The sequence below is a fragment of the Marinobacter goseongensis genome, assembly GCF_023156235.1.
Classification (GTDB): Bacteria; Pseudomonadota; Gammaproteobacteria; order Pseudomonadales; family Oleiphilaceae; genus Marinobacter; species Marinobacter goseongensis.
Window position 1 is genome coordinate 1 of the sequence record NZ_JAKZAI010000020.1, and the last position, 42526, is coordinate 42526.

Sequence of the window (42526 nt, forward strand, 5' to 3'; positions counted from 1 at the left end):
CAGAAAGTCTTCCACGTTTGCAGGCACGGCAATGTGGTCATCTGTTGCGGTTAGCGACAGAACGGGGGCTTTTATATCCGCATAGTGATGCTGCCTTATTTCCTCTCCAAAACTGTTCTCTACGTACCCTGGCGAACGGCACCACTGTCGCCATTGCCTCGCGACACCGGCGGGAAGATTCTCACCGAAACCGATGATTTTGGTCTGCCAGTATCCTTTGACTGCAACGGAGAGCGGTTGCCAACCGTGGAACAGTAGTTTGGCGGCCAGCTTTGTTTTGAGTTTCAGGTTATCGAAATGGCCTGACGATGCTGCAATCAGAACGTAGCTGTCTATTTGAGCGAAGTTGGGCATTAAACCGATCAACTGCGCACCGGCGCTATGGCCAACAAGGCTTACCGGCAGGCCTGGTGCAAGAGCGACGAGTTTTTCTAGCGCTGCCGGCAGGTCCAGCGTACCCCAGTCGACCAGGTCGCTAGAGATCTCTGCTAGAGGAATACCGTTGCGAGAATCCCCAATGCCTCTATTGGAAAACGTCAGCACGGCGAAGCCTTGCTCGCTCAGCCAGGTAGCAAAACTGAAATAGACCTGATGTCGAAACCCGGTGGCAGGGGCGATGAGAACGGCACCGCGAGGAACGTCTGTTGCTGGTCTGAAAAAATGTCCGGTGAGCCGATAGCCGTCGTCACAGGTTATTATGGTTTTTTCCATCATTTACCCAATTAGTAAGCCGCTGTTGCCAAAACAATTCGGCAGTTGTGAAATAAAAGAACAATATTCTGTAAAAGAAGATTATTCTGTTTTTGCCGAAGCTGTCAAACGGTAGAATGAAGGTCACGGCTAGTTCAAACAGGCTAATATCGATTTGATGAACCAATTCCATATTTTAGAAAAACGGTTTCCGGGCCGCAGGGCTGCGCTGAAAAGGGACATCCTGGAACAGGCGCTCTATTGTTTTATTGAGCTTGGGGTGGAGGCCACCACGATCGAAGCTATCAAAGCCCGCTGCGAAACGAGTGTAGGGGCGATCTATCACCACTTTGGCAACAAGGAGGGTATTTTAAGCGCACTCTTTTTTGCAGCTCAGGATGATCAGCGACAACATCTGGACCGGGAGTTAGCCAACACCAAAAGCCTTCACGAGGCTGTGTATTCAGTTATCGGTAGTTATCTCGACTGGGTTGTCGCCAATCCCGAATGGGCAAGGTTCCTGTATCAGGCGCGATCAGCAGTCGCCAAAGGGCCGTTTCAGGAGGAGCTGAAAGATCGGAATGCGAAAGGCTTTCGGGAACTCAAAGCAAAGTTGCTTGGCTTCGGTAACGAAAGTAACAGCATTGTTCAGCCGTTCGAGATCGTAATCTCTCTGATCGTCGGCCCGTCGGAAAATTACTGCAAAGCCTGGCTGGCTGGCCGAGTACAGACTTCGCCTCGGGATTATCGGGAAGAATTCGCGGAATCCGCATGGCGATCGCTTCAGAGGTGATCCAGCTGAAAATATTTGCCTCGCGTTGTTCCTGGATCATATTCCGCCACAATGGGTGATCACGCATAGCCATAACGAATTGTTTTTCTGGATACGTACAATTTGGAAGCCTGCGCTAAACTTTCGCAGACATCCATGTGTTGGCCACTGCGTGATTCCGATGTTTGACTGGCATCTCGCATTCTTTGGTGACCACCACGCCCGCGGCTAGCGTTCAAACAGCAGGTCGGTACGGATGATGTATTTAGTGCCCGAAGTGATCTCCGTTGAACTGTGCAAGCAGTGCAGGGGGTGATGGCCGTGGGGAAAGCACAGAACGCCGCCCGCCGGCGTTCGTACATCGATATCGTGTACGTTGTCGCTTCGCCTTGCCGGTTTGGTAGGGTCGTCTGCATCGACGAGAAAGCGGGTTTCACCACCCTCGAAGTCGTCGCTGAGCAAAATCAGGAACGTCATCTGGCTGAACCGGTCCGGGAAGGCATCCGCAATCAGTCGGTCGTCAGCAACTCTGGAGCCGGGCCAGGCACCGTCGATGTGAAACTTGAAGAAATCTCCTTCACGGTAACGATAAAAACGGAAGCGCCGATTGATGCCCAGAGGCTGCTTGTTGCCGAAGAGGTCCAGGTTGTCGGCCACGGCATCGCGCACCCGCTGCCAGATCAGGCGATCGGTCACTTCATCCACAACCCAGGTCACGTTGTCGTTGTGGCGAACTTCACGAGGTAGTGAGACCGCCGCGTCTTTCAGGTAACCCAGGTTTTCGGTCAGTTCGATGAGGCGGTCACACTCCTCGCGACTAAAGACATTGAGCAGCTGATAGGCACCGGGCACTTCCGGAATTTCCCGCCGTGACACCGCCGAGGCCTCACGGCTCTCGTCCAGTTCCGCTGGATTCGGCACGCTATTTGCCCAAGTCGGTAGCGACGGGTTTTCTGCGCCCGGCTCACGGGCAACGACAAAAAACGAATCCTGATGCTGTTTCATAGTCACCTCTTAAAAGTTCATGACCCGTACTTGAGCGAATTGGCGATGGCCTGCGGCCGAGCCATGAAAGCCAAAGCCACTCTGTTTGGCGCCAACCCAGGGGCTGCCGCCGGCCCCGCCATTGACTGACACCATGCCGGCCTCCAGCTGGTCAGCTACGGCTGCGGCGCCCCGGCCGCCAAAGACCACCGCTCCCAGGCCGTAGATGGAGTCGTTGGCACGGGCGATGGCGTCTTCGATGGCATCAAATTCAGCCATGGCAACGACCGGTCCAAAGGTCTCTTCGCGCTCAAGGAGCATGTCGGGGGTCATGCCATCGACAACCGTGGGTTGAATAAATGGCGCTGGGTAGTCGGCCTTGCCGAGCAGAAAGCGTGCGCCTTTTGTCTCCGCATCCTTGAGATGTCCCAGCACAAGCTGATGCTGGGTAGTGTTGGCGATCGGGCCTATGTTGACGCCCTGTTGATCCCATGGGCCGACCTGGTAAGCCGATGCAGCCGCTACCACCTGGCGTTTGAATTCCTCGGCAACGGTACGGTCGACATACACTCGCTCGGTTGACGTGCACATTTGCCCGGCATTCTCGAACGAGCTGGCAACGGCAAATCGCGCAGCAGCCGACAGATTGGCGTCTTTCATGACAATCAGGGGATCATTACCACCGAGTTCCATGACCAGGCGTTTAACGCCTTCGGCAGCGTCCGCCATGATGCTGCGACCGGTGGCCATCGACCCGGTAAAGGCGATCATATTGATGTCAGATTTCACCAGCGCCTGACCGACGTCTCCGTGGCCGTGGGCAATTTGAATCAGATGCTCGGGCAGATGGTGCTGTAGTGCGCGAACGAACAGATCTGCAACCAGCGGCGTGTGTTCTGAGGGTTTCAGAATGACGCTGTTGCCCGCCATCAGGGCAGGGAGCAGCAAGTTGTTGGCCATGGCCAGTGGATAGTTCCAGGGTGAAATGACGGCAACAACCCCAAGCGGCCGATACTGGATACGGCTGCGGCCTTCGCCTTGTTCGGTTTGCAGGGCAGCGGCGGCCTCCTCAATGAAATAGGGGGCATTCGTTACAGTACCGGCGACTTCATAGGTTGCGCGTCGTGCATCCTTTCCCATTTCCAGGCTGATCAGTCGGGCGAGTTGATTCTGGGCAGACGCCAGCGCATGGTAAGCATCCCTCAGGCGGGTTGCACGCTCTTCTAGCGATAACCGGCCCCAGTTCGCCTGCGCGATCCGACTCCGGCCCACAATGTCTGCCAGCTCGGACCGGGAGGTGATTGGCACCTGTCCGACCGGCTCCTGATTCAACGGATTCAATGACACAAGAAATTCGCTCATGGCTTCCTCAACTAAAGGCGATGACTCGCACTTCCAGGCTGTTTCTGTTGCGGGCGTTGTCCGGTGTGTTCACGGGGTCGGCCGCGGTATGTGGGGTGCCAAATATGCCCTCGGGGTAACGTGAATCGAAGACTTTCAGCAGCAGGGCCTCGCCGGGTTCCATGTCTGACAGGTAGTACCAGCGATGATCCGGGTTGTAGGAGATCCCGGCTATCTCACCGATGCGATCGGGGTACACCAGTTTGATGCGATGAAAGTCATCCGCAGCCACGGTGTTGATGTCCAGAACAGCCAATGGGGATTCCTCGACTCGGTGGCCAACAGGCATCCACAGGTTCACCAACCGGTAAGGGCGGTCGCGAAGCTCTGGTCGTTGCTCGGTCTCTTCCAACATGCGGTGGAGCGCAGACTTCTCGGTGTAGTCGTTGTGAACAGTCTTCACTGGCGCCCGGTTATGGATGGTTTGGTCCTGACGACTGGTTGACCGATAAGTGTGATCAAAGATCAGCACTTCGCTGGCCTTGAGTCGGTCACGGAGGTACTCGATAACCTGCGGATACAAATGTTCGCGAATGGCGTCGTCATTCTGGTAGTCGTCAAAATCAAAGGCGACCCGGACCGCCTCGAAGCCCTGGTCGTCCAGGTTGAAGTCGTTGGCCTGGTTGCGAATGTCTGTGACGTCAATGTGTCGGGTGTCGACGGATTGAGTGAGCTCGGAGGCACCTGGACCCTTGTATCGCTGGTCGTACTCCAGGTCGCCAACGGGCTGGACGTAGTTGATGCTGAACATGGCTCCTCCTCGCGGGTAGGGTTGCTGGATTCTTGGTTTGCCAGCTTAGGGAGTAGCCGATAGGATTTGAAACAAGGATTTGATGTAAGAGGTACAAGTGAACGCTTTAAACCGGGTAGACCTTAAACAGTTACGAACGCTTCAGTACCTACTTCGCGAAGGCAACCTGTCCCGTGTGGCGGATCAACTCGGGGTGACCCAGCAGGCGGTCAGTGACCAGCTGAAAAAGCTCCGCGCCACCTTCAATGATCGCCTGTTTATCCGCAGCGGCAATGGCGTTACTCCGACGGCGTATGCCCGAACGTTGGGGCCGAAGCTGGATCTCATCCTGAATGCCGTTGGCGAGTTGCTGGAGCAGGATGAGTTCAATCCCGCAACAACGACGCGGACCATTACCATCAGCTCCACCGATCTGGAGCAGAAAACCATCCTGCCTTTTCTGATGCAGCGCCTGAGAAGGGAAGCGCCGGGTCTGAGGCTGGCGGTGAAAAAACTTGAGCTGGATGAGATGGCAAATGACCTGCTTGATGGCACCGTGGATCTGGTGTTGACCAATCCGAAGTTTGCGCCACCGAGTTATCCGTCGTTAACCCTGTATTCGGAGCGCTATGTCTGTGTGGCAGGGAAGGCCAATGAGGCAGTTCGCAGCACTATGTCGGTTGCCGAGATCGCTGACATGCCCCAGGTAGTGGTGTCGCCTTCGCGGGGAGACTTTACCGGTGCCGTCCATCGCTGGTTTGAAGACCAGGGGCACCCACGGCAAGCCATGCTCTCGGTACCAACTTTCACAGCGGCCAAAGCAACGATTTCTGAGACTGACCTTGTCGGCTTCATCCCGTCGCGATTGCTGCCCGACGACTCGTTGCGGCCGATTGAGCTGAATGCCGAGATCCCCGGATTCGACGTGATCGCCGTGTGGCACCAGCGCTCATCGCAGGACCCTCTGAATATTTGGATTAGGGCTTTACTGGTTCAGGTTTCACGCTGATCTGGAGTAGCGCGATCTCCTGAACTCGAAGTCCGAGCTTGAAGCTGATCTAAATCAGCGCCGTATTCTTTTCCGGGTAACGATACTCTTTAGTCTCACCCAAGAGGTGGGCGAACTGTTCGGGCGTGAGCACGCGCGCCTGGGCGGTCTTGCTCATCGGGAAAGCTCCTACTAAGCCACTCGGATGCGAGGAGAGTAAAGGTAAAATCCGTAATAATATTATTTAAACTGATATTAAACTGCGCATAATGTATATTCAGAGGTCTGTTTTTAAAGGGGTTTTCGGGTCACACCCTGTGCGAAATATCGATCCCAAAAGTCGACAGTAGCTCTCGTTTATGGCGGTAGTAGGTTTCGCGGGACATGAGGTGTAAATTTATCAGCCGATTAGATACTTCGCATGGAAGCGAAGATGCTCCTCAATAAAACTGGCGATGAAGTAGTAGCTGTGGTCGTACCCTTCATGCCGGTTCAGTTCCAGCGGATAGCCACTTTGTTTGGCAGCGGCTTCCAGCATTTCCGGCTTCAACTGCTCGGTCAGGAAGTTGTCCGCTTCGCCTTGGTCCACCAACGCCGGCACAAACTTGCTCGCCTTTTGCATCAGCAAGCTGGCGTCGTACTCGGCCCAGCTGGCGGTGTCTTTACCGAGGTAAGCGCCAAAGGCCTTCTTACCCCACGGGCAATTGACCGGGTTACTGATCGGGCTGAACGCCGAGACGGACTGGAAACGCTCCGGGTTGCGCAGTGCCAGCACCAACGCACCATGCCCGCCCATCGAGTGGCCAGAGATGGAACGCTGATCGCTCACCGGGAACATATCTTCAATCAGTGCCGGTAATTCGTTGAGCACGTAATCGTACATCCGGTAATGCTTGCTCCAGGGTTCCTGAGTCGCATTTACATAGAACCCGGCGCCCTTACCCAAGTCGTAGCCTTCATCATCGGCGACATCGTCCCCGCGGGGGCTGGTGTCCGGGGCAATAATGGCGACGCCCAGTTCGGCAGCCATGCGATGGGCACCGGCTTTTTGCATGAAGTTTTCATCGGTGCAGGTCAACCCGGACAACCAATACAGCGCTGGCACCTTTTTGCCATTGGAGGCCTGCGGCGGCAGGTAGATAGCAAACCGCATCGAACAGTTCAGCGTCTCGGAGTGATGACTGTACTGCTTGTGCCAACCACCAAAACTTTTATTACTGCTCAGATTTTCAATAGTCATTGCAACCTCTCAACAAAACGGTCGCCCGCCTGACTGGCGGGCGACCAGATTTCATTACTTGTCGTAGTGAATAACGGTACGGATGCTCTTGCCTTCGTGCATCAGATCAAACGCCTTGTTGATATCTTCCAGCCCCATGGTGTGGGTGATGAAATCGTTCAACTTGAATTCACCTTGCATGTACCGCTCAACGATGCCCGGCAGCTCGGAACGGCCCTTCACGCCACCAAAGGCAGAGCCTTTCCAGACCCGACCGGTCACCAGCTGGAACGGACGCGTGGAAATTTCCTGGCCGGCGCCCGCAACACCGATAACCACCGACTCACCCCAGCCTTTGTGGCAGCATTCCAGTGCTGAACGCATTACATCTACGTTGCCGATGCACTCGAAGGAATAATCCACACCGCCGTCGGTCAGTTCTACGATCACTTCCTGAATCGGCTTGTCGTAATCTTTCGGGTTGATGCAGTCGGTCGCGCCCAACTGGCGGGCCAGCTCAAATTTGCTCTCGTTGATGTCGATAGCAATGATGCGGCTGGCTTTAGCCATGGTGGCACCAATCACCGCCGACAGGCCGATGCCGCCCATACCGAAGATGGCCACGGTAGCGCCCTCTTCTACTTTGGCGGTGTTCATCACCGCACCCATGCCGGTGGTTACGCCACAACCGAGCAAGCACACTTCTTCCAATGGCGCTTCTTTGTTCACTTTTGCCAGAGAAATCTCGGGCAGTACGGTGTACTCGGAGAAGGTTGAGCAACCCATGTAGTGATAGATCGGCTCGCCGTTTAACGAGAAACGAGTGGTGCCGTCTGGCATCAGGCCCTTGCCCTGGGTTTCACGAATCTTCCCGCACAGGTTGGTTTTACCAGAGGTGCAGAATTTACATTCGCCGCACTCAGGGGTGTACAGCGGAATAACGTGGTCACCCACTTTCAGGCTTGTAACGCCTTCGCCTACCGACTCAACAATACCGCCGCCTTCGTGGCCGAGAATGGTCGGGAAAATGCCTTCGGGATCTTCGCCAGACAAGGTAAACGCATCGGTATGACACACACCGCTAGCGATCACCCGGATACGTACTTCGCCAGCTTGAGGCGGCATCACATCCACTTCTTCAATGGACAGAGGTTGTTTCGGGCCCCAGGCGATAGCGGCTTTAGATTTGATGGTCTGAGTCATGTTGTGTGCTCCAGATTTTGTCGGGCTTCGGCAGGTTCTTCTGCCATGTTGATGGGATCATTGTATTATTGTTCTTAAGATAGATAATCGGCCAGTTAAGCAAATCACCTTTACTGTATAGTAACAATGAATCGTATTTTGTTTGCTGGCGGCATTTTGTATCTAAGCTCACCCAAGTCGTAACGCAAGGAACTGAACATGTTTATTTGGGAAGGGGTCAGTGAGTTTGTGGCGGTCGCGGAAGCCGAAAGTTTTACCGCTGCGGCGAAACGATTGGGCATTTCCACAGCTCAGGTGAGCCGGCAGGTCAGCGCACTGGAATCCCGGCTTTCGACCAAACTGCTGTATCGCACCACCCGCAAGGTTTCGGTGACGGAAGCCGGCCAAACCTACTACCAGTATTGCCGCCAGGTACTCGATGGTCTGGAAGAGGCCGAGCGGGCCATGACCAACCTGCAACTTATCCCCAAGGGAAAATTACGGCTGACCGCACCGGTGACCTATGGCGAGAAGGTGATCGCCCCCTTGGTGAACGATTTCATCCTGCGCTACCCGGAGTTGGAGGTGCAGCTGAATCTGACCAACCAGAAGCTGGATCTGGTCGGTGGCGGTTACGATTTGGCGATTCGGCTGGGAAAACTGGAAGATTCATCCATGATGGCCAAGCGGTTGTCGTCACGAACCTTATACGTGTGCGCCTCGCCGGAATACTTATCCACCTATGGTGTGCCGCATTCGCTTTCGGAACTGGACCGGCACAATTGTTTGCAAGGCAATCTGGATTACTGGCGCTTTCAGGACCGAGGTAAGCCCTACAACGTTCGCGTTAAAGGCAACATGAAGTGCGACAGCGGTTGGGCGTTGCTGGACGCGGCCCTGAAAGGCATCGGGATCGTGCAACTTCCCGATTATTACGTTCAGCCGTCATTGGCCTGTGGAAAACTTATGAACTTGCTGGAACATTATCAAGAAGCCGACGATGGAATCTGGGCGATTTATCCACATAACCGGCATTTATCCCCAAAAGTGCGGATGCTGCTGGATTTCCTGGACGAATCGTTAAGTTAAATTCTGTGGGGCAGTAGTTTTGTCAGTTTGTCCAAATGCGCCGTTTGGCCTGCGTCAGTTTCGCGGCGGTCTCCAGCCGTACATATACCAAACGCCTCTGGTCATCCGCCGCGTCGCAACTCCCTGACACCCCGACCCAGCTTGCGGCGCAACAGGGCCCGCAGGGTCACCCCATCCGAGTACCCGACCTGTGCGGCGACTTGGTCGACGCTCGCGTTTCCGGTGCGCAAGAGATGGACGGCATGCTCCACGCGCAGGTCCTGGAAATACGACAACGGTGTCTTGCCCAAAACGCTTTGCAGCCGCCGCGCCAAGGTGCGCTCGCTTGTGCCCGCGGCGCTGGCCGCCTCGGCCAGCGAGAACCCCTTCGCGAGCTGACTTCTGGCCCAGCACTCGAAGCGCTCCACCATCGGGTCGGCATGCGCAAGGTGGTCGGGAATCACGAACTCGGCTTGCGAACTGCGTGTCTCGACCAGCAGATAGCGTGCCACCAGGACAGCCAGCGCCGGACTGCGCTCCCGGATGATGCGCAAGGCCAGGTCGACGTGGGCCAAAGCGGCACCCGCGGTGGTGAAGCGTGTCGAGTTCACGATCATGCGTGACTCGTCCAGCGTGACGTTCGGATAGCGCTGCCGAAACATCGGCCCCAGCCACCATGACGTCGTCGCACGATGCCCATCAAGCAGGCCGCTCTCTGCAAGCAAGAAGCTACCGGAGCAGGCGGCACCAAGGTGCGCGCCAGCGGTGGACCACTGCTGTAGCGCGGCGACCGCATCGGGCACGTCGGGGCGTGTGAGCCGAGCCGAGAGCGTGTCAGGCATCTTGTCACCAAACGCGGGCACGAGCACGACGTCTGGTTCCGGCACACCACGCGCAGGGACCACGGGGACCGTCAAGCCTTGCGCAGTTCGGATGCGACGCCGCACGCCCACCAGCGTGAGCTCTATGTGCGCGGGAGCTTGTGGCAGCGAGCCTGCCATCGCATTGGCCAAGCCCACTGTGTCAGTGAGCGCCGCAAGCCCCAGATCAAACACGCCATTACAAACAAGGATGTGGAGTTTCATGGCAAGAATGATATCAAAGTTGTCATTATTGTCTATAGAGATGGCTGTCATGACGACTTAGACTTCAGGCTCGTTGATCCATTCACCTAACCCATTTACCCAAAGGATTACAGTATGACCAAGCTCGCCCTGTTTGTTCGCCTCGAAGCCAAACCCGGCCAGGAGGCTGCGCTTGCCGACTTCCTGGCCAGCGCACTGCCGCTCGCCAACGCCGAGTCCGGCACCACTGCCTGGTTCGCATTGAAGTTTGGCCCTTCGACGTTCGGTGTGTTCGATGCCTTTGCCGATGAGGCAGGTCGCCAAGCACATCTGAACGGCCAGATCGCCGAGGCCTTGATGGCCAACGCCGAGACCTTGCTCAGTTCTCCGCCCAATATCGAGAAGGTCGAACTGCTTGCAGCTAAACTGCCTGCATGACAACCCGGCCTTGACTCAATCAGGTCACGCTGCGTAGGGCCACACGGCCCTACGCAGCCCCCCTCGATTGCCGGGGGGATGTTCGGCGACAATTAGGATGACCAGTTGGCGACAATTCTCTTGGCAGCCAGCCTTCTGATTTTAACAAGGTCGATAATACTGATGCCTGTAGTTGCCCCAACTAAACTGAGCACCATCTTGCCAGTTCAGCCCGGTATTCCCCGGTGGCATTTCAGACTCTTGTGCGGGTGGCTGCGATTATAGTCTCAGATCCATTTCGGCAATCTGGCCATCACAGTGGCTGGATCAGGAAGGTCGTACAGGTATACATCGCCCCGCTTAAACGTCTTCACAAAAGCCTCCGCCATGCCGTTACTATGAGGGCTTCGCGCGGGTGTGATATACACCACAAAACCCAGAGCGGATGCGAAGACTCGCGTTTCTTTGGCAATGTAGCAGTTGCCATTATCCGTCAGCCATTCCAGAGATTGTGGCACCCACTTCGACTAGCCGAACCGGTATTTCGGGCTTTCCCGCATTACTCCTGTTACCTGCCCGCTGAACTGGTGGCTGGATTATCAGGCCACATCTCCAAAGGTCCTGCGCCAGTCACGAGGGCTTACGTGGTGACGTTGCTTGAAATGCTGCCGGAATGACGTTGCTGTGTGGAAGCCGATTCTTTCCGAGATGGCTTCCACAGACAGCGATGTGGTCTCCAGCAGTTCCCGTCCTCGCCGAAGTCGTTCACTCACCAACCACTCCACTACCGTCATGCCGGTGGCTCTCTGGAAATGGCGGGTGAAGGTGCGCCGGCTCATGGCGGTGCGGGCGGCCAGTTCATCGATTGTGTGTGTTTCGGCCAGATGTTCCCGCAGATAGTCAAGTAGTCGGTTGATATGCGCATCCTGAGTGGAAATCGCGACCGGCTGCTCAATGAACTGAGCCTGGCCACCTTCCCGGTGCGGCGGAACAACCATCAGGCGGGCAAGGGTATTGGCGGTCCTGGCACCGTAATACTCCCGCACCAGAAACAGGCAGCAATCCAGCCCCGCCGCTGTGCCAGCGGACGTGACCAGCCGGTCATCCTTCACATAGAGGGCGTTGGTATCCAGATTCACCTGTGGAAACCTATTGAGGAAGTCCTGTTCTGCCAGCCAGTGGGTCGAGGCTCTCTTGTTATCCAGCAAACCCGCATAGGCCAGCGCATAGGTGCCGTAGCAAAGGCCTACCACATGTGCGCCCCGTTCATGGCAGCGGGTGAGAGCCTCCGCCAATTGCGGCGGTGGGGCTTCGCTCAGATCGTGCCAGCCGGGTACTACCGCAATATCAACCGCATCCAATAATTCCAGCCCGCCATCTGGCTGAACGGTCATGGCCCGTTCGGATGTGAGGGGCTTGCCGTCTGGGGTGATAATCAGCAACTCGAACAAGGGGCCGTCGGGCAAGGCAATACTGAATACCATGTAAGGAACAGAGAAATGGAAGGGGCTGAATTGTGGGTGAAGGATAAGCCCGACTTTCGGTAGCGCCACGGTGTCACTCCTGTGGTTCATTTAACCCGATGATAACTGCTTGGCCCGATTCTTTCGATCATTGTCTTTCAGGTCAATATTGGTGGTGATCACATCTCCGTAGACTTACTCCATCAACGAACACCCTGTTGGAGGATAAATACCATGTTGATCAAAACTTTCGCTGGCGCCCTGATGCTTGCTTCGACTGTTTTTACTGGCGCTGCTTTCGCCGAATCGTATACCCGGGAGCCCAGCCACCAGATACAGCAAATCCGCAATGCCACCATCAAGGTTACATACGGAGAGACCACCTTTCTGATTGATCCTATGCTGGCCGAACAAGGAGCTTACCCGGGCTTTCCGGACACTTACCGCAGTGAGCTGCGTAATCCTTTGGTGGGCTTGCCCATGGCCGCTGAGGATGTGATTGAGGGTACCGATGCGGTGATCGTTACCCATACCCACCTGGACCACTGGGACGATGCCGCCCAGAAGCTGTTGCCGAAGAACATTCCCCTGTTTGTGCAGAACGGGGCGGATGCCGAGCTGATCCGCTCACAAGGCTTCAAGGATGTGCGTATTCTGGATGGCGAGGCTGAATTCGGCGGCGTGATACTCCATAAAACCGGCGGCCAACACGGCTCCAATACCCTTTATGCCATTCCCGAGCTGGCCAAGGCGCTCGGTGAAATCATGGGTGTGGTTTTTGAAGCCGAGGGGCAGGAAACCACTTACGTGGTAGGCGATACCGTGTGGCGTGATGAAGTGGTTCAGTCATTGGAGCGCTTTCAGCCGGACGTTGTTGTGTTGAATGCCGGGGCGGCGGAACTGACAGGCTTTGAGGGCGACTCGATCATCATGGGCAAAGAAGATACCCTGCGAGTGCACCGAGCTTTACCAGATGCGGACATTGTCGCCGTGCACATGGATGCGGTGAACCATATGACCCTGAGCCGTGAAGAGCTGGCAGAGTTCGTGGAGAACGAGGGGATTGATGAGCGGGTATTGATCCCGGCGGATGGTGAGATTCTTTCTTTCTGACCAGAACACCCCTGAAACAAATGATCCAATGAGGAACAGTCAAATGAGCAAGCGAGCCGTTATTCTTGTCGATATCCAGAATGAGTACTTTGCCTCCGGCAAACTGCCTCTGGTGAACATTGAACAGGCAGCCGCCAAGGCTGCCCAGGTGATAGATACAGCGCGTCAGAACAAAGACCTGCTGGTGCATGTTCACCATGAGTTTCCGGACCCGGATGCGTCTGTATTCACCCCGGGTACAAACGGCATCAACATCCACGAATCCGTGGCACCAAAAGGTGATGAGCCGGTGATTCTGAAGAATTATCCCAACTCATTCCTGAAAACCAACCTGAAAGAGCTGCTGGATGCCAGCGACATTGAGGAAGTGGTTGTGATCGGTGCCATGAGTCACATGTGCATCGAAGCCACCAGCCGAGCCGCTTCAGATTTTGGCTACAAGGTCACTGTGCTGGAAGATGCTTGCGCCACGATGGACCTGGAGTTCAACGGCGTGAAGGTGCCGGCGGCACAGGTTCATGCCACGGCTATGGCGGCTCTTGGGTTTGCCTATGCGAGTGTCCAGTCCACCCGGGATTACCTGTGAGGATCTTGCTCTTCGTATCTGTCGGGTGGTTGCTCCCGTAAACTGAAGCCGACCGGCCAGAAACATTTCAGCCGGTCGTTTCAGTGGTATCGTTCGGCCCGGATCTATTGCTGGACGGCCTCATATGTTGCGTGCAGATTCCAAAAATCTGAACGTTCGCTTTGCGACCATACCGTGTACCAAAAGCTTGTTCCTTGAGGGCACAAAACATGTTGTGCCGCTGGCCTGGGTTTGGGATCGCGGAGCCAGAGAATGGCTTGGCCAGAAGCGCCGGTCCATAGCCAATGATCCGGTTAATCTTTTGCCGGTCAAGGCGAGCCTGAGCAAGGGAGCCAAAGGCCCCGACGAATGGCTGCCCCCACTGGGCGAGTGCGGCTATGTAGCTCGCTTCGTTCGGGTGGTAAAGTCATACTATCTGCAGCCCACTGCCCCGGAGTTGGCCTGCTTGTGATTGCGGAGAGTGTGCCATGAAGACCAAACGCCCAACCGAAAAAGAACTCCTGGACGGCCTAGATGCCCACACCGCCCATGCTGACGAGCTGGCCGAGCCGCTCCCTCAGGAGCTTACACCTCTGGAACGCCTAAAGGGGACAGTCAAAGGCTACGAGCGACCAACCGATCCGGTTTGGGACGAGTGGTTCGACTCTGAAGGCGTCAGTGACGACTTTGTGGAAGATCGAGAGCAGCCCAAGGATGGACGAACATAATGGCCCTCGATGACGAAAAAACTAGAGGGCATGTGGCTCTCAAAGGCTTTTTTGGTATCTGTCGCGAATGGGACTGCACCCAGATAGAGATGATGCAGTTGCTCGGCGGTGTGTCCCGGAGCACGCTGGCCAAGTATGAGACGTTGCCACACGTAACGCTCTCGCAGGATACCCTGGAGCGCATCAGCTACATCCTGGGCATCTACGAATCCCTGAGGATCATGTATCCAACGGCCGAACGCGCCAATCGTCGGGTTCGACTGGAAACCAGTGAGCCTCCCTTCCTTGGAGCGTCAGCCCTAGACTTTATGGCGCAAGGCTCCATGAAGCACCTCATGGAAACTCGACGCTACTTTGATGCAAAGCGGGCGGGGTAACCAGCCCCCGTCGACCAAGATTTTGGGCGGTCAGTTTGGTCACTTTTTTGTTTGAGTGGTAGGAAATACGGAGCCAGTTCGAGAGGCTTTCCATGCTAAGGATCACCCGGATCGACCTGAACCCCTTTTTCACCTTGCCGCACCGCACCAGCGGCTCTGCCGGTGTGCCTCTGCATAATCGCCTGCCGTTTTATCGAGCCTATGCCACCGGCCTTCCGAGTCATGTGAAGAGTCTTGTGCTGACCTCTGATCTCCAGGGGCGAGAAGCCGGCAGTCAGAATCGGCTGCTCGGCGTACCTGTGGCTGAGGCACTTTCGGCATTGTCTCGGGAAGGTGTCATTCCGGCTCCCGACGCGGTGTTTCTTTGCGGCGACCTGTACGACTATCCCGACTGCCACAAAAGGGGCGGTACTGGAACGGTAGATGAGGTGTTCCAGGCGTTTTCTGAGGTCACGCCCGAAGTTGTCGGCGTCCTGGGGAACCACGACCAGATGGATCATCCCGAAGCGCTTCCAGATAACACCACCCTTCTGGATGGCGGGGTGGTTAGGGTTTTGGGCAACCTGAACGTCGGTGGCGTCAGCGGTATCGTGGGCAATCCGAATCGCAATCAACGGCGAACCGAGGACGATTTTCTGGCCGCACTGGAGTCGGTGACCGATCAAGCCCCGGATATCCTGCTACTCCATCAAGGCCCAACCGACCCGGAACGGGCGGATCGTCGGGGTGATCCCGGTGTCGCATTGTCACTTGAAACCGGCTTTCAAGGGCTCACCGTGTTCGGCCATACTCGGTGGGGCTGGCCCTGGCTTATTTCACTCGGTGAGGGTCAGGCTTTGAATGTCGATGGGCGGGTCGTGGTGGTTCTGCCGGAGGTAGACGGTGAGTGAACGACTAGGCGCGGGAGTGACGATTCGATGAGCATCCGACTGACTCCACACCGCTTTTTTGCGGCCAATCCAGTCGGGGTGGATTGGGTTTGTGGTGACCTGCACGGGCAGTTCGACGCTCTGCAAGCCGCGTTATTGGATGCTGGCTTCAACAAAGCGGCTGATCGTCTGTTTCTACTGGGAGACACCATTGATCGTGGCCCAGAATCCCGGGCTCTCCTGGAGTGGGTTCTGGACACCGACTGGGTATACAGCGTGATAGGTAACCATGAGCTGATGTTTATCGCCGGCGCTGAGGATAACCGCAACCGATACAAGCACCGGGGGATGGGCGGTGGCTGGGCTGCGACTCTGGATGAAACCTCTTACAAAAATTTGGCAACCCAGTGTCGCTACCAGTTGCCGCTCACCATGACGCTGGAGTGCGAGAGCGGACAGCTCGGGCTGGTACATGCTCAAAGCCCCTTCGATGATTGGCGAACCGTTCAGGACACACCCTTCTCCGAGCGTTTTGCCATTGAATGCACCTGGCCCTGGAACCGGGCCCAAGGAAAAAATCAAACCATTTCGGGTATCACGGCCGTGGTGTCAGGCCACATCGGGACTGCTGAGATCATTCAGCGCGGGAACCAGATCTGGATTGATGTTCTGGCGAGAACCGGTCAGGTGCCGTTGATGCCGGCTCATCGTGTGCTGGAAAGAGTGGCGCAAGTACAGCGAGGTGGTTAATTTTTACGACAGTATCAGTATGCGAGGTTTGCGGCGCAGTTATCCGGCACGCCAAAGCACAATGCCGTCCCTGACAATGTTTTCGAGTAGTTCTGGGTTGGAGTAGCCCTGCGGGTTGGCCCATTCACGCTCCCAGACCGGCAAGGCCTGAATCAACACGCCGGTATCCAAAAGCACTTCAAACGCCAGGCCCGCCATCTCCAGCTTGGTGTCCACAAAATCCCCAGGCTGTCCGGCCAAAACAACGGCTACATCGGCATCGCTTTCGTCGTGATAATCACCACGGGCCCGGCTACCAAACAGGATCAGCTGAACTGCATCGAACCGGCCAGCCAGTTTTTCGCCAAAAACCAGCACCGCCTCCCGAATATCCACTTGGTCACCCATAACGACCTGTTCCAAGCCAACCGGCGCAGCCTGATCCCACTCTCGGAGCGTCTCTGGCATGGGCGCGTCTGGGTCACACTGTGCCACCAGGTCACTCAAGCTGTACGATTTCTTATCCTTCATGGCCTTACCTTCGATGGCCTCTACGTCCCCGGATCACCGCGGCTTGCAGCACTCCGGATTCTGGATTGGAGAATCTGTCTAGCGCCTGGTATTCGCCATCCCACTCCTGAGCATGCCGGTAGCGAACAACTTCTTCGGGGGTGAGCTCGACAATTTCATCAAATCCGGTTTCGTAGCCCTCGACCAGCACTGGCGTCTCCGGCGGGGACTTTTGTAGTTGCGTTATCAGCTCTTCTGCGGTCATTTCGACTCCCCGGTCAAATTTGACCGCTTCAAACTTCTATCACAATCGGCGCGTTCCGTGGCTCATACCGAGCGGTGCAGGTGCTGGCATTGATCAACGTCGTTTGCCCCTTCTGGTACTCCCCATAGCCTTCGTGGATATGGCCAAAAATGTGCGCTTTGAGTGAGAGTTGCTGGATTCGGTCAAGCAAGTCAATGCAGCCAACATTCTGGCATTTGAATCCGAGGTTTGCCTCATCACCAATGCCTTTCGGTGGTCCGTGGGTGATCAGCACATCGGTATTGTCCGGAATGAGCTGCCATTTCTGGTGTAGCGGCTCACCGCGCTCCAGCATAAACGCCCAATCCATAAAGGTGGGCGTCCAGGGTGAACCCCAAAACCGAACGCCCTCGATCTCGACACCACTGTCTTCCAGGTAAATGGCATTCGTCAGTGCCTGCCGTGCCAATTCTGGGCTTTCCTGGAATGCCCAGTCGTGGTTGCCGGCAATCACAATCTTATGCCGGTGCGGCAGCGTTCCGAGCCACTCGTTGAGGTCTTCAATATTTTCCAGCGTGCCCTGGCCCAGACTGTCACCGGCATGGATCAGCACGTCGCCATCGGGAATATCCGGAATTCGACGGTGTAGGCTATGGGTATCTGAAATACAGATTAATTTCATACCGTCCTCTCCGGTGATGTCAGTAACTCGGACTCTAATGACCATTTCATAAACGGCAGCAACCGGACAATGTTCCGAGCATCATCCACGCCCCGATGGTGGCTGCCCTCAAAGGCGAGATTATGAAAAGCCAAAGCGCTGGCCAGACCGTTCTTTCTCTTCTGGCCGGTAGTGCGTCGCCAAATTCGTTTCAGGTTCAGGTGAGGGCGAGCCAGAATAGCTGGCTGCGCCCCGTCCAGCAGGCAGATGCAAGCGATCATAGTTACCCCAACTGCACCAGATGAAATCGTCCGGCAGATCACCCAGCCAGTCATCCATCGCCGCAATCGCCTCGGGGAAAGTGGGTGCGGCATCTACCATTGATTGAGTGATTCCGGTTAGCTCGGAGCAGAAGCTGCTCAGCTCAGGATTCCGGATTGGCCTGACCAAAAACGAGCGGGCATCCAGCAGGCTTCCTTTCCGAGTGGCGAGGGCACACCCGACTTCAATGATCTCCATGTTGTTGACACTCTGAGCATCACCTGCGGGTGTAGTCTGGTCTTCCCAACAGGTCGCCTCAAGGTCCACAACAAGGATCGTTTCGTCACGCATTTTTCTCGCCCGGGTACTCGGCTTGGTATCTTAAAAGCGGATATTCCGCTCACCTATAGACTCACTTTTCTTGATTCGTAGGTCTAGTTTACCGGAGTTAATAGCGCCTGAGGGCGACACCTCACAAACGATGATTTCTTGGTTTCCTCGTTAAATTTGCCGCACGGGAGAGCTCGCCTTGCGGTCAATTCTCCTGTGATTTTCGATAGTCGAGCCGGAAAACACACATTCTTGTACGTATTTACCGAAACGGCCTCAGCTCATACTCGTGTTCGTATCAGCGTAACGGTGAAATTTACGCTCCAAGCAAAAAATCTTATAAATTAGCAGGTTGTACAAAAAACAACCCCACAAAAAATGGTCGCGCTATGATCAATGGTAGGCTTAACGCCTCCTAACTTTATGAAAAGGCTCGTTTTTTTGACAGGCTGCGTGCTTGCGCACTTTCTGAGGCAGTGATACTCCTAAAAAACGAATGATCGAGGGGCAACGGTCGGGAATGCCCCTGATGTCGATTGCATTCACTTAGGAGCAGAACGTGACCGGAACCAAGCGAACCCTAAAATTTTTACGCGTTGCGCAACTCAAAATTGAAAGGCTAGATACTGAGGTTGAGGATGTGATCCTAGGCTCCTATTCGGGGCTACGGAGGCCCGAACTCCTCACTGAGGACGCCCTTCTAGCGGTCGCGAATCACTATCCCGTTTCGGTTTGCAAGACCAGGAATGGCGATTACCGTGTCGTCGGAAACGCGCACGTAGCTGTGCTCCTGAAAGAATTCGCTCCAGATAAGAAGGTTCAGGTTCTCGTATGGAAGCACCGAGAAGCTGAAAACCAGCAGGTTTCGCGGTTACTGGCAGCGTTGCTTTTCGGGTTGGGCTCGCAAAATGCTTTTCTTCGACTCTGGGCCAATCTTTCCGATGAAGAGCGCCGTTGGATCTCGCCTGCTCTCAACACTCGAGTTGGGCTGGAAGAGTTCGCCGGCATCAGCCGCAAGATGAAAATCCAGGCTGAGGAACCGGTTCTCGTTCCCGGACTTGCACGGCATTTACTTCCGCCGGATGAAGGTGATAAGTCTGAAATTGATCATGATGAAACACTGAGCGAAGCAATTCACACTGATCTGGTGGGAAAAACTTCTGACAGTGTGGCTAGAACGTCAGGGACTGATATCAAACTCGTCATTCTGGACCCCCGCACCCGCTCAATTTTTGAATACCTACTAGCCTCTGGCTCTGAACAGCCAGGCCTCCATAGCTCGTCGTCATCAGTCCCTGATTACCTGAGCGATGCCCTACGCCAGGTAGAACTGTTGGGACAGGATAACGATGGCACTGTGCAACCCGATGATGTAGCTGGGGATGCCCCGGCATCAAAAGTCCTCGATGCGGTCACACCCCATTTCACGAATCTGTGGCAACAGGCGGCAGAAGAAAGCGCGTCGGGGTTACGTATGCAGCTCTGCGCGATGCTCACTGCCTCTTGTATCGAGTGGCTGAACGAGCTCCATAGCGACAGTCTCTTCAAACAGTTTTCCAATCCGAAGAACCTCTGGGCCGCTATTTCGGCTCTGTCACTAGACACCATCGGGCAGTTAGCGCCGTTCTCGCCCAACGCTGAAAGTCTGCTCCACAAAGTTCAGGACACATCTCAAAAGTGTGACGACGGTAACCCTGAAAGTAAGGCCCAGCTTCGGCACCTCAAGATTCTGGCGAAATACCTCAAAGGCTATTTAACGGCGAGGTCTCAACTTCGCCTCCCCCTCAACGACGCGGAGGTCGCGTGATGGCATTGAAATTTAACTCAGGAAACCCCGAGGCGCTTCTTAATGAGATCGTGCAACCTCGACCCGATTGGTTTGCGATGGACCTCATCGCAAACTTGTTGCCACGCCTGGTAAGCGCATTTGACCAAATTTCGCAGCCGATCGACGGTGCAGATGCCTTCCTGGAATGGTTGGAGTCTGGCGCCGTAGAAACAAAATACGAGGAACTTGCCCCTGACCGTCAGGGAATTCGGGGGCTTGTTGGTGAGTATCCCCAGCATGCGGGGTTGCGTACCCTCGCGGAAAGTGAGCAGTGCTCGGAGAGACGACTTCAGGTTGTAGCATACGTCATCAACACCGCGAGTGCCTGGCGACAGGAGTTGGTGCCTTCTGAAGAGCCGTTCTTCGAAAAACGGGTTGTCGGCGCTTGGCGTGCCCTGAGGCTCTTATCGGAATCGGCTTTGGCAAAGGTGCCGAAGTGCGTGGACGATGTAGAGCGCTTTGAGCAGCACTTTGCCCGAGTCAATGAGCACTTGGATCAACGGCAGTTTGACGAGCACGACAGACGTTACCTCGATGAACTGCAACGATTTTTCAAATTTTATCTGGGTGAAGGACGGTTTATTACTTACCAGTCTGACAAACAAAAAACAGAACACAGGGAAATAAAAAGAACCGGTGATTGGCAGCCTTTGTCCGCCGATGTCGACTCGGAGGTAGAGGGTGGCCGGGAGCGTTCGGTTCATATCACTTTGCCTCAGGACTCGGAGCGAGCGCGTAAGGAGCACCACGCCGCCGGCAATGCGCCCGAGGAATTGATGAGTGAGAGCGTTCTGATCTCAGAGCGTGGAGCCGCCCTGAGTACCGAACGTGGTGAAACTCCCTCCACTGGACTCAGAAAACTGCAACCGAAGCGGGCAGCCTACCGACGTTCGAACAGTTTTCTGCCAGGTCGCTGGGAAAGCCTGAATGAATATGAGCGGGGACTGGTCCTGAGAGCCCTGTTTGAGAACAGGCTGGGTTCTGAAAATACGCGCCTACATGTCCTGCTGGTTCTCCTCACTGGTCGTCCTCTGGAATCTATCTCGAGGACACTGGTCGTCCAGAACCGCTCTCAATTACCGAAAACGTTTACCGACCCCGAGAGAATTTACCTCATCAGAGATGATCAGGCCTGGGCCAGCGCCGTTCCGGAGCCTCCCGAGCGCCGAAAACTGGAGGCTGAATGGGCTCTCCACATGGAGAGCACGGAAAACCAGTTTATCGCTCCGATTCCGGATGCTTACTGGCAGATTCTCGGGCCCCGGGTGGATTCTGCTGCAAAGCGAGTGCGAAAGAAGTCTGGGACTCTCTTTCCTAAAAAACTTTCAACCGAATCTGTGGCAGAAGAAATTTCGATCGAGATCAAAAAGCTCAATAAAACGACCGGTTCGAGGATTACCCTGAAACGAATTCAGACCTGCGTGTTTGAAGGATTGATTCATCAAACCACGGATACGGTGGATGCGAGCCTGGTGACCGGGCGCAAGCTACCCACCGGGCAATCGGCAAACCTCTACTACCACACCCGGGCGGTTGAGACGTTGGCGGCGGATTATGTCGATGTCGTGAATACCTGGCTGGTGAACCTGGGGCTTTCGTCGCCGTCGATGGCTCCCGCCAACCTCGATTTCGGTTTGCCGAGAGTGGGTTCTCCATTTTGCGTGCGTCTGGAGGTCATGCGAGACGTCGTAAGCCGGTTGCGGGCACAGATTGCCGAATACCGTAAAACGGCCTACTCCAGGGCCAACATCCGAAGATTTCATAATCTGTTTACAGCGTACGCCATCCTGCAGGTTATGTGGTCGACCGGTTTTCGGGCCGTCCGCGATCCGATCGCCCATCCATACGAGTTCAACGAGCGCCGGGGATTCGTAATTATTGCTGACAAAGTGGATGACAATCTCGGCCACTCTCGTCTGGTTTACCTGCCGGAGGTCGTTATCGATCAGCTTCGCCGCTATGAGACGCACCGGCAGCACATGAAGCTGCGCCTGAATGAGGTAGGTGTCGAAGCTCCCATTGCAACCTTCTTCGTCTTTCTCGATGCGAAACTCCAGTCAGAGTTCGCGACCCCAAAACGATTGGCGGATGAAATTCAATGGACGTTTCCGTGGCCCCTGAACGTCAGCCGGCACACCCTGAGAGGCTTCCTGCGTGACCAGGGGGTTCCAGGTTATCTGGTCGACGTCTTCATGGGGCACTGGGGCGTGGGGACTGAGCCTCTCGCCAAGTTCTCATCGCTTGACCTTTTCGAGCTGAAAAACCGGATTGTGCCGGCAACAGCGGCGTTGTTGGATGAGTTGGGGTTCGGGGTGGAGGCAGGTCTCGATGCGTGATGATAAAGCAGTGTTTGAGCCATTAAATAAACCGATTGATGCGTTGAAGAAGAGGCTTTCAGCGGCAAACCAAGGACCCTCAGTGGGCTCCGAGTACCGGGCCAATAATCGAAACGCCGAGAAACTCGGCCACCTGGAGGCGGTCCGGGATTATCTGCGAGAGCACCACCCGGAGCTGGCAAGCGGCCAGCGAGGATTGACGATGACAGCCGAAGAGGTTGCCCAGCTGGTCGACAAGACCTGTCAAACCGTTGAAGGTCGTGCGGTCAAAGACAGGCAGCATTATCTCGTGAAGCTGCTGGATGAAGGGGTGAAAGCCCGGAATTGGCAGCTGCCTGTCCCGATGCCTGTGCAGAGCGTCCAGATGTTTTCCTCGTTCACCACCCCTGACATGGGAGCCCGATTGGCCGACTACGACTGTATAAATGATGCGTTCCTGGCCAGCCTGGAGAGTACTGCCCCTGAGCTGCAAGCTGACGAGGCCATGGAGAGGGATGCCGGTGAGTTACTGTACAGCCTGGTTTTTCATAGCGGCGTTACCGCGCGCCGCTGGTTCAACCGGCTGAGTGAGGCGATCCGGCAGGGTGCCGGTAGCGCCGGTGATTACACATGGCTGGAATTGGAGTCGACCTCCCTTGGCGGGCGTACCCGTCCCTCAACCGACACCTGCCGTAGGGTCATTCTGGCGCCTATCACCGAGCTGCTGCTTCGACGCTGGTACCTGCGCTGGGGCAGCAATTGGCCAGAGGTAAATGAGGTAAAAGGTAGGGCGTCTCCGGATGAGGAGCTGCTGAAACGCTTTGTTGGTAGGCTTATTGAGACACACCGGATTACCTTGAACCGGCCGTTGAATGTTTTTGCGGTTGCCGAGGCAAACCTTGTCTTGGTCGCGCCAGGCTTCCTGGTTCATTACGCACGAACACCTGACTTGGGCGCTTCTTTGCCATTGTCTAACTGGATGCGATTGTTGACCGGTGAGACGTTGGTCCAACCTGCACCGCAAGAATCTCAGGTCGAACGTGAGAACGAGATGGTCGGCTCTCCGGCTCTCATCATTCCTGAATTCCCTTTGATCGACCAAAAACCATTTTTCAAACGTCTAATGAAACAGTTGAGGTTCGTGGAATCTCAAGCATTCAGCATCCACGGGGCCAGAGACCCTATAGGAAAGGAGCGTCGCCGGATGGATGTATTGGCAACGAAAGCGGGAGCGTTCAAGACGCTCAACAAGATTGCAGAAGAGAAGGGGTGCTCTATTCTGGTGCAGTTGATGTGTCACTATATTCGAGCGCTTCTGAGAACCGACGAGAGCGTGTCACCGGCCTTGCAACAAACGATTCGCAATCTTCAACACCTGGAACTTTTGTTGCCCTATGCGACCGACATTCCGAACCCTGAAAGCCTGGACTCGGATGAGTGGCAATCGATCTATGATACCGTGGTGAGCGGCTTTCCAGGTAACGGCGGAGCTCTCAGGCAGACATTGTCCGAGTGGCATGAGTTTCTTCACCGATATTACGGAATGCCTCGTATCCCAATGGAAGAGGGCTCAGGCTATGGCGTCGACGCGGCAATACTGACGCCTCTGGAGTATCACCGGGCAAAGAGCTTTTTGATGGCTCGTACCGACGATGAGCTGGCGGGGATACAGTTGGCACTTCTGATTATGGGGTTCCGTTGTGGGCTTCGGCGAACCGAGTGTTGGGCCCGACAATACGGAGATTTCCATGGACTCGGGGATCCTACCGTCAACAATCCCGAGTTGCTCGTACGTCCCACTAAAATTGCCGGCGTAAAGTCGGACGCGGCAATTCGCCGACTTCCGTTACGCTTGCTTTTAACCGGAGATGAATTGGAGTGGTTGACCGGGTTTGTGAATGGGCGCAAGTTGCGCCGTGCCAACGATGAGGCGCGTGACGCCATGTTCGAAGATCCAGTCAGCGGAACTTTTCGAGTCAAGGAAAAACGGGCATTTGATGGGCTGACGGCCCTGCTCAGGTCCGTGTCAGGTAATGAAAATATACGTTTTCATCATCTGAGACACAGTTTTGCATCGCTGACCTTGCTGCGATTGCTGGAGCGCAAACCTTTTGACCTCTTGCCTGAACCTTGGGTTCGGTCAAGTGACGTAGAACTCATGCCAGCCGTGCACGGCTCAGGCAACACCGTAAATGCTGGAGTCGCTAGTGCCTGGCGGCCGCTTTCTCAGTTGGCTCAGTGGATGGGCCATTCGAGTGAAAGGGTGACTCTAAAGAGCTACAGTCACTTGTTGGATCTCGCACTTCGCAAGTATTTGCTGCGGGATGACCGGTCTTACACCATTGCACAGCAGCAAACGCTTTTGGACAAAACATCAGGTGCACTTGAACGATTCCGCCACCGTTCACAGCTGACGGATCGGGTGACACCTGCCATAACATTGGCTACTGTGGCTCGAATACCTGCGAACGGCCTTATGTCGCTTCCGAAAATCAGCGATAAAAAGAAGGAATTGCCATCCGTTGTTAACCGGGTGGCCGAAGATATAAACCCGCTGCTGCCGTATCGGATCTCTTGCCAGGTTTTCATTCGGACGCAGTCGCCGTTCCATGAGTCCCTAGCTGTGGCAATGGAGAAAACGGCAGCCCAGTTGGATCTGGATTTGCCAATCGTGCAGCAGTGGTATGAGCGTTCGGCGTTGCTGATGAACAGTTCTACTGGCATGACCGGAACTCCCTCACCGACTCGAAAGCTTGGCATACGTTCGAGCTTTTCTTTGAGACCGAAATTAGAGCTAGCTAACACAGAGTTGCATAAGGCCTTTACGCTGATCTTTCGCGCACCGGAATTGCCGACTTACATCAGTCCTCCCCAATCGAAATCAGCGTTTCAGGAGTGTATGCAGTTCTTCAAATGGATGTCTGACTGGATGGCCGAAGATCCGGAGTCTGGACGACGAGCGCTTATTGCAGCAGCCGAGAGCGTGCAGCGGAGTAAGGCCCCGCTCCGGCCCCTGGGAAAGTCAAGGCAGATCGCTTTTATGGCTTTGATGAGGAAGTTTCGCCTTGGAGCACGGGCTACTGTCTCGCTGACGGTCAAAGAAGAGAACAGAAAAGCAGCTTTAAAGTTCTGGGCGCAGAGTCTGGGTGTTGCGCAAAATTCCATCGTTATCCGATTGGCTGAGGACATAAGAATCCCGGAAAACGGTAATGTTAGCTTGGATTGGAAAGTAAACCATAAGCTTGGTACGCATTTCTGGCATGCCATTCGTTTTGTGGTGTTCACTGGGTGTGTGCTTTATGACGCAGTACCAGAGAGTTTTCGAGATGGAACCTTTGATGCGGACATGTTGCGATGATTACAAGAAGGGCGCCGTCCTTGGCTAATGTGTTTTTACTACTGCTTGTCAGAAGAAAGGTCTAACGACTCCACGATCAAGCGGCCTCCCGAAGGAAATCTGAGCAACTTCAGGCTGGCGGTCACTCGGTTGCCTAATAGCGGTACGCCGGTCTGAACTGCCTGAGTCTGACCGAGATAAGCCATCACCTGTCGTCCGCGACAGTGCAGGGTTAGTTGATAAATGGTTTTCTGAGTGCGAGCTGTCTGGAACGGATGCACTCCAAGAACCGTAAACTGATCTCTCCAAAAAGCTAGGTGAAGGCCAGCAGTGTCAATCGCCGGGTTGGCCATCAGTATGTCCTCCATTCAAGCTCCAGTTCCTGGAGCCGATTGATCAGCATTGGAAGGGAGTCACGGCCAGCTTCCAGATTCTGCTTAACCAGTTCGCAGTACACCCAGGTTTCCATCGCCTCCTGGTTGGTACGCTCTCCTCCAAGGCCAAGGATAGCCACGAGGCTGCAGCATTCGTGTGAGATCCCCATGGCTAAGCACAAGCTGCTAGCTAGGTTACGAACTGTGCGACGCTCGGCAGGTATCAGACGATTCAACGGCATGGCCGCCAGTAACATCAGCTCAGACCTCATCGTTTGCCTCCTCCTGTTCAGTCGTCACCTTGGCTTCAAATTCATTGATCAATAGCCGCTCAAATGCAGAGCCATCCCGCCGGGTCAAGTTCGGCACATACCGGCTGTAAACTCGGAACAACATTTCTGTCGTGGTATGCCCCATCTGCCGGGCAATCCACTCCGGGTTTTCACCCGCAGCCAGCCACAACGTAGCGGCAGTATGGCGGGTTTGGTACGGCCGCCGCTTTCGCAGGCCCAGATGGCTGAGCAAGGGATACCAAACCCGCTTGGTCACGTTGTTGTGGTTAAGCGGGTTTCCTTCGCGGTTGCAGAACACAAAGATCTTGTTTCCGGTGGCCTTGCGCTGGTCCTTGAGGGCGTCGTAGACCAGTTGTGGCATTTCAATATGCCGGTAGCTACCGTCGGTCTTGGTGTGCTCGATCTCCCCATTCACCAGAGCCTGGCGAACCAGAATCTGCCGACGCTGGAAATCGACACAGTCCCACGGCAAGCCATCGATCTCACCGGTCCGAAGACCGGTAAAAAAGCGAACTGTGTAGTAGTTTCTGAAATCCGCCCGGACTGTGGCGAGAATCAGCCGAACTTCTTCCAGTGAAAACGGCTCCACGTCTGAGCGCGGCACCTTGAGTGATTTGATCCCCTGGAAGGGTGAGGTAAACTCAAACCGGTTGGCTGCCTCTCCCAGAATCATGCGCAATGGCGTCATGATGCGGTTGATACGGCTGGCGGAAAGTGGCTTTTTGCTCCGGGTTTCTGCTTTGGCGAGTGACGCCCGGAACGAAAGAATTTCCTGCCTGGTGATGTGGCCAACCTCCTTTTCCCCAAACTCCGGGACCAGGTAGTTCTTCAGAGTGCCTTCGATGGTGGAGAGGTGTGACTTTCGCCACTGCACCCGCATCTCATCCAGCCAGGTCTCACAAAACTCACTGAACAACGGCGTGTCGTGTGCTTCGCGAGAACGCTGGAGTTCCGCCTGGCGGGTGAACTCTTGAGCTTTCGCGCTGTTTGGGAAGTACTTGTGGTACTCGAACGTCCCCAGTGTGATTTCCGCCTCAATTCGTTTGAGAATCGCCTCGAGTTTCTTGCGGTTGGCGTGTGTGTTCTCAAGGGAAGTCTGCTCTCGGCAGCGTTTACCCCGAAACTGAAAATCAAAAAACAGCTTCTGCGTCGCTTCGCGTACTCGAATGCTAGCCATGCATACGTCCTCCGTTGGCCATAGGAATAGAAAGTGAGTGGTGGCCTGAGTGGATCGCCATGTCTCTTTGAATGGGTTCCCACATGTAAAGAATCTTCCGGCCGCCAAACGGCCGAATGTAATGAACGCCTTCGATGAGCACGGAGTCTTTCAGGCGCTCGCGAATCGTCCGGGCTTCATAGCGAATCCGTTCTGCAAGCTCTTCGGTGGTCAGGTACTCGGTAGTGTTCATATGTTTCTCCTAGGCTTTCTTTGTAGCGTACATACTACATATTAAGCCTGTTTTCGACGCTGTCAACAGTCCTTTGTAGGTTTTAATCATCATTGGATGTGAGCTGGCGTCTTATGAGGTATCATCGCTACACACTCAAAGGCCTACCGACCATGATCAGATTTCGTCTAAAAGAATTAATCGCAGAGAAGGGATTTCAGGAAAATCGAAGGGTTACGTTGGATGAGGTTTCGAAAGAGACTGGAATCCACAGGACGACGTTATCCAAAATCGCGAATCAGCGTGGCTATAACACCACGACTGAAATTCTGGACAAGCTGTGCGAGTTTTTTGGAGTGCCGCTTGAAGCTGTGGCTCAACACGTTGAAGTTGAGGGTGACGCTGATGGTTAGCGTAGTTGGAGAGTCAGGACTATGGAGGAGTACCGCGAGCGAGGGCAGGGCGGGAGCTCGCGAAATCTGAGTGCCACAGCAGAAGTCAGGCGCAGTCGCTTTATCTAGCCTCGACCATTCGCAATAAAATCAGATCTTATGAGCAATGAGTCAGACCGGGCATAGTTTGCGGATTGGGGGCTTCAAGTATACCCACCTAATTCCTTGGGTGTGCCTCGGCCATAGGCACGTTGAGTATTAGATTCTGGCCTCTGTTTTCCTGCCCCTAGAGATCTGAGGTCAACACAACTAACCCCACATGGCTCCGAGGTTCGGTAGTTTAGGCTCGGTAAAACGACTGGCGATTACGAAGAGGAGTATCTGCAGAGCCACTCGTTTGATCCGGCAACGTGTAAAAGTGCGCTGGGTCGATCGTGTGATTCTTGGCATGCAGGCCCCGAGTGCAGCGCGATGGCGAGTGCACTATGTATCACGTTCATCAGGAGTCGGCGGCTCTCGATCCTCCATCAAGTCGTCACTGACGGCCTCCGTGTCGCAGTAGTCTTCCCAAACGGGATCCGTTGGCCGCTCGTAGCGTTTGACGGAACCTTTAAGACGCTCCAGAGGGGTTAGCTCTTGAGGCAGCGGCTCTGTCAGCTCGTCGGCGTGGGCCGTATGAGCGTCGAGGCCCTCCAGTAGCTCTTTTTCGTTTGGGCGCTTTGTCGTCATGTTGACGGACTCCGTGTTTCCTGTCAGCAGTAATCATCTGATCGACAAGTTTGACCATGGACGTTATGAATTGTCCAACAACAATCCGATTTAGTTTCGTTTAGTAGCGCGGATTACTATTAGTATTTCGCGTTACTAATTGGTACTAACCGAGGAACGTGAGCGAGTTTCACAGCGCACGTTGCCACTGAACTTACCGCTCAAGCTCGAGAATTCAACGTCTTGCTTCAGCGATAGTCTGACAGCTTCAGGTGGTTGAGGGCCCGCCTGAATCCAGCCTGCACCCTCCTCCAGGAAAGGTATGCGGATTGCTTTGAATTTCTCAGAAAGGTCAGCCGGAAGGTTCACCGGCCACAGTTGTCCAGAAATGTTTTAAACCACGCCGACTCCGAAGCAGAGGGCTTCAGATCGTACATTCGTACAAGCCGAGAAAACCTCGCTACATAACCGCACTGACCAGCCGGTGGTAACCATTCATCCGGACCCTTGGCGCCTTTACTCCGGTTCAGGCTCAGCTCGACAGGCCATAGATTGATCATGTTGTTTGCAAATTTCTCACGCTCGGTCCGCGTCCAATCTGAAGCGCCGCGCTCCCAGGCCCACTTCAAAGGCACCACGTGGTCAATGTCGATCTCGCTGGAGTTTTGGATAACTTTTCCGGTGAACGGGCTTATCCAGCGACCTGTTACCACTCTACAATCCTGCTCTGTTGCAAATCGCACTTTGGTGCTGGAGGTAGCTAACAGTGCCTCGGCTCGACTGTTCTGACAATCGCCATCGACGTCGTCCCAGCCATGACCAAATGCCGACCGCTCATGGGACTTCGGGCCGGACTGGAGAGACTGTGGCGCGTATTCGTCAGCCAAGCTTTTGGGTAATCGACCACTACTGGCCAGGCAAGCCTCAACAGAATCAAACGCAATGAAGCTCTGGGTACGATCATAGTAGGCGCTGGCCGGGGGATGGCAGATTCCTGAGGATGTTTTCTTGATAGTCTCAGCAGCCACCGGCGCGATCCCGACAACCAGCGCGATAGCAAGTAACGACGAATAGAAATCCTTCACTGACCGCTCCTTAGGCTCACTGCACCTTCAACTTGGCCGCAATACTAAAGCGGATTGCCGAGTGTGCCTCGTTGTTGATGAGCTCCCTATCGATTTGTGGCGATACTGGTTTACCCCAGGCTCCCAAAACGAAGATTCTGTCTGTGAGTGCTTCAATCCGGAAGGTCGGAGCTCAACGTCAGCAAGGATAGTAGGTCAACGGGGTCTCATTACATAACCCGTTTTATCGGTATATCCGGGTGTGCTCGCTGCTAAACAAAAGCGAACATTCGAGTCAGGGCTTCCTCCAGTGCCTCCAGGCAAATCGCATCCATTTCATCCGGTATCATTGCCGGAACAAGTTGGAAACGCTAAATCATTGCACGGCAGAGATGGAAGGAAAATGCGCCAGCGATTATTGTGCCTCATGCGAACAGGAATGCGTGGAGACTATCGGACTTGAGGATTGTCGAACAGGGCCTTTACAAACGCCCTTGCAAAGAACACTATCGAATCCTTCAGTCATTCAGGAACTTTCTTCAAGAAGGGCAACAAGGTCCTGCCGAATGGCTTGAGCGCTTAAATCTTCCGGTCGGATAAGCAGGCGTGGATTACCCTCACGATCAAACACATAAACTGCGCCGCTGTGAGTGACGGCGTAATCACCTTCTGCGTCCGGTTCTTCATGCCCGAACGTGGTCCGGTATCGCTGGGTAAGTGTGCGTAGGTCAGAGGTTTTGCCGGTCAGCCCGACGATCCTTTCACCAAAAAAATTGACATACTCTGCCAGGCGCTCGGGCGTATCGCGCTGAGGGTCAACGCTGACGAACAGCGTAAGTACCTCCTCCTGGTTTTCCGGGCTCAGGCCGCTAACGGCCTGACTGAGTTTTTGCAGAGCAGTGGGGCAAACATCAGGGCAAGAGGTAAATCCGAAAAACAGCATTCGTACCTGACCACTGTAATCATCGCCTGAAACCGGTGCTCCCTGACTGTCGATCAAATCGAATTCAAGCTTGGGCATCACGCCGCTGATGTCTGTTCCGTGCCAATCCGGCGCATCATCGCCCATGCAGCCAACAAGGAGGATTGCCAGCATCATTAATGCAATGGATGCAAAGCGCTTTGTGTGGTGTTGGAAGCAGGGTGTGATCATAAAGTGGTGTCCTTCAGTTACGTGTTGGAAGGCTTCTGGTGTCCCAGAACAATCGCCAAGTCTTCCGGCACCGCCATCGGTTCAAATGCGCTGACGTTGGCACGTCCCGTATTGCCGACAGGAACCCAGATTCGTGAAACCAGCAACGCAGCGAAGGCCCGAGCCAGCTGACCGAGAACCTCGCGAGCATCGCGCGTGTGCCAGCCGAGCCGTAGCATGCGCAAATGTGTTGTCGTGTGCGCTAACGCGAACTTCTGGCTCAGAATATGAGCCCGTTCAAGATGTCTGAACGCTGTATCGACATCGCCCTGATTGTCTGCATCAGCGGCTGCTGCCAGTTCTGTCAGATAGAACGCCTTGAGTTCACTGTTCACTGCTCGGTTCTCCTGCCTTATCGGCCAGCTGAGTGGTGGGCAAAGATTTGCCCGGGATCAACCGAGTCTTCCGAGTACCGGAAATGCGGATAACATCCATGATGCAAACCGGGTCATCTGTCCCGTCAGCACCATTACCCCCATAACAACCAGAACCAGCCCTGCCAGAATTCTCAGTGACTGACTCCAGCGGCTCATCCAGCGCACTCGCTCCCGAAAGTGCTCAATAAATAGAGCCGTTGCCAAAAATGGAATTGCCAACCCCAGCGAATAAACGGCCAGGTACAGCATGCCGGTTTCAGCATTCGCATGGGTGGAACTGAGAGCCAGGATAGCGCCCAATATCGGGCCAATACACGGTGTCCATCCGACGGCAAAGGCCAAACCGAGAAGAAACGCTGCCGTGGGCCGTCCACCCTCAAGGGTTTGCCCAAAGCGCCAGTCGCGCTGTAGCGCGGGCATGCTCCACCAGCCCAGCATAAATAGCCCCATCAGCACGATCAGAATGCCCGCCACCAGATTGGCTTCCTGCCGGTAGGCCATCAGCCACTGACCGAGCAGACTAGCGCTGGCACCAAAAGCGATGAACACCACACTGAATCCAAGGACAAAACAGATACTGAGCCACAGAGATTGCAGTCGACTCGAACGGTCTGTGACGGTGCCGCCCGTAACGACCGAGAGATACCCCGGAACCAGCGGCAGAGTGCAGGGTGAGAAAAAAGACACCAGGCCGCCAAAAAAAGCAGCCAGCATTCCCCATGTCGCAAGATCTGGCATTTCCGTGAGTCCTCAACTTTCTGAGTTCAGTTGACGGTGGAGGGCATCAAGCCCATCCGTGTTTTAATCGACACCGGTCGCTATTGCTGTGCGTCTGGGAGCGACTCCTGAACAAGGCGAAGTAGCGGTTTGGGACCAAACTCCGTGAGTTGGCGGCCATTCACGAAAAAAGTCGGGGTGCCCCGAACGCCGATGGTTTTGACGTCCTGCATGTCTTGATCAAGGATGGCGCTTATCCGTTCGGATTGCATATCCTCACGGGCTTGGGACAGGTCCAGACCGGCTGCCTCGGCCGCTCCCCATGCCTTGGCAACCTTCGGGTCGTCGTGCCAGGCAGGCTGCACCTCCAACACAGCTTCCAGCACCGGTTCATAGACATCTTGCAGGCGAGCTGCTTCCAGAATTCTGGAGACTTCCTCGGAACCCTGATGGAACAGTGTGTAACGCAAAACAAGGCGCACCTGACCTGGATACTCAGCAAGAATCTGTTTCACGATGGGGTAGAACGCCCGGCAGGCTTCGCAGGAGGGGTCGAAAAACTCAACGATGGTCACCGGTGCGTCGGCAGGCCCGAATGTGGGCGAATGGAAGCGTACCAATGCTTGTTGGTTCGCGATCGGTTCGGAAGCGACAACAGACTTTTCACCGGTGGTGGCCGTTTTTTGAGGCTGCTGGGGCTGTGGCTTGAACAAGACAGCGGCCGAAAAGGCTGCGATCAGCACGAGACACACGACAACAACGATGGCACGACGATTCATGAATGAATTCTCCGACGGACAAGCAAGAGCAGAATTATGATGGCAACGAAAATGGCCAGCGATAGAAACGGAAGCGGCAGCCCACCAAATATCGTCATTCCGTCACCCGAGCAGGACGGGCCAGTGGCCGTGCAGGGCTGAATGGGTTGTGGAATTATCCCCACATAAAGCAGTGAGTGGGCCAGAGCGAACAGGGAGCCAATAACAGCCAGCGGCATAGCGTAGCGCCAAACGTTGAAATCCGAGTAGTAGCAGGCGACTGCGAGAATCACCGCCAACGGAAACATGAAGGCGCGCTGAAACCAGCACAGAACGCACGGAGCCTGCCCGAGAACTTCCCCGATGTAGATGGCTGAAAGCGAGGACACCAACGCCAGTAGCCAGGCCGACAGCAGCAGCCCCCATGGAATCACCTGGTTATTGTTGGTCACCGGGATGGCTCTTCCGATGCACTGCCACACGTGCTTTGCGATGAAGAACAGCAGTTGTCTCCGGTAGTGGCGACCTCACCTTCGTCCGATTGGTTGGCGGATTCTGCGCCACCGGCACGCCATTCCCCCATACCTTCACTGATGACTTGCCAGGCGGAATGCAGGAAAAGCGCAGCAATGGCGAGGCCCACAATGATGTCCGGCCAGAGGGTATTGGTGAGGGCGACCAATCCAGCCGCAATGATGACACTGCTGTTGGCGAACAGATCGTTCCTGGAACACATCCAGGTGGAACGCATGTTGAGGTCGTCCGCACGATGACGGTAGAGCAACACAAAACAAACGCCGTTTGCAAAAAGAGCAAGAGCGCCGACAGCGCCCATCCACTCGGCGGCCGGCACTTCCTGTATCACCAGCTTGCGGATGGCATCGGCGACAACAACAAGCCCGAACAACAGCATAAAGCCGCCTTTGAACAAAGCCGCTCCGGCACGCGCGCGACGGCTTCGGTCCAGCACGAACAGTGTCAGTGCATAGACAGACGCGTCGCCGAACATATCCAGCGAATCGCCCAGCAACGCGGTAGAGCTTGCAATCCAGCCGGCGCTGAATTCCACCACAAACATCACTGCGTTGATGGCAAGCGCAATGTAAAGCACCCGGCTTTGGCTCGCTCGCAATTGTGCCAGTTCACCGGCCTTGTTTTCACAGCAGCTGTCCACGACGAACCCTCCTAAAACGTGCAATACATCGATACACTGGTGGTTATAGTAACTATAAGGTCAATAGCGATGAGCGAAAAAAGGAACACGGTCGGTCGGCTAGCTGATGATACGGGCGTTAAGCCCGTGACCATCCGTTATTACGAAAAAATTGGACTGTTGCCGAAAGCGACCCGCTCGGAGTCGGGCTATCGTCTCTACTCCGAAGAGGATCATTCGCGGCTGCTGTTTATTCGACGAAGCCGCGGGCTCGGATTTAGCCTTGACGATATTCGTGAACTGCTTTCACTGGCGGATCGTCAGCAGGAGTCCTGTGCGGGTGTGGACGCCAAAGTTGAACAACAACTGGTTCAAGTGCGCTCTCGACTGAAAGATCTACATGCAATGGAACACGAGTTGGAAAGACTGAGTGCGTGTTGTGACGGCGGAGTTATTATGGACTGCCGAATTATCGAGACACTCTCCGGCTCTGCTTAACCACTTTGTATGTGCCCGCCAACCAGGACTGTCTCAATTCGAGTTGGGACAGTCTATTCAGTCAGGAATCCTCCTGAATAAGAGCAACGAGATCATGCCGAATTTCTTCCCCGCTCAAATCGGGCCGAATTAAAAGGCGGGGGTTACCCTCGCGATCAAATACATAAATCGCGCTGCTGTGTGACACCGCATAATTTCCATCGGGGTCAGGTTCGTCATAACCGAAGGTGGTTCTATATCGTTTTGCGAGTTCACGAAGCTGGGGTTCATTTCCAGTGAGTCCTACAATATTGTCACCGAAAAAATCCACGTATTTTGCGAGGCGCTCAGGCGTGTCACGTTTCGGATCGACACTCACGAACAAAGTGAGTACTTCATCCTGAAGCGTCGGGGCCAGGCCACTGGTTGCCTGATTGAGCTTTTGCAGGGCGGTTGGGCAAACATCGGGGCACGAGGTGAACCCGAAAAACAGCATTCTCACCCGTCCACTGTAATCCTCGCCAGATACCGACTCGCCCTGGCTATTGATCAGGTCGAATTCCAGCTCAGGCATCAAGCCACTGATGTTTTTACCGTTCCAGTCTTCCTCGTCATTGGCAAAGCAACCAGTCAGCAATAGGGATGCAATCAGCGTTAAGGTCGCCGATATGATGTTGGTGCGCTGTCGCCAGAAGCGAGTTCTCATGACGCTGTTTCCTCAAGTGGTTTGGATTGATTGGCATATTTTCCGTCCTGATGCATGGCTCGCCGAAGCATCAGAAGAATGCCAAGGATGCTCATCATAGCGGGAGGGATATAGGTCAGCATGCCGCCCAGGAGCTGGTCGACTTCCGGGTCCAGCGGCCAGGCCCTGCCACAGACTTCGTAAACGTCGTAGACCATGTCACGTGAGAACACGATCCACGCCCCAAGAAACATCTGAAGCACACCTGCGGCAGCCAGAACCAACATGCGTCTGCCATACCCCAGCGATGAGGTGATCGCAGGCGGTCGCGGGTCGAAGATCAACCACCAGAACAGCAGGCCATCCAGTAACATGCTCCAGTTCATGACCCAGTACAGATCCCGGCTGAGCATGGCGTCGAAATGGATTGATGGCCACAGCCAGAAATAAATGAGCCCGACAAACAGGAATAGGGCGATGAAGGGTTGTTGCAGGACCTGATAAAACCAACCCAGAGGCCGGAGCGTGCGCCTCCAGCCTGGGCTGATTTTTTCAAACCAGAACCGCATGACCGGCAAGGGATTGGAAAGCGCGATCAGGATAGGCCCAATATGATGAAGGATCAGATGCTGGCCCCGATGGACGAAGAACATGTATTGCGCGTAGTAATCGAAGCGGGTCTGCATCACCGCATAACAGATCATCACCCCCAGGGTGAACGCAAAGATCCGCAGTGCGCCTGGCCGGTCCTGTTCCGGCATCCGAAATAGCCCAACGCCATAGAACCCCATCACGAGCATGTAGCTCAGTATGGTCAGCGGCGAGAAATCGTAAGGTAATAAGTAGTCAAGCAGTGACATAGCGTTGCCGGTTCTGAAGTTGTTATTGAGGCGACTCTACCTTGGAGGTGACAAGGTCGTACAGTTCTTGGGGTCCCAGCCGACTTAAGGTGTCCCCGTTGACGTAAAAGGTTGGGGTTCCAGAAATTCCAACCGCTTTCACGTCAGCCGCATCCTGTTGAATAGTGCGGTCAATCTCCTGCGAGTTCATACCGGCCCGGGCGGCTTCTAAATCAAGCCCGGCTGACTCCGCCGCATCCCATGCTGCGGCGACCTTTGGATCGTCATGCCACTGGGGTTGGGCTTCCATGACAGCGTCAAGCACCGGCTCGTAGATCCCCTGTTCGCGGGCGGTTTCCAGAATTCTGACGGCCTCTTCCGAGCCTTTGTGAAACAATACGTAGCGCAGGACCAGACGCACGTTGTCCGGGTATGCAGCCTGAATCTGTTTCACATAGGGATGCATGGCGCGACAGCCTTCGCAGGATGGGTCGAAGAATTCGACAATGGTTACCGGCGCGTCCTCAGGGCCGATAACGGGAGAGTAATCTCTCACCAGCGGCGTTTTTTCAACAACGGCGGGTTCATCAATGCCTTGAGAACGATCGTAATAAACGAAAGCGGCCGCGAAGACAACCAGACAAAAAAGAACGAGGCTTGTGACCAGGGTTCGGGTACGCACGTAAGATCTTCCTATTTTAGATAAGTTTAACGAGTGTCAGATTTTCCGGTATTCGGTAGCAGCCGATTGGGAAGCCACCTCAGATAAAACATCATATCAATAAGTTCCACCAGGGACTGCACGACAATCACCACGACAGCCGCGGCCCAGGCCTCTGGTAGCGACAATGCCAGAGGTTAAACCACGAAGGAGTTGCGGGTGCCAAGGCTGAAAATGACGGTGCGACCGGTTGCTACCGGTAATCGAAAGACCCGGCGCAGAGTCTTTCCAACCGGAGCCTCAGCTAGCAAATAGGCCGGAAACAGAATCATCAAGGGCCAGATAAGTGGGCCGGTACTGTCGATCTGGCTGACTTGTGTCATTGAGATGATGAAAAGTACGACTGTCAGCAGAGGGACCGGCATCAGACCCATGAAGCGAATCAACCCGGTGGCTTTTTCGGACTTTTCCGCCCATTTTTCAGTCAGAAATGCCAGGATAAGGGGGACAACAAGCAGCCCGACAAAGGCCGGCAGGAGGTGTCGCCCAAGCTCAAGATTTACGTCGAACTGATTGCCCAGGAAAAGCCAGAGGTAAAGTGGAAGAAGACCCAGTTGAGCAATCAGCAGAACCGGTGTTGCCGCAATGGCTCGGGTGCTGTCCCCCTTGCCTAGGTGAGTGAAGGTGACAAACCAGTCGGTACAGGGCATCAGCAATACCAGAAGCACTCCCAACTTCAGCGCGTCATTGTCCGGCAGCGCCAATATCAGCAAGGCAGTGATCGCCGGCATGACCAGAAAATTTCCGGTGAGCAAGGCACCCATGAACCGACGGTCCCGGAACATATCAGACAGGTGGGTCAACGGTGTTTGAGTAAATGTGGCGTAGAGCAGAACTCCGAGCAACCCCCAGATTAAGTAATCCGGCACACTGTCACCGAGGGACGATGTCCAATCCACAGACAGTCCGAAAACAACAGCGATGAGGTAGGCCCAGACCTGGTGGCGTTCAATTACGTCTCGCATGGCGTGCTCGTAACCGAGTGGAATGTCGGCCATTCGCAGCATATCTGCCACACGGTACCCTTTTCAGCAGCCCTGCTAGCCATGGCCATAAGTATGGGCATCTTTGTGACTGTGATCAGGATGTTCAAACTCCAATGTTGAATGAGTGATGCCGAACTCGTTTTCCAAAGCTCGTTTTATCCCACCCTTGACTTTTTCAAGTTCATTCCAGGCACTTATTTCGACCACCACATGGGCGTCGAGGGAGGCATCATGCTCACCCATCTGCCAGAAATGTACGTGGTGAAGGTCTAAAACGCCTTCTACGTTTGATAAAGCCTCGATGACAGAATCTGTGTCGATATCCAATGGACTACCCAGCATGAGTGTCCGGATGGTTCCGCCGATTTCCGTTAGACCCAGGTAGAGAATATAGCTTGCGATACCAATTGTGATCGCGGGATCAACCCAACGCATGTCGTACAGGAGAATCAGGGCGCCGCCTACAACGACTGCAATTGACGCAAACGCATCAGACAAGTTGTGTAGAAACAGCGCACGGATGTTGACGCTGTCCTTTTGCATGGAGTAAGTAAGCAGCGCGGTCAAACCATCCACTACCAATGCGATAATGCCAAGCCAAACTACCCACCACCCCTTGATTTCCGGGGGATCTATGAATCGCATGCCACCTTCGTAGATCAAATATGCCCCGATCATTATCAAAGTGGTGTAATTTATGAGTGCCGCAACAACCTCAATTCTCCCGTAGCCAAAGGTCATCTTCGAGTCGGCCGGGCGGCGTGCAATCTTCCGCGCCGCAAATGCGATAAATAGTGACGCCATATCCGAAAAGTTGTGTATAGCGTCGGCTATCAGCGCCAAGCTGCCAGCGAAGATCCCTCCAGCGATCTGAGCCAAGGTTAGGATACCGTTCGCCCAGATAGCTACTGCAACTCTCTTATCCTTAGTATCCGGTGACATGTGAGCATGCTCGTGGCCCATTGTTTTCTCCTTGGTCGTTGCTGTTCAATTAAACGTAGTCGCAACACTCGCTAAGCCTGGCTCAGAGGGCTTAGCGAGTGTTGCGACCGCGCGAAAACTAGCCATTCTGGCGATTTTCCATGTTATTCCCGGCACCTTTCTCGGCTGTGAAGCTCGTGACCAAAATCATGGCCACGCCCAGGACGATGAACACGTCGGCAAGGTTGAACGCCGGCCAGTGCCGGGATTGCCAATGAAAATCCAGGTAATCGACAACATAGCCTCGAAAAACTCGGTCGATGACATTTCCAAATGCACCGCCAAGTACCATCGAATAGGCTAGTGCTTCGGTTCGCTTATGGCTGTCCCGAATCAATTTGACCAGAACAGCCGAGACGACAATGGCTATCGCAATAAAAAAATATCGCTGCCAGCCACCGCCATCGGCAAAGAGACTGAAGGCAGCGCCTTTATTCCATACGTGCACCCAATTAAAGAAAGGGGTGATCTCAACCGATTGTCCGTAAGCCATGGATTGCTGGACGAGCCATTTAATAAGTTGGTCGGCCAGAGCTATAAGTGCCGAAAAGCCGAGAAAAGTGAGCGTAAAAAAGCGAGAACGGTCTTCAGACATCGAATTATCCTTTTAGCGCAAGGATGCGCTTGGCACCAATGAGTACAATGCCTCCCACAATACCGCCAATAACCAGATCCGGGTAGTTGGAGCCGGTCCAGGCAACAAGAAGGGCTGCAAGGATAACTCCCAGATTGATAACCACATCATTGGCCGAAAATATCCAGCTGGCTTTCATGTGAGCACCGCCGTCACGGTGTTTGGCGATCAGGAGCAGGCAACTGATGTTGGCAATAAGGGCCACAGATGCGACGGCCATCATCATTGACGACTGGGGATCACTGCCAAACAGAAAGCGCCTGCCAACTTCAACCAGTACCCCAGCGGCAAGGATAAGCTGGAGTATGCCAGCCACATGCGCCGCTCTGACCTGCATTTTGATGCCGTGCCCAACGGCGTAAAGCGCGAGACCGTAGACGGCGGCATCGGCAAGCATGTCTAGCGAGTCTGCAATCAGGCCAGCGGACTGGGCGATCAGGCCCATCGTCATCTCGACCAGAAACATCAGTGCGTTGATTGCCAGCAGTATCCATAAAGTGCCGGACTCTTCGCTTTCGTTGGCCTTAGAAGATTCAGCCGCTCTGACGGATTCAGCGCTGGCGTCTTCTGTCCTCTGCAAGGAAGCGCCCAGACCCAGGGTTTCCAGTTTGCTGGTAATAGGTCCGACTTCGCCTTGATGGATAATTTCCAGCTTTCGATTCGATAGGTCGAATGAGAGTGACTGAATGTTGTCAAAACCCGTGAGCGCCATTCGAATCATTCGCTCTTCTGAGGGGCAATCCATTTTCGGCACGCTGTAGGTGCTGAGCTGGCTGTCTGTTTCGGCGGTGACGGGGCTCTGAAGCTCATTGTTAACGACAGAATCTTTGCTGCCACACTGTCCATCGCAGGGTTTGCTCATTTTCGCGGCTCCGGTTCTCACACAAGTTCCGTTATTTAAAACCCTGTAGTCACTACAGGGTCAACGTTAAGTTGTTAGTTTTTGACGACACTGGTGAACCCACCGCGATTCGACGACTTGCGGTATGACCCTGTAGTAACTAAAGAGTTGAACTGGAGTACATTAAAAGGAGTTTGAGCAACGATGAGGCAGGGCAACAAGAGCGTACTAATCCTTGGTAGCTACGGAGCTGCAGGGGCGGCTATTGCAACACTCTTGGGCAACGGATCGACAGCGACATTGTCTTGGCAGGCCGGTCGCTGGAAAAAGGGCGTGAACGGGCGGAACAATTAGATCGCCCGGGGAATACCGGGCAGAGCTGGCATCAAATTAACAAGGTGGTGTCCGGTTTAGCGGGGGCCACCACAGGGAGCGAACAGAAGAATTTAGTGAATGACCTGGCGTCAGACGGAAAGCGCTTCCGTGCCCACGACGCGATGTACGAAGACAGCCGCTTATATTCAAGTTCAATTCAGTGTCAAAGAATATAATAAAAGGTTTTGGTTTTAGGTTGTTGAAATACAAAGAAAAAATTTAAAAATGTAACAACTCTGCAATAAGTGCAAAGCACCATCTACTCAGCATTTGAAAGACTTCAAGTGTCATTTTGAATCTATCTAATCTGAAGAGGTGTCCATGAAAAAGTGTCTATCAATGTTGGTGTTTGGTGGGGTTGCAGTAACTTCAATGAATGCACTAGCGGGGGAAGGTCCTATCCTGTACGGCAAAGCCAATGTTTCGTATGAAAACCAGGACGACGGTAATAGCGATACCTGGAAGCTCCAGAGTAATGCGTCCCGTCTGGGGGTAAAAGGGGCGCTCAATACCGACCTCGAAGGCTTGGAGGCGATCTACAAGGCAGAATTTGAAATATCGATTGATGATGGAGATAAGGATGGCCAGACTTTCTCGCAGCGTAATATTTACGGTGGCTTCAAGCAGGCGAACCTCGGTGCACTGATTGCGGGAAAATTTGACACACCTTTAAAGTCAGCGCAGGGCAAGGTTGACCAGTTCAACGACTTACAGGCGGATATAAAAAATATCATGGCTGGTGAAAATCGGACCAGCAACATTGTTCAATACAGTTCTCCACGTCTGTTTGATGCTGTGGGCGTTAGCCCGAATTTCTCACAGGGGATAAAAGAAAGCGGCTGAAAGTGCTATGGTTTCAAGAGCCTAACCAATCCACCAAGCACCAACAGCCGCTTCCAAAATGGTACCTGAAAAACTGACCTTCTCGCCACTCGTACGCCGCCAGATTGAAGCCGATTTCTCCGGTGGTCACATCACCTCCGATGCCGGACTGCTTTTGCTTCGGGAAGTCGACAATCAACACCAGCTCACTCAGCGCCTGGCTACGGTGCTGGACGATGCCCGTAATCCCGTGCTGGTTCGTCACAAGCTTCAAACCATGGTCCGGCAGCGGGTCTTTGGCGTGGCTGCCGGGTACGAAGACCTCAACGATCACGAAACGTTACGCTGACCAGGCACTTCAGACCGCGACTGGCGAAGAGGCCATTCTGGCGGGCAAATCAACACTGTGCCGAATGGAGCAGCGCGTAGACCGGCAGGCCGTGGTCAAGGCCCACGAACTGCTGTGGCATCACTTCATTGAACAGCACGAGACTCCACCCAAGGAAATTGTGCTGGACTTCGATGGCACTGATATTCCAGTGCATGGCGACCAGCCCGGCAAGTTCTTTAACGCCTACTACGATCACCATTGTTTCTTCCCGCTGTACGTGTTCTGCGGCCGTCACCTGTTGGTGAGCTACCTGCGCACCAGCAATCGAAGCGACAGCCGCCACAGCTGGGCCATTCTGGCCCTGCTGGTGAAGTTCATCCGGCAGTACTGGCCGGATACCCGCATCGTGTTCCGGGGTGACAGCGGCTTCTATCGCCCCCGATTGCTGAGCTGGTGCGACCGGAATAACGTGGATTACCTTGTGGGCATCAGCAAAAACAGCCGGCTGCTCAAGGAGGTGGACGTACCCTCGATGCTGGTTCGCAGGGCTCACGGGGAGTTGGGAGAAAAAGT

Annotated in this window: 47 protein-coding genes and 2 pseudogenes; 18 read left to right on the forward strand and 31 right to left on the reverse strand. The window is 54.5% G+C overall.

Annotated elements, in window-relative coordinates; all coding sequences use genetic code 11:
• Window positions 1–714, reverse strand: a 714-nt coding sequence (locus MLC70_RS15335) for an alpha/beta hydrolase family protein (RefSeq protein WP_248185259.1), incomplete at its 3' end; no start/stop codon positions are given.
• Between the two features lie 154 nt (window positions 715–868).
• Here MLC70_RS15335 and MLC70_RS15340 point away from each other — a divergent pair.
• A complete protein-coding gene (locus tag MLC70_RS15340) occupies window positions 869–1483 on the forward strand; it encodes a TetR/AcrR family transcriptional regulator (RefSeq protein WP_248185260.1) in 615 nt (204 codons plus the stop codon).
• Between the two features lie 207 nt (window positions 1484–1690).
• Here the strand turns inward: MLC70_RS15340 and MLC70_RS15345 are convergent, their stop codons facing one another.
• The 3 genes from MLC70_RS15345 to MLC70_RS15355 are packed head-to-tail and all read right to left on the reverse strand — an operon-like array spanning window position 1691 to window position 4598.
• On the reverse strand, window positions 1691–2467 hold the full coding sequence (locus tag MLC70_RS15345; protein ID WP_248185261.1) for a prolyl hydroxylase family protein: 777 nt from the start codon (window positions 2465–2467) through the stop codon (window positions 1691–1693).
• A gap of 9 nt (window positions 2468–2476) precedes the next feature.
• Window positions 2477–3808: an aldehyde dehydrogenase family protein gene (locus MLC70_RS15350; RefSeq protein WP_248185262.1), complete on the reverse strand. Its 1332-nt coding sequence runs from the start codon at window positions 3806–3808 to the stop codon at window positions 2477–2479.
• 7 nt (window positions 3809–3815) lie between these two features.
• Window positions 3816–4598, reverse strand: coding sequence for a CmcJ/NvfI family oxidoreductase (locus MLC70_RS15355; protein ID WP_054490020.1), 783 nt, complete (start codon window positions 4596–4598; stop codon window positions 3816–3818).
• A 97-nt stretch (window positions 4599–4695) separates the two neighbouring features.
• Here MLC70_RS15355 and MLC70_RS15360 point away from each other — a divergent pair, with 97 nt between their 5' ends.
• Complete coding sequence (locus MLC70_RS15360; protein WP_248185263.1) at window positions 4696–5586, forward strand: LysR family transcriptional regulator; 891 nt, start codon at window positions 4696–4698, stop codon at window positions 5584–5586.
• Between the two features lie 379 nt (window positions 5587–5965).
• On the opposite strand, the gene fghA is transcribed toward MLC70_RS15360, so the two are convergent.
• Entirely contained in the window at window positions 5966–6805 is an 840-nt protein-coding gene (fghA, locus tag MLC70_RS15365; protein WP_282448493.1) for an S-formylglutathione hydrolase, read from the reverse strand.
• Between the two features lie 54 nt (window positions 6806–6859).
• Window positions 6860–7987 carry an S-(hydroxymethyl)glutathione dehydrogenase/class III alcohol dehydrogenase gene (locus MLC70_RS15370; RefSeq protein WP_008175541.1) on the reverse strand — a complete coding sequence of 376 codons (1128 nt, stop codon included), beginning with the start codon at window positions 7985–7987 and terminating at the stop codon, window positions 6860–6862.
• Between the two features lie 198 nt (window positions 7988–8185).
• On the opposite strand from MLC70_RS15370, the gene MLC70_RS15375 reads away from it, so the two are divergent.
• Complete coding sequence (locus MLC70_RS15375; RefSeq protein WP_123634556.1) at window positions 8186–9055, forward strand: LysR family transcriptional regulator; 870 nt, start codon at window positions 8186–8188, stop codon at window positions 9053–9055.
• 101 nt (window positions 9056–9156) lie between these two features.
• Here the strand turns inward: MLC70_RS15375 and MLC70_RS15380 are convergent, their stop codons facing one another.
• The gene (locus MLC70_RS15380) at window positions 9157–10170 is read right to left on the reverse strand and encodes a GlxA family transcriptional regulator (protein ID WP_008175539.1); all 1014 of its coding nucleotides are present in this window, start codon (window positions 10168–10170) and stop codon (window positions 9157–9159) included.
• A gap of 63 nt (window positions 10171–10233) precedes the next feature.
• Between MLC70_RS15380 and MLC70_RS15385 the strand changes: the two genes are divergently transcribed.
• Entirely contained in the window at window positions 10234–10536 is a 303-nt protein-coding gene (locus tag MLC70_RS15385; protein ID WP_008175538.1) for a putative quinol monooxygenase, read from the forward strand.
• 269 nt (window positions 10537–10805) lie between these two features.
• Here MLC70_RS15385 and MLC70_RS15390 read toward each other — a convergent pair.
• Both MLC70_RS15390 and MLC70_RS15395 read right to left on the reverse strand, forming a co-directional pair.
• A pseudogene (locus MLC70_RS15390) lies at window positions 10806–11069 on the reverse strand (IS3 family transposase); the annotation flags it as partial.
• Between the two features lie 45 nt (window positions 11070–11114).
• Window positions 11115–12068, reverse strand: coding sequence for a GlxA family transcriptional regulator (locus MLC70_RS15395; protein WP_039882095.1), 954 nt, complete (start codon window positions 12066–12068; stop codon window positions 11115–11117).
• Between the two features lie 144 nt (window positions 12069–12212).
• On the opposite strand from MLC70_RS15395, the gene MLC70_RS15400 reads away from it, so the two are divergent.
• The 7 genes from MLC70_RS15400 (at window position 12213) to MLC70_RS15425 (ending at window position 16380) form a co-directional block, all read left to right on the forward strand.
• Window positions 12213–13091, forward strand: a complete 879-nt coding sequence (locus MLC70_RS15400) for an MBL fold metallo-hydrolase (protein WP_008175533.1) — start codon at window positions 12213–12215, stop codon at window positions 13089–13091.
• A gap of 43 nt (window positions 13092–13134) precedes the next feature.
• A complete protein-coding gene (locus tag MLC70_RS15405; RefSeq protein WP_248185264.1) occupies window positions 13135–13677 on the forward strand; it encodes a cysteine hydrolase family protein in 543 nt (180 codons plus the stop codon).
• A gap of 124 nt (window positions 13678–13801) precedes the next feature.
• On the forward strand, window positions 13802–14128 hold the full coding sequence (locus MLC70_RS18680) for a GmrSD restriction endonuclease domain-containing protein (protein WP_345799560.1): 327 nt from the start codon (window positions 13802–13804) through the stop codon (window positions 14126–14128).
• Between the two features lie 16 nt (window positions 14129–14144).
• Entirely contained in the window at window positions 14145–14384 is a 240-nt protein-coding gene (locus tag MLC70_RS15410; protein WP_022990735.1) for an AbrB/MazE/SpoVT family DNA-binding domain-containing protein, read from the forward strand.
• The gene (locus MLC70_RS15415; protein ID WP_058091251.1) at window positions 14384–14761 is read left to right on the forward strand and encodes an antitoxin Xre-like helix-turn-helix domain-containing protein; all 378 of its coding nucleotides are present in this window, start codon (window positions 14384–14386) and stop codon (window positions 14759–14761) included. Before MLC70_RS15410 ends, MLC70_RS15415 begins: the two co-directional genes overlap by 1 nt.
• 92 nt (window positions 14762–14853) lie before the next feature.
• On the forward strand, window positions 14854–15651 hold the full coding sequence (locus tag MLC70_RS15420) for a metallophosphoesterase family protein (RefSeq protein WP_248185265.1): 798 nt from the start codon (window positions 14854–14856) through the stop codon (window positions 15649–15651).
• A gap of 27 nt (window positions 15652–15678) precedes the next feature.
• Window positions 15679–16380 carry a metallophosphoesterase gene (locus MLC70_RS15425; RefSeq protein WP_248185266.1) on the forward strand — a complete coding sequence of 234 codons (702 nt, stop codon included), beginning with the start codon at window positions 15679–15681 and terminating at the stop codon, window positions 16378–16380.
• Between the two features lie 39 nt (window positions 16381–16419).
• Here MLC70_RS15425 and MLC70_RS15430 read toward each other — a convergent pair whose 3' ends face one another.
• The 4 genes from MLC70_RS15430 to MLC70_RS15445 form a co-directional block, all read right to left on the reverse strand.
• Entirely contained in the window at window positions 16420–16890 is a 471-nt protein-coding gene (locus MLC70_RS15430) for a nucleotidyltransferase domain-containing protein (RefSeq protein ID WP_082780611.1), read from the reverse strand.
• Window positions 16891–16894: 4 nt separating this feature from the next.
• The gene (locus tag MLC70_RS15435; RefSeq protein ID WP_058091254.1) at window positions 16895–17134 is read right to left on the reverse strand and encodes a hypothetical protein; all 240 of its coding nucleotides are present in this window, start codon (window positions 17132–17134) and stop codon (window positions 16895–16897) included.
• A gap of 28 nt (window positions 17135–17162) precedes the next feature.
• Window positions 17163–17795: a metallophosphatase domain-containing protein gene (locus MLC70_RS15440; RefSeq protein WP_248185267.1), complete on the reverse strand. Its 633-nt coding sequence runs from the start codon at window positions 17793–17795 to the stop codon at window positions 17163–17165.
• Window positions 17796–17915: 120 nt separating this feature from the next.
• A complete protein-coding gene (locus MLC70_RS15445) occupies window positions 17916–18386 on the reverse strand; it encodes a 3'-5' exonuclease (protein WP_248185268.1) in 471 nt (156 codons plus the stop codon).
• A 538-nt stretch (window positions 18387–18924) separates the two neighbouring features.
• On the opposite strand from MLC70_RS15445, the gene MLC70_RS15450 reads away from it, so the two are divergent.
• Genes MLC70_RS15450 through MLC70_RS15460 form a run of 3 tightly spaced genes read left to right on the forward strand, consistent with a single transcriptional unit; the run spans window position 18925 to window position 25866 of the window.
• Window positions 18925–20172, forward strand: coding sequence for a hypothetical protein (locus MLC70_RS15450; RefSeq protein WP_248185269.1), 1248 nt, complete (start codon window positions 18925–18927; stop codon window positions 20170–20172).
• Window positions 20172–22529 (forward strand): hypothetical protein, encoded by a 2358-nt coding sequence (locus MLC70_RS15455; protein ID WP_248185270.1) that lies wholly within the window; start codon window positions 20172–20174, stop codon window positions 22527–22529. Before MLC70_RS15450 ends, MLC70_RS15455 begins: the two co-directional genes overlap by 1 nt.
• A complete protein-coding gene (locus MLC70_RS15460; protein WP_248185271.1) occupies window positions 22522–25866 on the forward strand; it encodes a hypothetical protein in 3345 nt (1114 codons plus the stop codon). Before MLC70_RS15455 ends, MLC70_RS15460 begins: the two co-directional genes overlap by 8 nt.
• Window positions 25867–25904: 38 nt before the next feature.
• Here the strand turns inward: MLC70_RS15460 and MLC70_RS15465 are convergent, their stop codons facing one another.
• The 3 genes from MLC70_RS15465 to MLC70_RS15475 form a co-directional block, all read right to left on the reverse strand.
• The gene (locus MLC70_RS15465; protein WP_248185272.1) at window positions 25905–26213 is read right to left on the reverse strand and encodes a hypothetical protein; all 309 of its coding nucleotides are present in this window, start codon (window positions 26211–26213) and stop codon (window positions 25905–25907) included.
• A 267-nt stretch (window positions 26214–26480) separates the two neighbouring features.
• Window positions 26481–27689, reverse strand: a complete 1209-nt coding sequence (locus MLC70_RS15470) for an Arm DNA-binding domain-containing protein (protein ID WP_248185273.1) — start codon at window positions 27687–27689, stop codon at window positions 26481–26483.
• A complete protein-coding gene (locus MLC70_RS15475) occupies window positions 27682–27921 on the reverse strand; it encodes a hypothetical protein (RefSeq protein ID WP_248185274.1) in 240 nt (79 codons plus the stop codon). Before MLC70_RS15475 ends, MLC70_RS15470 begins: the two co-directional genes overlap by 8 nt.
• Window positions 27922–28073: 152 nt before the next feature.
• Here MLC70_RS15475 and MLC70_RS15480 point away from each other — a divergent pair, with 152 nt between their 5' ends.
• A complete protein-coding gene (locus MLC70_RS15480; RefSeq protein WP_248185275.1) occupies window positions 28074–28313 on the forward strand; it encodes a helix-turn-helix domain-containing protein in 240 nt (79 codons plus the stop codon).
• 462 nt (window positions 28314–28775) lie between these two features.
• On the opposite strand, the gene MLC70_RS15485 is transcribed toward MLC70_RS15480, so the two are convergent.
• The 8 genes from MLC70_RS15485 to MLC70_RS15520 form a co-directional block, all read right to left on the reverse strand.
• A complete protein-coding gene (locus tag MLC70_RS15485) occupies window positions 28776–29021 on the reverse strand; it encodes an AbrB/MazE/SpoVT family DNA-binding domain-containing protein (RefSeq protein WP_248185276.1) in 246 nt (81 codons plus the stop codon).
• A gap of 344 nt (window positions 29022–29365) precedes the next feature.
• Window positions 29366–30085 carry an HNH endonuclease family protein gene (locus tag MLC70_RS15490; protein ID WP_248185277.1) on the reverse strand — a complete coding sequence of 240 codons (720 nt, stop codon included), beginning with the start codon at window positions 30083–30085 and terminating at the stop codon, window positions 29366–29368.
• Window positions 30086–30590: 505 nt separating this feature from the next.
• Window positions 30591–31217 (reverse strand): SCO family protein, encoded by a 627-nt coding sequence (locus MLC70_RS15495; RefSeq protein WP_041644852.1) that lies wholly within the window; start codon window positions 31215–31217, stop codon window positions 30591–30593.
• A gap of 17 nt (window positions 31218–31234) precedes the next feature.
• A complete protein-coding gene (locus tag MLC70_RS15500) occupies window positions 31235–31591 on the reverse strand; it encodes a DUF3703 domain-containing protein (protein WP_014575715.1) in 357 nt (118 codons plus the stop codon).
• 57 nt (window positions 31592–31648) lie between these two features.
• On the reverse strand, window positions 31649–32371 hold the full coding sequence (locus MLC70_RS15505; RefSeq protein ID WP_248185278.1) for a cytochrome c biogenesis CcdA family protein: 723 nt from the start codon (window positions 32369–32371) through the stop codon (window positions 31649–31651).
• Between the two features lie 80 nt (window positions 32372–32451).
• On the reverse strand, window positions 32452–33129 hold the full coding sequence (locus MLC70_RS15510) for a DsbA family protein (RefSeq protein ID WP_014575717.1): 678 nt from the start codon (window positions 33127–33129) through the stop codon (window positions 32452–32454).
• A complete protein-coding gene (locus MLC70_RS15515) occupies window positions 33126–33560 on the reverse strand; it encodes a disulfide bond formation protein B (protein WP_014575718.1) in 435 nt (144 codons plus the stop codon). Before MLC70_RS15515 ends, MLC70_RS15510 begins: the two co-directional genes overlap by 4 nt.
• Window positions 33557–34282, reverse strand: a complete 726-nt coding sequence (locus MLC70_RS15520; protein ID WP_062785141.1) for a cation diffusion facilitator family transporter — start codon at window positions 34280–34282, stop codon at window positions 33557–33559. The genes MLC70_RS15515 and MLC70_RS15520 overlap by 4 nt, the downstream gene beginning before the upstream one ends.
• Window positions 34283–34351: 69 nt before the next feature.
• On the opposite strand from MLC70_RS15520, the gene MLC70_RS15525 reads away from it, so the two are divergent.
• Complete coding sequence (locus MLC70_RS15525; protein WP_008173636.1) at window positions 34352–34759, forward strand: MerR family transcriptional regulator; 408 nt, start codon at window positions 34352–34354, stop codon at window positions 34757–34759.
• Window positions 34760–34820: 61 nt separating this feature from the next.
• Here MLC70_RS15525 and MLC70_RS15530 read toward each other — a convergent pair whose 3' ends face one another.
• From MLC70_RS15530 to MLC70_RS15560, 7 genes are all read right to left on the reverse strand, one after another.
• On the reverse strand, window positions 34821–35444 hold the full coding sequence (locus tag MLC70_RS15530; protein WP_014575721.1) for an SCO family protein: 624 nt from the start codon (window positions 35442–35444) through the stop codon (window positions 34821–34823).
• The gene (locus tag MLC70_RS15535; RefSeq protein ID WP_014575722.1) at window positions 35441–36283 is read right to left on the reverse strand and encodes a cytochrome c oxidase assembly protein; all 843 of its coding nucleotides are present in this window, start codon (window positions 36281–36283) and stop codon (window positions 35441–35443) included. The genes MLC70_RS15530 and MLC70_RS15535 overlap by 4 nt, the downstream gene beginning before the upstream one ends.
• Window positions 36284–36305: 22 nt before the next feature.
• On the reverse strand, window positions 36306–36944 hold the full coding sequence (locus MLC70_RS15540) for a DsbA family protein (RefSeq protein WP_248185279.1): 639 nt from the start codon (window positions 36942–36944) through the stop codon (window positions 36306–36308).
• 176 nt (window positions 36945–37120) lie between these two features.
• Window positions 37121–37990 (reverse strand): arsenic resistance protein, encoded by an 870-nt coding sequence (locus tag MLC70_RS15545; RefSeq protein WP_248185283.1) that lies wholly within the window; start codon window positions 37988–37990, stop codon window positions 37121–37123.
• A 33-nt stretch (window positions 37991–38023) separates the two neighbouring features.
• Window positions 38024–38932: a cation diffusion facilitator family transporter gene (locus MLC70_RS15550; RefSeq protein ID WP_023011863.1), complete on the reverse strand. Its 909-nt coding sequence runs from the start codon at window positions 38930–38932 to the stop codon at window positions 38024–38026.
• 97 nt (window positions 38933–39029) lie between these two features.
• A complete protein-coding gene (gene lspA, locus MLC70_RS15555) occupies window positions 39030–39545 on the reverse strand; it encodes a signal peptidase II (RefSeq protein ID WP_023011862.1) in 516 nt (171 codons plus the stop codon).
• A 4-nt stretch (window positions 39546–39549) separates the two neighbouring features.
• On the reverse strand, window positions 39550–40446 hold the full coding sequence (locus MLC70_RS15560) for a cation efflux transmembrane domain-containing protein (RefSeq protein ID WP_248185280.1): 897 nt from the start codon (window positions 40444–40446) through the stop codon (window positions 39550–39552).
• Window positions 40447–41121: 675 nt separating this feature from the next.
• On the opposite strand from MLC70_RS15560, the gene MLC70_RS15565 reads away from it, so the two are divergent.
• The gene (locus MLC70_RS15565) at window positions 41122–41643 is read left to right on the forward strand and encodes a porin (RefSeq protein ID WP_248185281.1); all 522 of its coding nucleotides are present in this window, start codon (window positions 41122–41124) and stop codon (window positions 41641–41643) included.
• A 58-nt stretch (window positions 41644–41701) separates the two neighbouring features.
• Window positions 41702–42526 (forward strand): annotated as a pseudogene (locus MLC70_RS15570) (IS1380 family transposase); the annotation flags it as partial.

Excerpts from the sequence above, each read along its gene's own strand:
- MLC70_RS15340 (WP_248185260.1), top strand. The coding sequence starts at position 869 with ATGAACCAATTCCATATTTTAGAAAAACGGTTTCCGGGCCGCAGGGCT.
- MLC70_RS15345 (WP_248185261.1), bottom strand. The coding sequence starts at position 2,467 with ATGAAACAGCATCAGGATTCGTTTTTTGTCGTTGCCCGTGAGCCGGGC.
- MLC70_RS15350 (WP_248185262.1), bottom strand. The coding sequence starts at position 3,808 with ATGAGCGAATTTCTTGTGTCATTGAATCCGTTGAATCAGGAGCCGGTC.
- MLC70_RS15355 (WP_054490020.1), bottom strand. The coding sequence starts at position 4,598 with ATGTTCAGCATCAACTACGTCCAGCCCGTTGGCGACCTGGAGTACGAC.
- fghA (WP_282448493.1), bottom strand. The coding sequence starts at position 6,805 with ATGACTATTGAAAATCTGAGCAGTAATAAAAGTTTTGGTGGTTGGCAC.
- MLC70_RS15370 (WP_008175541.1), bottom strand. The coding sequence starts at position 7,987 with ATGACTCAGACCATCAAATCTAAAGCCGCTATCGCCTGGGGCCCGAAA.
- MLC70_RS15375 (WP_123634556.1), top strand. The coding sequence starts at position 8,186 with ATGTTTATTTGGGAAGGGGTCAGTGAGTTTGTGGCGGTCGCGGAAGCC.
- MLC70_RS15380 (WP_008175539.1), bottom strand. The coding sequence starts at position 10,170 with ATGACAGCCATCTCTATAGACAATAATGACAACTTTGATATCATTCTT.
- MLC70_RS15385 (WP_008175538.1), top strand. The coding sequence starts at position 10,234 with ATGACCAAGCTCGCCCTGTTTGTTCGCCTCGAAGCCAAACCCGGCCAG.
- MLC70_RS15400 (WP_008175533.1), top strand. The coding sequence starts at position 12,213 with ATGTTGATCAAAACTTTCGCTGGCGCCCTGATGCTTGCTTCGACTGTT.
- MLC70_RS15405 (WP_248185264.1), top strand. The coding sequence starts at position 13,135 with ATGAGCAAGCGAGCCGTTATTCTTGTCGATATCCAGAATGAGTACTTT.
- MLC70_RS18680 (WP_345799560.1), top strand. The coding sequence starts at position 13,802 with ATGTTGCGTGCAGATTCCAAAAATCTGAACGTTCGCTTTGCGACCATA.
- MLC70_RS15410 (WP_022990735.1), top strand. The coding sequence starts at position 14,145 with ATGAAGACCAAACGCCCAACCGAAAAAGAACTCCTGGACGGCCTAGAT.
- MLC70_RS15415 (WP_058091251.1), top strand. The coding sequence starts at position 14,384 with ATGGCCCTCGATGACGAAAAAACTAGAGGGCATGTGGCTCTCAAAGGC.
- MLC70_RS15420 (WP_248185265.1), top strand. The coding sequence starts at position 14,854 with ATGCTAAGGATCACCCGGATCGACCTGAACCCCTTTTTCACCTTGCCG.
- MLC70_RS15425 (WP_248185266.1), top strand. The coding sequence starts at position 15,679 with ATGAGCATCCGACTGACTCCACACCGCTTTTTTGCGGCCAATCCAGTC.
- MLC70_RS15430 (WP_082780611.1), bottom strand. The coding sequence starts at position 16,890 with ATGAAGGATAAGAAATCGTACAGCTTGAGTGACCTGGTGGCACAGTGT.
- MLC70_RS15435 (WP_058091254.1), bottom strand. The coding sequence starts at position 17,134 with ATGACCGCAGAAGAGCTGATAACGCAACTACAAAAGTCCCCGCCGGAG.
- MLC70_RS15440 (WP_248185267.1), bottom strand. The coding sequence starts at position 17,795 with ATGAAATTAATCTGTATTTCAGATACCCATAGCCTACACCGTCGAATT.
- MLC70_RS15445 (WP_248185268.1), bottom strand. The coding sequence starts at position 18,386 with ATGCGTGACGAAACGATCCTTGTTGTGGACCTTGAGGCGACCTGTTGG.
- MLC70_RS15455 (WP_248185270.1), top strand. The coding sequence starts at position 20,172 with ATGGCATTGAAATTTAACTCAGGAAACCCCGAGGCGCTTCTTAATGAG.
- MLC70_RS15460 (WP_248185271.1), top strand. The coding sequence starts at position 22,522 with ATGCGTGATGATAAAGCAGTGTTTGAGCCATTAAATAAACCGATTGAT.
- MLC70_RS15465 (WP_248185272.1), bottom strand. The coding sequence starts at position 26,213 with ATGGAGGACATACTGATGGCCAACCCGGCGATTGACACTGCTGGCCTT.
- MLC70_RS15470 (WP_248185273.1), bottom strand. The coding sequence starts at position 27,689 with ATGGCTAGCATTCGAGTACGCGAAGCGACGCAGAAGCTGTTTTTTGAT.
- MLC70_RS15475 (WP_248185274.1), bottom strand. The coding sequence starts at position 27,921 with ATGAACACTACCGAGTACCTGACCACCGAAGAGCTTGCAGAACGGATT.
- MLC70_RS15480 (WP_248185275.1), top strand. The coding sequence starts at position 28,074 with ATGATCAGATTTCGTCTAAAAGAATTAATCGCAGAGAAGGGATTTCAG.
- MLC70_RS15485 (WP_248185276.1), bottom strand. The coding sequence starts at position 29,021 with ATGACGACAAAGCGCCCAAACGAAAAAGAGCTACTGGAGGGCCTCGAC.
- MLC70_RS15495 (WP_041644852.1), bottom strand. The coding sequence starts at position 31,217 with ATGATCACACCCTGCTTCCAACACCACACAAAGCGCTTTGCATCCATT.
- MLC70_RS15505 (WP_248185278.1), bottom strand. The coding sequence starts at position 32,371 with ATGCCAGATCTTGCGACATGGGGAATGCTGGCTGCTTTTTTTGGCGGC.
- MLC70_RS15510 (WP_014575717.1), bottom strand. The coding sequence starts at position 33,129 with ATGAATCGTCGTGCCATCGTTGTTGTCGTGTGTCTCGTGCTGATCGCA.
- MLC70_RS15525 (WP_008173636.1), top strand. The coding sequence starts at position 34,352 with ATGAGCGAAAAAAGGAACACGGTCGGTCGGCTAGCTGATGATACGGGC.
- MLC70_RS15530 (WP_014575721.1), bottom strand. The coding sequence starts at position 35,444 with ATGAGAACTCGCTTCTGGCGACAGCGCACCAACATCATATCGGCGACC.
- MLC70_RS15535 (WP_014575722.1), bottom strand. The coding sequence starts at position 36,283 with ATGTCACTGCTTGACTACTTATTACCTTACGATTTCTCGCCGCTGACC.
- MLC70_RS15545 (WP_248185283.1), bottom strand. The coding sequence starts at position 37,990 with ATGCTGCGAATGGCCGACATTCCACTCGGTTACGAGCACGCCATGCGA.
- MLC70_RS15550 (WP_023011863.1), bottom strand. The coding sequence starts at position 38,932 with ATGGGCCACGAGCATGCTCACATGTCACCGGATACTAAGGATAAGAGA.
- lspA (WP_023011862.1), bottom strand. The coding sequence starts at position 39,545 with ATGTCTGAAGACCGTTCTCGCTTTTTTACGCTCACTTTTCTCGGCTTT.
- MLC70_RS15560 (WP_248185280.1), bottom strand. The coding sequence starts at position 40,446 with ATGAGCAAACCCTGCGATGGACAGTGTGGCAGCAAAGATTCTGTCGTT.
- MLC70_RS15565 (WP_248185281.1), top strand. The coding sequence starts at position 41,122 with ATGAAAAAGTGTCTATCAATGTTGGTGTTTGGTGGGGTTGCAGTAACT.